At 69.2% G+C, this 55654-nt stretch carries 51 protein-coding genes (2 of these 51 only partly in view); 26 read left to right on the top strand and 25 right to left on the bottom strand.

Going from position 1 to position 55654, the window contains the following annotated elements:
* A protein-coding gene (locus FHY06_RS12955; RefSeq protein WP_184605390.1) for an alpha/beta fold hydrolase crosses the window boundary here: on the bottom strand, positions 1 to 134 show its start. 688 nt of this gene lie to the left of the window's left edge; 134 of the gene's 822 nt are visible here — the first part of the coding sequence; the start codon lies at positions 132 to 134; its stop codon lies off the left edge, out of view.
* Between the two features lie 379 nt (positions 135 to 513).
* On the opposite strand from FHY06_RS12955, the gene FHY06_RS12950 reads away from it, so the two are divergent.
* The 4 genes from FHY06_RS12950 (at position 514) to FHY06_RS12935 (ending at position 8145) form a co-directional block, all read left to right on the top strand.
* The gene (locus tag FHY06_RS12950) at positions 514 to 5697 is read left to right on the top strand and encodes a trifunctional serine/threonine-protein kinase/ATP-binding protein/sensor histidine kinase (RefSeq protein WP_409327451.1); all 5184 of its coding nucleotides are present in this window, start codon (positions 514 to 516) and stop codon (positions 5695 to 5697) included.
* 41 nt (positions 5698 to 5738) lie between these two features.
* Positions 5739 to 6386 carry a response regulator transcription factor gene (locus tag FHY06_RS12945; protein ID WP_184605389.1) on the top strand — a complete coding sequence of 216 codons (648 nt, stop codon included), beginning with the start codon at positions 5739 to 5741 and terminating at the stop codon, positions 6384 to 6386.
* 135 nt (positions 6387 to 6521) lie between these two features.
* The gene (locus tag FHY06_RS12940; protein WP_184605388.1) at positions 6522 to 6899 is read left to right on the top strand and encodes a response regulator transcription factor; all 378 of its coding nucleotides are present in this window, start codon (positions 6522 to 6524) and stop codon (positions 6897 to 6899) included.
* 157 nt (positions 6900 to 7056) lie between these two features.
* Positions 7057 to 8145, top strand: a complete 1089-nt coding sequence (locus tag FHY06_RS12935) for an ATP-binding protein (protein WP_184605387.1) — start codon at positions 7057 to 7059, stop codon at positions 8143 to 8145.
* A gap of 40 nt (positions 8146 to 8185) precedes the next feature.
* On the opposite strand, the gene FHY06_RS12930 is transcribed toward FHY06_RS12935, so the two are convergent.
* Entirely contained in the window at positions 8186 to 9478 is a 1293-nt protein-coding gene (locus tag FHY06_RS12930; protein WP_184605386.1) for an epoxide hydrolase family protein, read from the bottom strand.
* A gap of 274 nt (positions 9479 to 9752) precedes the next feature.
* Here FHY06_RS12930 and FHY06_RS12925 point away from each other — a divergent pair, with 274 nt between their 5' ends.
* Complete coding sequence (locus FHY06_RS12925; protein WP_184605385.1) at positions 9753 to 12614, top strand: ATP-binding protein; 2862 nt, start codon at positions 9753 to 9755, stop codon at positions 12612 to 12614.
* A 137-nt stretch (positions 12615 to 12751) separates the two neighbouring features.
* Here the strand turns inward: FHY06_RS12925 and FHY06_RS12920 are convergent, their stop codons facing one another.
* Positions 12752 to 13135, bottom strand: coding sequence for a helicase SNF2 (locus tag FHY06_RS12920; RefSeq protein WP_184605384.1), 384 nt, complete (start codon positions 13133 to 13135; stop codon positions 12752 to 12754).
* A gap of 198 nt (positions 13136 to 13333) precedes the next feature.
* Complete coding sequence (locus tag FHY06_RS12915; protein WP_184605383.1) at positions 13334 to 13933, bottom strand: cytochrome P460 family protein; 600 nt, start codon at positions 13931 to 13933, stop codon at positions 13334 to 13336.
* Positions 13934 to 14293: 360 nt separating this feature from the next.
* Here FHY06_RS12915 and FHY06_RS12910 point away from each other — a divergent pair, with 360 nt between their 5' ends.
* The 3 genes from FHY06_RS12910 (at position 14294) to FHY06_RS12900 (ending at position 18094) form a co-directional block, all read left to right on the top strand.
* Positions 14294 to 15610, top strand: a complete 1317-nt coding sequence (locus FHY06_RS12910) for an MFS transporter (RefSeq protein ID WP_126185511.1) — start codon at positions 14294 to 14296, stop codon at positions 15608 to 15610.
* 23 nt (positions 15611 to 15633) lie between these two features.
* The gene (locus tag FHY06_RS12905; RefSeq protein ID WP_184605382.1) at positions 15634 to 17061 is read left to right on the top strand and encodes an FAD-binding oxidoreductase; all 1428 of its coding nucleotides are present in this window, start codon (positions 15634 to 15636) and stop codon (positions 17059 to 17061) included.
* Between the two features lie 73 nt (positions 17062 to 17134).
* Complete coding sequence (locus FHY06_RS12900) at positions 17135 to 18094, top strand: LysR substrate-binding domain-containing protein (RefSeq protein WP_184605381.1); 960 nt, start codon at positions 17135 to 17137, stop codon at positions 18092 to 18094.
* Positions 18095 to 18107: 13 nt separating this feature from the next.
* Here FHY06_RS12900 and FHY06_RS12895 read toward each other — a convergent pair whose 3' ends face one another.
* Complete coding sequence (locus FHY06_RS12895) at positions 18108 to 18743, bottom strand: TetR/AcrR family transcriptional regulator (RefSeq protein WP_311733685.1); 636 nt, start codon at positions 18741 to 18743, stop codon at positions 18108 to 18110.
* Positions 18744 to 18983: 240 nt separating this feature from the next.
* Here FHY06_RS12895 and FHY06_RS12890 point away from each other — a divergent pair, with 240 nt between their 5' ends.
* From FHY06_RS12890 to FHY06_RS12880, 3 genes are read left to right on the top strand one after another with little or no spacing between them, the layout of a single operon-like run.
* Positions 18984 to 19787: an SDR family NAD(P)-dependent oxidoreductase gene (locus tag FHY06_RS12890; RefSeq protein ID WP_019654843.1), complete on the top strand. Its 804-nt coding sequence runs from the start codon at positions 18984 to 18986 to the stop codon at positions 19785 to 19787.
* 33 nt (positions 19788 to 19820) lie between these two features.
* Positions 19821 to 20957 carry a DUF5938 domain-containing protein gene (locus FHY06_RS12885; protein ID WP_184605379.1) on the top strand — a complete coding sequence of 379 codons (1137 nt, stop codon included), beginning with the start codon at positions 19821 to 19823 and terminating at the stop codon, positions 20955 to 20957.
* 4 nt (positions 20958 to 20961) lie between these two features.
* A complete protein-coding gene (locus tag FHY06_RS12880; protein WP_184605378.1) occupies positions 20962 to 22515 on the top strand; it encodes an acyl-CoA synthetase in 1554 nt (517 codons plus the stop codon).
* Here the strand turns inward: FHY06_RS12880 and FHY06_RS12875 are convergent.
* Positions 22497 to 24110 carry a class I adenylate-forming enzyme family protein gene (locus FHY06_RS12875; RefSeq protein ID WP_184605377.1) on the bottom strand — a complete coding sequence of 538 codons (1614 nt, stop codon included), beginning with the start codon at positions 24108 to 24110 and terminating at the stop codon, positions 22497 to 22499. The two genes, FHY06_RS12880 and FHY06_RS12875, sit on opposite strands and share 19 nt — an antisense overlap.
* Before the next feature lie 100 nt (positions 24111 to 24210).
* Positions 24211 to 25038 (bottom strand): hypothetical protein, encoded by an 828-nt coding sequence (locus FHY06_RS12870; protein WP_051127585.1) that lies wholly within the window; start codon positions 25036 to 25038, stop codon positions 24211 to 24213.
* A 251-nt stretch (positions 25039 to 25289) separates the two neighbouring features.
* Between FHY06_RS12870 and FHY06_RS12865 the strand changes: the two genes are divergently transcribed.
* Positions 25290 to 25952, top strand: coding sequence for a DUF1345 domain-containing protein (locus FHY06_RS12865; RefSeq protein WP_019654848.1), 663 nt, complete (start codon positions 25290 to 25292; stop codon positions 25950 to 25952).
* 18 nt (positions 25953 to 25970) lie between these two features.
* Here FHY06_RS12865 and FHY06_RS12860 read toward each other — a convergent pair whose 3' ends face one another.
* The 3 genes from FHY06_RS12860 to FHY06_RS12850 are packed head-to-tail and all read right to left on the bottom strand — an operon-like array spanning position 25971 to position 29100.
* Complete coding sequence (locus FHY06_RS12860; RefSeq protein ID WP_019654849.1) at positions 25971 to 26918, bottom strand: DMT family transporter; 948 nt, start codon at positions 26916 to 26918, stop codon at positions 25971 to 25973.
* A gap of 52 nt (positions 26919 to 26970) precedes the next feature.
* Positions 26971 to 27468 carry a methylated-DNA--[protein]-cysteine S-methyltransferase gene (locus tag FHY06_RS12855; protein ID WP_126185516.1) on the bottom strand — a complete coding sequence of 166 codons (498 nt, stop codon included), beginning with the start codon at positions 27466 to 27468 and terminating at the stop codon, positions 26971 to 26973.
* 6 nt (positions 27469 to 27474) lie between these two features.
* Entirely contained in the window at positions 27475 to 29100 is a 1626-nt protein-coding gene (locus FHY06_RS12850; protein WP_184605376.1) for a DNA-3-methyladenine glycosylase 2 family protein, read from the bottom strand.
* Between the two features lie 111 nt (positions 29101 to 29211).
* Between FHY06_RS12850 and FHY06_RS12845 the strand changes: the two genes are divergently transcribed.
* Both FHY06_RS12845 and FHY06_RS12840 read left to right on the top strand, forming a co-directional pair.
* Positions 29212 to 30594 (top strand): phosphomannomutase/phosphoglucomutase, encoded by a 1383-nt coding sequence (locus FHY06_RS12845; RefSeq protein WP_019654852.1) that lies wholly within the window; start codon positions 29212 to 29214, stop codon positions 30592 to 30594.
* 169 nt (positions 30595 to 30763) lie between these two features.
* On the top strand, positions 30764 to 32155 hold the full coding sequence (locus FHY06_RS12840) for a 3-deoxy-D-manno-octulosonic acid transferase (protein WP_184605375.1): 1392 nt from the start codon (positions 30764 to 30766) through the stop codon (positions 32153 to 32155).
* Between the two features lie 138 nt (positions 32156 to 32293).
* Here FHY06_RS12840 and FHY06_RS12835 read toward each other — a convergent pair whose 3' ends face one another.
* Genes FHY06_RS12835 through FHY06_RS12820 form a run of 4 tightly spaced genes read right to left on the bottom strand, consistent with a single transcriptional unit; the run spans position 32294 to position 35652 of the window.
* Complete coding sequence (locus FHY06_RS12835; RefSeq protein WP_184605374.1) at positions 32294 to 33853, bottom strand: TolC family outer membrane protein; 1560 nt, start codon at positions 33851 to 33853, stop codon at positions 32294 to 32296.
* A 22-nt stretch (positions 33854 to 33875) separates the two neighbouring features.
* Entirely contained in the window at positions 33876 to 34211 is a 336-nt protein-coding gene (locus tag FHY06_RS12830) for a rhodanese-like domain-containing protein (protein ID WP_019654855.1), read from the bottom strand.
* Positions 34212 to 34230: 19 nt separating this feature from the next.
* Positions 34231 to 34908 carry a protein-L-isoaspartate O-methyltransferase family protein gene (locus tag FHY06_RS12825; protein WP_184605373.1) on the bottom strand — a complete coding sequence of 226 codons (678 nt, stop codon included), beginning with the start codon at positions 34906 to 34908 and terminating at the stop codon, positions 34231 to 34233.
* 21 nt (positions 34909 to 34929) lie between these two features.
* Entirely contained in the window at positions 34930 to 35652 is a 723-nt protein-coding gene (locus tag FHY06_RS12820; protein WP_019654857.1) for a TetR/AcrR family transcriptional regulator, read from the bottom strand.
* 102 nt (positions 35653 to 35754) lie between these two features.
* Here FHY06_RS12820 and msrA point away from each other — a divergent pair, with 102 nt between their 5' ends.
* The 4 genes from msrA (at position 35755) to FHY06_RS12800 (ending at position 40034) form a co-directional block, all read left to right on the top strand.
* A complete protein-coding gene (gene msrA / locus FHY06_RS12815; protein WP_184605372.1) occupies positions 35755 to 36306 on the top strand; it encodes a peptide-methionine (S)-S-oxide reductase MsrA in 552 nt (183 codons plus the stop codon).
* A 39-nt stretch (positions 36307 to 36345) separates the two neighbouring features.
* Positions 36346 to 36726: a hypothetical protein gene (locus tag FHY06_RS12810; protein WP_184605371.1), complete on the top strand. Its 381-nt coding sequence runs from the start codon at positions 36346 to 36348 to the stop codon at positions 36724 to 36726.
* Positions 36727 to 36810: 84 nt separating this feature from the next.
* The gene (locus FHY06_RS12805; RefSeq protein WP_184605370.1) at positions 36811 to 38913 is read left to right on the top strand and encodes a TonB-dependent receptor; all 2103 of its coding nucleotides are present in this window, start codon (positions 36811 to 36813) and stop codon (positions 38911 to 38913) included.
* 158 nt (positions 38914 to 39071) lie between these two features.
* Positions 39072 to 40034, top strand: a complete 963-nt coding sequence (locus FHY06_RS12800; RefSeq protein WP_184605369.1) for an AEC family transporter — start codon at positions 39072 to 39074, stop codon at positions 40032 to 40034.
* 140 nt (positions 40035 to 40174) lie between these two features.
* Here the strand turns inward: FHY06_RS12800 and FHY06_RS12795 are convergent, their stop codons facing one another.
* Complete coding sequence (locus FHY06_RS12795) at positions 40175 to 40576, bottom strand: hypothetical protein (RefSeq protein ID WP_184605368.1); 402 nt, start codon at positions 40574 to 40576, stop codon at positions 40175 to 40177.
* An 18-nt stretch (positions 40577 to 40594) separates the two neighbouring features.
* On the opposite strand from FHY06_RS12795, the gene FHY06_RS12790 reads away from it, so the two are divergent.
* Positions 40595 to 41806 (top strand): OmpA family protein, encoded by a 1212-nt coding sequence (locus FHY06_RS12790; protein WP_132797545.1) that lies wholly within the window; start codon positions 40595 to 40597, stop codon positions 41804 to 41806.
* Positions 41807 to 41980: 174 nt separating this feature from the next.
* Here FHY06_RS12790 and pdxH read toward each other — a convergent pair whose 3' ends face one another.
* Positions 41981 to 42634: a pyridoxamine 5'-phosphate oxidase gene (pdxH, locus tag FHY06_RS12785; RefSeq protein ID WP_020723081.1), complete on the bottom strand. Its 654-nt coding sequence runs from the start codon at positions 42632 to 42634 to the stop codon at positions 41981 to 41983.
* A gap of 29 nt (positions 42635 to 42663) precedes the next feature.
* Between pdxH and FHY06_RS12780 the strand changes: the two genes are divergently transcribed.
* On the top strand, positions 42664 to 43233 hold the full coding sequence (locus FHY06_RS12780; RefSeq protein WP_184605367.1) for a nucleotidyltransferase family protein: 570 nt from the start codon (positions 42664 to 42666) through the stop codon (positions 43231 to 43233).
* Between the two features lie 27 nt (positions 43234 to 43260).
* Here the strand turns inward: FHY06_RS12780 and FHY06_RS12775 are convergent, their stop codons facing one another.
* Together FHY06_RS12775 and FHY06_RS12770 are read right to left on the bottom strand one after the other, a co-directional pair.
* Positions 43261 to 43800 (bottom strand): superoxide dismutase family protein, encoded by a 540-nt coding sequence (locus FHY06_RS12775; protein ID WP_019654866.1) that lies wholly within the window; start codon positions 43798 to 43800, stop codon positions 43261 to 43263.
* Positions 43797 to 44495 (bottom strand): gamma-glutamylcyclotransferase, encoded by a 699-nt coding sequence (locus FHY06_RS12770; RefSeq protein WP_126185527.1) that lies wholly within the window; start codon positions 44493 to 44495, stop codon positions 43797 to 43799. The genes FHY06_RS12775 and FHY06_RS12770 overlap by 4 nt, the downstream gene beginning before the upstream one ends.
* A 135-nt stretch (positions 44496 to 44630) precedes the next feature.
* Here FHY06_RS12770 and FHY06_RS12765 point away from each other — a divergent pair, with 135 nt between their 5' ends.
* From FHY06_RS12765 to FHY06_RS12750, 4 genes are all read left to right on the top strand, one after another.
* Positions 44631 to 45221: an OmpA family protein gene (locus FHY06_RS12765; protein ID WP_132797551.1), complete on the top strand. Its 591-nt coding sequence runs from the start codon at positions 44631 to 44633 to the stop codon at positions 45219 to 45221.
* 202 nt (positions 45222 to 45423) lie between these two features.
* The gene (gene edd / locus FHY06_RS12760; RefSeq protein ID WP_184605366.1) at positions 45424 to 47274 is read left to right on the top strand and encodes a phosphogluconate dehydratase; all 1851 of its coding nucleotides are present in this window, start codon (positions 45424 to 45426) and stop codon (positions 47272 to 47274) included.
* A 53-nt stretch (positions 47275 to 47327) separates the two neighbouring features.
* Entirely contained in the window at positions 47328 to 47963 is a 636-nt protein-coding gene (gene eda, locus FHY06_RS12755) for a bifunctional 4-hydroxy-2-oxoglutarate aldolase/2-dehydro-3-deoxy-phosphogluconate aldolase (RefSeq protein ID WP_019654870.1), read from the top strand.
* Between the two features lie 11 nt (positions 47964 to 47974).
* Entirely contained in the window at positions 47975 to 48706 is a 732-nt protein-coding gene (locus FHY06_RS12750) for a haloacid dehalogenase type II (protein WP_184605365.1), read from the top strand.
* Positions 48707 to 48732: 26 nt separating this feature from the next.
* On the opposite strand, the gene FHY06_RS12745 is transcribed toward FHY06_RS12750, so the two are convergent.
* The 7 genes from FHY06_RS12745 to FHY06_RS12715 form a co-directional block, all read right to left on the bottom strand.
* The gene (locus FHY06_RS12745; protein WP_184605364.1) at positions 48733 to 49287 is read right to left on the bottom strand and encodes a DUF1697 domain-containing protein; all 555 of its coding nucleotides are present in this window, start codon (positions 49285 to 49287) and stop codon (positions 48733 to 48735) included.
* A gap of 22 nt (positions 49288 to 49309) precedes the next feature.
* Positions 49310 to 49723, bottom strand: coding sequence for a lactoylglutathione lyase (gloA, locus tag FHY06_RS12740; protein WP_019654873.1), 414 nt, complete (start codon positions 49721 to 49723; stop codon positions 49310 to 49312).
* A 62-nt stretch (positions 49724 to 49785) separates the two neighbouring features.
* Positions 49786 to 50469 (bottom strand): glutathione S-transferase family protein, encoded by a 684-nt coding sequence (locus FHY06_RS12735; protein WP_184605363.1) that lies wholly within the window; start codon positions 50467 to 50469, stop codon positions 49786 to 49788.
* A 114-nt stretch (positions 50470 to 50583) separates the two neighbouring features.
* Positions 50584 to 51276 carry an ABC transporter ATP-binding protein gene (locus FHY06_RS12730; RefSeq protein WP_126185532.1) on the bottom strand — a complete coding sequence of 231 codons (693 nt, stop codon included), beginning with the start codon at positions 51274 to 51276 and terminating at the stop codon, positions 50584 to 50586.
* Positions 51273 to 52955 (bottom strand): ABC transporter permease, encoded by a 1683-nt coding sequence (locus FHY06_RS12725; RefSeq protein ID WP_184605362.1) that lies wholly within the window; start codon positions 52953 to 52955, stop codon positions 51273 to 51275. Before FHY06_RS12725 ends, FHY06_RS12730 begins: the two co-directional genes overlap by 4 nt.
* 145 nt (positions 52956 to 53100) lie before the next feature.
* Positions 53101 to 54162, bottom strand: coding sequence for a Fe(3+) ABC transporter substrate-binding protein (locus tag FHY06_RS12720; RefSeq protein WP_019654877.1), 1062 nt, complete (start codon positions 54160 to 54162; stop codon positions 53101 to 53103).
* 203 nt (positions 54163 to 54365) lie between these two features.
* Positions 54366 to 54914 (bottom strand): PaaI family thioesterase, encoded by a 549-nt coding sequence (locus FHY06_RS12715; protein ID WP_184605361.1) that lies wholly within the window; start codon positions 54912 to 54914, stop codon positions 54366 to 54368.
* Between the two features lie 75 nt (positions 54915 to 54989).
* On the opposite strand from FHY06_RS12715, the gene FHY06_RS12710 reads away from it, so the two are divergent.
* Together FHY06_RS12710 and FHY06_RS12705 are read left to right on the top strand one after the other, a co-directional pair.
* Complete coding sequence (locus tag FHY06_RS12710) at positions 54990 to 55445, top strand: MarR family winged helix-turn-helix transcriptional regulator (RefSeq protein ID WP_019654879.1); 456 nt, start codon at positions 54990 to 54992, stop codon at positions 55443 to 55445.
* A gap of 124 nt (positions 55446 to 55569) precedes the next feature.
* A protein-coding gene (locus FHY06_RS12705) for an MFS transporter (protein ID WP_126185535.1) crosses the window boundary here: on the top strand, positions 55570 to 55654 show its start. Its footprint extends 1229 nt past the window's final position; 85 of the gene's 1314 nt are visible here — the first part of the coding sequence; it begins with the start codon at positions 55570 to 55572; the stop codon falls past the right edge of the window.

Below are 55654 nucleotides of genomic sequence, written 5' to 3'. Positions count from 1 at the left end.
ATCGTGGGCTTGGTGGACTGTGCGGACGGGGCCCGGTCCGCCGGCTGCGCGAACGAATGCAGGGGCGCGAGCGCCGCCACGCCGAGCGCGTGGGCCATCAGGGTCGCGGCGAGGCGGCGAGAGAAGTTCTTCATGACGATTCTTCCTTGGTTGATTTGGGTGGAACGGGATCGACCCTGGGCCGACGGCACTGAATCTAGGGGCGATGCGAAGGAAGCCGGGGCCGCTCTGTATGCCTGTGTGTCCGAAGGGCGTGACGTGACATTACTTTTCAAGCGGCCCGGCCGGAACCGCCGCGGCGCGCCCGGTTTGCGGTGGCGCATACCCGCGCCTAACAACACCTAACACCAGCCAACGGCCGCAGCGTCCATCTCGCGATCGGCGGAGTTCCAATGGCATCCGCGCCCAGCGCGCCCAGCGCGCCCGGAGACGGGAAGACACAAGAACAACGGCGGACTCGACTCGGTGCCCACGCATTTCGCGGCCCCGGCCGGCCGCAAGAGGCCCACATCCATGCCCATGCAACACCAGGAACTCGCCGGACAAGAAGAGCCAGAGGCGGTCTTGCCAGATGCTCCCGTCGTCGCGCAGCACGGGGCATCGTCGGTGCGATACCGCGACTTTCGCGAACTGGGCGCGGGCACGCCGCGCCTGGAACGCGCACGCGCGCATGGCACAGCCTCTTCGCTCGTGGCCGGGCGCGGCCAGAGCACGCCGGCCATTGCCGCGCTGCTTCAGCGGGAGTACTCGTTGCGCCACGTGCTTCGCGACGAGTGGGCCGCGGTGCCGATCGCGCTGGTGCCTCATGGAGAGAGCTTCCTGCTGATCCTGAAGGACTCCGGCGGCGAGCCGCTTCTGCGCGGTGCGGCGCCGTGTACCGACGCACACACCTTCGTTGCGATCGCGCTGCGCCTCACCGCCGCCGTGGGCGCGATGCATGCGGCCGGCGTGCAGCATCGCGCGCTCACGCCCGGTCGCATGCTGCTCGGCGAAGACGGCCGGGTTTGCCTCACCGGATTCGGCCAGGCCGTCACGGTCGAGGACGAGGACAAGTCCGCGGGCGACGACCAGCTCTCCTGGGACGAGGACAGCTTCAACTACATGGCGCCGGAACTCGGCGCGCGCATGAACCTGCGCGTGGATGCACGGGCCGACCTTTACGCGCTCGGCTGCATCTTCTACGAGCTGATGACCGGCAGACTTCCCTTCGAGGGCGCCGATGCCGCCGCGCGCGTGCACGCGCATGCGACCCGGCTCGCGCGCGCACCCGTGGAATTGGTGCCGGGGCTTCCGGAGCAACTCTCGCTGCTGGTCATGAAGCTGCTCGAGAAGGCACCGGAGCACCGGTATGCGGACGCTGCCGGAGTGCTGGCCGACCTGCGGCGCTGCGAGACCCTGCTGTGCCAGCACGGGCGCATTCCCCGGTTTTCGCTCGATGCCCATTCGGCCCTGCGCAAGCCCGGCGGCACCGGCCTCGTGCTGGGGCGCGACGCCGAACTGCAGGCGCTGCTGGCGCTCTACCGCAAGGTTGCGGACAGCGCCGGTTCGGCGGCGGCCTGGATCTCGGGCCCGTCGGGCATCGGCAAATCGACGCTCCTGCGCGAGGTGGTGGCGCGCATGCAGCGCTCTGGCGCGCCGCTGCTGGCTGCGGCCAAGAGCGAGCAAGGGCGCCGCGGCAAGCCGTATGCGCTGCTGGTGGAGGTGCTCGATCCGCTGCTGCAGAACGTGATCGGCTGTGCGAACGAGGAGTTCGCGGCCTGGCGCAATCGCATCGCCGCCGCCGCGAGGCCGGTGGAGCGGACCCTGGCGGGCTTGATGCCGGCGCTCGGCGTCATCCTCGGCGCGCCATCGGGGCAGCCAGTTCCCGCCTCCCCGGATGCGGCCCCCGCGCTCGAACGCGAGCGCGTGCTGCAGGGCATGGCGCGGCTGATCGCCTGTTTCGCCGCGCCCACGCGTCCGCTCGTGATGCTGCTCGACGACCTGCAATGGGCCGACGTCGAGACCCTGCAGGTGCTTGAGCGCCTGCTGCATCAGCATGACGATGCAGCGCTGCTGCTCGTCGGAACCTTTCGCGACAACGAGGTGGACGTGACCCATCCGCTGCGCGCGGGCCGGCTCGCGGAAGTGCCTCGGGCCGTGCGCATCGAGCTCGGTCCGCTGGACGAGGGCGCCCTGCGCGAGATGATCGCGCTCACGCTGCAGCAGGATGCGAGCGGCGTTGGCGAACTGGCCGAGCTCATCGGCCGGAAGACCGAGCGGAATCCGCTCTTCGCCCGGCACCTGCTCCATCTGCTGGCCGACGACGGCCTGCTTGCCTACGACGCGGAGACCGCCTCGTGGCGCTGGAGCCTGGAACAGCTCGCGTCCCACCCCGGCGCCGACACCGTCGGCGACCTGATGGCGCACCGCTTCGAGCAACTGCCCTCGGCGACGCAGGCGGTACTGCGCCTGATGGCATGCCTAGGCCACCGCACCCCGCACGAGGAGCTTGCGCTCGCGATGGACGTGCAGCCCGGCACCGATGCAGCCTCCCGCCTGCACGCCGCGCTCGACAATGCGCGCGAAGCAGGCAGCATCCAGCGCGAGGGCGATGACTGGGTCTTCTGGCATGACCGCATCCGCGAGGCTGCCTACGCATCGATCCCGCACGGGGAGCGGCCGCGCATGCATCTGCAGATCGTGCGCCGCCAACTCCGGCTTGCGTCCGATCCCGCGCGGATTTTCTCGCTCGCCGCGCAGGCCGGCCTCGCACACCCGGCCGTTGAGGTACCACGGGAGCGACGCGACTTCGCGCGGCTGAATCTGCAGGCCGGCCGGCAGGCAAAGGCCGCGGCCGCACACCATTCGGCGCTCGGCTTCTTCCGCGTCGCGCTCGCCTTCCTGGGCGAAGCCGACACCAGCGAAGACGGCCTGCACGCGCGCGCTCTCTGCGGTGAGGCCGAGTTCATGACCGGGGCGCTGGAGGCCGCGGAGAGCCGCCTGTCGGCACTGGAGGAGGTCGCGGGGGACGGCATCTTCGGGGCCGATCTCGCGCGCCTGCGTGCGGCGCTGTACACCACGCTCGGCAACTTCGACCGGGCACTCGACGTGGGGCTGGCCTTCCTGCGCAAGTCCGGCATCGTCATGCCGAGGCGGCCCGATGCCGCGGCGGTCGATCGGGAGCATGCGGCGCTGCAGGAATGGATCGACCGGCACGGCATCGGGGCGCTGCGCCAGCTGCCCATCGTGGCAGACCCGCTGCGCCGGGCGATCACCGACATCTTCGCGGACCTCATTCCGCCAGCGCTGTACACCGACCAGAACCTGGTCGACCTGATCCTGCTGCGCATGGTCGGCCTCAACATTGCGCAGGGCCATTCCGACGCGTCGGCGGACGGCTATGCCTGCATGACGCAGGTCTTCGGCGTGCGCTACGGCAACTACGCCGCCGCGCGGGAGTTTGGCGCGCTCGCGCTGCACCTGGTCGACGAGCGCGGCCTCGCGCTGTACCGTGGCCGGGTCTACATGACCTTCGGCACCATGGTGGTCCCGTGGACGCAGCCGGCACGCGCCGCGCGCGACTACATCCGGCGCGCCTACGACGTGGCTGTGGCGAGCGGCGACCACACCTTCGCGATCTACTGTGGACGAAACCAGGCGACAGGAATGCTCTTCGCCGGGGAGTACCTTGGCGACGTCCGGGACACGGTCGAGCGCGGGCTGGCCGTTGCGCGTGACGCGAATTTCCAGCTAGTGATCGAGGCTCTGCTGGCCCAGAAGCTGCTGCTGGCGCAACTGCAGGACGGCACCGTCAGCGACTGCGATGCACAGCCGAGCCCGCCGAGGGAAGGGCGGCCCGCCACGCTCGTGGATTTCGCCTACTGGGTGTACAGGCTGCAGGCGGCACTGTTCGGCGGCAGGCTGGCCGAGGCGATAGAGGCCCGCCATCGGGCCGAGGCATGCGCTGCCTCGGGACGTACCTTCGCCGAGAGCGGTGACCTGCCGTTCTACGGCGCGCTGGCCTTGCTGGCGCTTCCCGCGCGCGATGCCTCGCAGCGGGCGGCGCTGCAGCGCGACATGGAGCAACTGCAGGCCTGGAGCCAGGCCTGCCCAACGAACTTCCTGGCGCGCTTCCAGCTGGTGCGCGCGGAGATGTACCGCATCGACGGCGATCCGCTCGCGGCGGTGGAGGCCTATGCGCGGGCGGTGTCGCATGCACGGCGCCACGGCTTCACGCAGGTCGAGGCCCTGGCGGCAGAGCTTGCCGCGGCCTTCCATGCCGGACGTGGCGACGACCTGTCAGCGCACGGCAACCTGCGCCACGCACGCGGCGCGTGGCAGCGCTGGGGTGCCACTGCCAAGGTGCGCCGGCTGCAGGCCTCGCACCCGGGACTCTTCGAAATCGAGGACACGGTGCCGAATACGCGCCGGATGCAGGGGCTCGACGCACAGGCCGTCCTGCGCATCTCGACAGCGCTCGCCGGCGAGATCGTGCCGGTCCGCCTGGTCGAGACGCTGCTTCGCACCGCCCTTGAGAATGCCGGCGCCGAGTCTGGCACGCTGGCGCTGTTCCGACTGGAGGCGTGGCAGGTGCGCGCCCAGGCGCGAGTGCTCGACGGTGCCGTCGTGATCACGCAGGAGGGCATGGCCTTCGATGCCGGGACGTTGCCGGTTTCCGTCGTCCAGGCGGTCGCGCGCAGCCAGCAGCACGTCGTGGTGGACGATGCGCGCGAGAGCGCGTCGCTCGCGCAGGACGATTACATCCGCCGCCGGCGGCCGCGATCGATCCTGTGCGTGCCGCTGATGCGCCAGGCAATGCTCGTCGGCGTGCTCTACCTGGAGAACAACCTGGCCTCTCATGTGTTCACGCCCGCCAAGGCCGAAGTACTGGAGGTGATCGCCTCGCAGGCCGCCTTCGCGCTGGAGAACGCGCGGTTGTACGAGGAACTGGTCGACCAGAACCGACAGCGCGCCCAGGCGGAGGAGCAATTGCGCAGCACGCTCGCCGAACTGGAGCGCGCGACTCGCCTGAAGGCGATGGGCGAACTGGTGGCTTCCATCGTGCACGAGGTCGGCCAGCCGATCGCCGCGGTCGATACCTCGGCCAGCGCGGCGCTGCGCTGGCTCGACCGCAGCCCGCCCGACATCGGCGAGGCGCGCGAGATGCTCACGCATATCAGCAGGAGTGCGCTGCGTGCTCGCACCATCATCCAAGGCCTTCGCGCCAAGGCACGCAACGCGGAACCGCAGTTCGCCGCATTCGACCTGGGCGAGGCGCTGCGCGAGGCGGCGACGCTGGTCGTGGGGGCGCTCGACACCATGGGTGTCACTCTGGAGACGAAGGGCCTGGAAACACCCCTGGCCGTGCACGGCGACCGCGTGCAGCTGCAGCAGGTGGCGGTCAACCTGTTGATGAACGGCGCCGAGTCGATGACTTCCCTCCCGCCTGGCCCGCGCCCGCTGTCGATGGCCTGCGTGCACGACGACGACCATGTGCGCATCGTGGTGGAAGACGCGGGCCCCGGCATAGGCCCCGATGCGGCGCAGCACCTGCTCAAGCCTCTTTTCACCACCAAGCCCAACGGCATGGGCATGGGACTGGCGATCTGCAAGTCGATCCTCGATGCTCACGGCGGAACGCTCGAACTGCTGCCGTGCGAGCTTTCGGGAATGCGCGCCGTCTTCAGTCTGCCGCGGCCGGCCTCTGGCCATCGATGAAAGTGCAGGCGACTCCGATGCCCTCACCAACCCTTCGTTTCATGCGTCCTTCCGATTCGCCTCCGGCACCTCTTCGCTGCGTGTTCATCGTCGACGACGACGAGCTCGTGCGAGATGCGCTGTGCAGCCTGCTACGCTCCATCGACCTGGCGGTGCACGCCTTCGCCACGACGGAGGAGTTCCTTGCCGCCCCGCGCTCCGGCGTGCCCTCCTGCCTGGTGCTCGACGTACGCCTGCGCGGCCAGAGCGGCCTTGCCTTCCAGCAGGCCCTGCTGGAGCGCGGCGAGGCTCACCTGCCGATCGTGTTCATGACCGGCCACGGCGACATCGCCATGACCGTCAAGGCGATGAAGGCCGGGGCCGTAGACTTCCTGGCGAAGCCATTCCGCGACCAGGACATGATCGATGCAGTCATTGCCGCGTTGGAGCGCGATGCGCGACGCCTCGAGAGCGGGCGGTTGCTCGAGGCTGCGCGTGCCTGCTGGGAATCGCTCACGCCGCGAGAGTGCGAGGTGGTGCAGCACGTGGCCGGCGGCCTGATGAACAAGCAGATCGCTGATCGCATGGGCATTGCCGAGATCACGGCCAAGATCCACCGCGGCCAGGCGATGCGCAAGATGAACGCGCGCTCGGTCGCCGAGCTGGTGCGCAAGATGGAGGCGCTGGGTGTGGTGGAGGGCGCTAGCTGAGGGGGCCATACCTATGGATGATGGCGCCGCGCGCAGACGCCGGTATCCTGCAACTTTGGGCAGGGGCGGGAATGTTCCTGTGCCTTCACCGGAAAACCCCGGGGTAGAGAGCGGGCTTTCCCCTTGTCCTCGTCCTTGTCCTTTTCAGCCATCGAACTCGTTTCCATCGTCGACGACGATCCCTTCGTGCGCGCCGCGACCAGCAGTCTGGTGCGCTCGTTCGGATGGGAGGCCCGCGCGTTCGAGTCGGCCATCGACTTCCTTGCCTCCGACGTTCCGGCGCGTACGCGCTGCCTCGTCTGCGACATTCACATGCCGGCCATGGACGGCATCGCACTGGTCGAGTGCCTCGAGCGCGAAGGACTGCGCCTGCCCGTCATCTTCATCAGCGCCTTGGCCACCGCCCGCACGCGGGAGCGCGTGCAGGCCAGCCCGGCACTCTGCCTGATCGAGAAACCCATCGATGCCGCCGAACTTGAGACCTGGATCGGCCGCGCGCTGGGTCGGGCCTGAGACCCGGGAAGGAGCGCCGGCCGCGCGCCACCCTCGTGCATGAAGAGGGCAAACCTTCGTAGGGGTGCGGCAAACGCTGATGCAATGGTCAGTGCTCCCCCTCGCGTGATGTCATCCCTCCCACGCCGGCCCGTGCGCCGGCAGCAGGAGAAAACCAATGACGAAGAAGTCCCGCGCATCCATCAGTTCCTTCATCTGTTCCTACTTCGGCTCCTTCCACCGGGCGCGCGCATCCGTGGCGTTCGCCGGCGCCCCTTCCAAATCCACCCAGCCTGACCGCCGTTCGCACGGCCTGGCCTTGACCGCGGCGCGCGCTCTCGCGGTGGCTACGCTCGGGCAGAACGTCCATGCCGCGACGCTGTCGCCGCTGGCGTGTCCGCTCGACGACAGCCTGCGGTGGGTGCTGTGCGTGTCGGTGCTCGTCGGCCTCATGCTGCTCGCCGTCGTCCTCTGGCTGGAGGCGATGGACCACCGCGCGGGCGCGGCGCGCCTGGCTCGCACACTGGAGCAGCACGGTGCCGGCATGCCCGAACTCGCCGAAAGCGGCCCGCGCGCCATCGTACGGCTGGCCCGCGCGATCAACAACGTTCGCCGCCGCCAGGCCGAGCGCGACGTAGCGCACCTGGATGTGCAGGCCGCCTATGCGCACGACCTGCGCACGCCGCTGACCCGCATGGGGCTGCGCTGCGAGATGCTGGAAGACGCCTCGCTGCGCGAAGCCATGGAGCGTGATCTCGCCCAGATGCGCGAACTGGTCGAGGCCAGTGTGGCCAGCGCGCGGCTGCAGCGCAGCGTGGCCGAGCCGCTGCAGCGCGTCGATGCCGACGGCCTGCTCGGCAGCCTGATGCGCGACTATCGCGAGGCAGGCAGGGCGATCGCCGTCGACGGCCGCATCGGGCAGCCGGTGATGGCCTGTCCCCTCGCGCTGCGCCGCGTGCTCGCCAACCTGATCGACAACGCGCTGCGCTACGGCAGCGACGTGAGGGTCAGCGCCCGCGTCGATGCGACGAGTCTGGTGCTGGCCGTGGTGGACTCGGGGCCGGGCATCCGGCCGGCGCAGATGGAGGCGGTCTTCGCGCCATGGGTGAGGGCGCAGCAGGGCGATGCCGAAGGCAAGGTTGGCTCGGGCCTTGGCCTAGCGATCGCCAGGCGCCTGGCCCGCTCGATGCAGGGCGAGCTGCAACTGCAGAACCGTCGCAGCGGGGGGCTCGAGGCACGACTCACGCTGCCGCTCGTGGTCGCATGACGCAACCCCGGACGGGCCGCCGGGGTTGCTGCTTCCCTGGTCAGCGCAGCGACCTGAACGCCGCGCGCACTTCCTGGCTGAACAGCGCAGGCTGTTCCCATGCGGCGAAATGACCGCCGGTGCCGACCTCGTTCCAGTAGACCAGGTCGTGGTAGGCACGGTCGGCCCAGGTGCGCGGCGCCTGGTAGATCTCGCCGGGAAACACCGTCACGGCGGCCGGCAGCGAAATGTCGACGGCGTTGAAGTTGTTCGAATGGTCTTCCCAGTAGATCTGCGCGGCAGAGGTCGCACTGTTGGTCAGCCAGTACAGCGAGATGTCGTCGAGCATCTCGTCGCGCGGCAGCACCCGCTCGGGTACGCCGCCCGAATAGGTCCAGGTGGCGAACTTGTCGTAGATCCAGGCGGCCTGGCCCACGGGCGAGTCAGCCAGCGCGTAGCCCAGCGTCTGCGGACGCGTGACCATCATCGCGGAATAGCCCGAGCTGTTCCTGTAGAAGGCGTCCAGCTTGTCGAAGGCCGCGCGCTCCTTGGGAGACAGTCCGGCGGGCGCGGGGCCGCCCGCGGCGAGGATCGATGCGATCTCGGCGGGCACGGTGCCCGGCATGTTGACGTGGATCGCCATCAGGCCTGGCACTTTCTGCATCGCCATGCGGTGCGAGATGACCGAGCCGCAGTCGCCGCCCTGCGAGACGAACTGCTTGTAGCCCAGGCGCGCCATCAGCACGCCCCAGGCGCGCGCGATGTGGTTGGAGTCCCAGCCGGTGGCCTGGGGCTGGCCTGAGAAGCCGAAGCCGGGCAGCGAGGGCAGCACGAGGTGGAACGCATCCTGCGCATGGCCGCCGTGGGCAGTGGGGTCGGTCAGCGGGCCCACGACCTTGAGCAGTTCGAAGATCGAGCCGGGCCAGCCGTGGGTCATGATCAGCGGCATCGCATCGGCGTGGCGCGAGCGGATGTGCGCGAACTGGATGTCGAGGCCGTCGATGGTGGTCACGAACTGCGGAACGGCGTTGAGCCGGGCCTCGCCCTTGCGCCAGTCGTAGTCGGTGGACCAGTGGCGCACGAGCGAGCGCAGCGTGGCGAGCCGCACGCCCTGCGAGTCGTCGGCGACGGTCTCGACGCTCGGCCATCGGGTGGCGCTGAGCCGCCGGCGCAGGTCCGCGAGAGCTTCGCGGTCGACGTTGATGCGGAACGGACGCACCGAGGTGTCGTCGGGACCGGAGGGCCCGGACGGCCGCAGCATGCCGAAGGCGCCGGAAGCCGCCGACGTCGCGCCGAGGGCGATAGACGTGGCCAGGAGGTGGCGGCGCGAAAGGGATGGATGGAGGGTGCTCATGCAGGCATCTCTGTGAAGTTGGAACGTCTCCATTGAAGTGGGCGCGTGTATCCCGCGTGTGTGAGGAAACGGTCGAATCGCATGCGCAGGTACCTCGGGTGCGAGTCGACACACAGCCATACAAATCGACCGGTGCGGTGCGTGCCTCTGCCCTCGGTTATGCTCCGTCCGCCCGCGCTGCCGAGGCGGACGGCGGGTTCGCTGGGCCGATAGGATCGACTGCGTTTGGCCCGGCATCGCGCCACCCGCGCGGCACCCCGCAGTTCCCATCTCCATGAGCGACGACACCTCCTTCAAGACCGCTGGCTCCATCTCCTTCGGGCCGTTCACCCTGCGCGTTGCGCAGCGGCTCCTCGAGCGCGAGGGGGCGCCGGTGGATCTCGGCGGGCGTGCGATGGATGTTCTGATCGCCCTTGTCGCGAGGGCCAACACGATCGTTAGCAAGCGGGAACTCATGGCGCTGGCCTGGCCCGGAATGGTCGTCTCCGACGGAAGCCTGCGCTACCAGATCGCGATGCTGCGGCAGGCACTGGGCGACGGGCAGGACGGCGCACGCTACCTGTCGAACGTTGTCGGCCGCGGCTATTGCTTCGTCGCTCGCATCGTTCCGGCGGCCGCCACCCCCTACGCCCAGCCTGAGCCCGAGGCAGGCCCTGTCGAGCCAGGTCTTCCCGCGCAGCCGGTGGAACTGCTCGGCCGCGCGAAGGACCTGGCCGCGATCCCTGCCCAGCTGGCCAGGACGAGGTTCGTCACCATCGTGGGTTCGGGCGGCGTAGGCAAGACGAGCCTCGCGGTGCGCACCGGGCAGGACATGCTCGTCGAGTTCAACGGGGCCGTGGTGTTCGTGGATCTTTCCATGCTGCTGGACCCCGGCCTGGTACCGAGCGCCATCGCATCGATGCTGGGGCTGTCGGTGCGCTCCGCCGATCCTGTGCCCAGCCTGATCGCCTACCTGCGGGAGAGGCGGATGCTGCTGATACTGGACAACTGCGAGCACGTGATCGCGGCAGCCGCCGCGCTGGCGGAGCGCATCTTCCAGGCGGCGCCGCGCATCCACATCCTCGCCACGAGCCGGGAGGCGCTGCGCGTGCAGGGCGAGCACATCCATTTGCTCGATCCGCTGGACAACCCACCCGACCAGCCCGGCCTGATCGCGCGCGACATCCTGATGTATCCCGCCACGCGCCTGTTCGTCGACCGGGCCGGCGCCAGCGGCGCGATGCCCGAGCTGAACGACGACGATGCGCCCGTCATCGCGAGCATCTGCCGGAAGCTCGATGGCGTGGCGCTTGCCATCGAACTCGCGGCCCGCCGCGTCGCCGCCTACGGACTCCATCAGACCGCCACCTTGCTCGACGAGCGTCTGGCGCTCTCGTGGCTGGGACAGCGCACCGCGCAGCCTAGGCACCAGACCCTGCAGGCCACGCTGGACTGGAGCTACGAACTGCTCGACATGCCGGAGCGCCTGGTGCTCTGCCGGCTGTCGGTCTTCGTGGGCCATTTCTCGCTGGAAGCTGCGCGCGAAGTGGCCACGGACGGGGGGCTGAAACAGGCCCAGGTGGTCGATGCCGTCGCAAGCCTGGCGGAGAAGTCGCTGCTTTCCATCCGGCGCTCCGGTGCCTCGACGCAGTACAGGCTGCTGGAGAGCACCCGCGCGTACGCGCATTCAAAGGCTGGCGCGGACCTGGCCGATTCGGCGGCGCGGCGCCATGCGATCTACTTCCTCAAGCGGCTGGAGCAGATGGCCGAGCAGGACGACGCCTTCTCGCGCGACACGGCGCGCGCGTCGGATCTCGCGGACCTTGGCAACGTGAGGGCCGCACTCGCCTGGTGCTTCGATCGCGCCGATTCCCGCGAGCTCGGTGTTTCCCTCGTGCTGGCGGCGTTGCCGGCGTTCATGGCGATGTCCCTGCTTGCCGAGTGCCACGACTGGTCGAAGCGCGCGCTTGCCGAACTGGGCACGGCCTCGCTCGGCAGCGCCGCCGAGATGCACCTGCAGGCGGCCGTCGGCCTCTCCCAGATGTTCACCCGCGGTCACAGCGACGAGGTCCGGTACGCGCTCGAACGCAGCCTCCAGGTGGCGCAGGCGCTCGGCGACTCGCACAGCCAGGTCGAGCTGCTGGGTCGGCTGCAGATCTTCCACGAGCGCATCGGCGACTTCGTCGAGTCGCTCAGCCATGCCCGGCGCTGCGCCGCCGTGGCTGCCTCCATCGACGATGCGACGGCGCAGGCGACCGCCAATTCGCTGGTGGGCCTTTGCCATCACTTGGTGGGAGACCAGTCCCGCGCGCGGCACTTCCTGGAGGCGGCGATCGCTGGCGCTTCCGTGTCGCGGCAACGCAGCAGCATCCACGCCGGCTTCGATTTCCACAACCGCGCATGCATCGCGCTGGCCAGGACCCTGTGGCTGCAGGGGCAGCCTTCGCAGGCCGTGGTCGTCGCCCAGCGCGCGGTCGAGGAGGCCCGGCACCTGAACCACCCTGTGACGCTGTGCATCGCTCTGATATGGGCCGTGTCGGTCTACATGTGGGTGGGCGACCTCGCGCGCGCCGAGCAGGACATCGACCGTTTCATCGCCTACGCGGAGTCGCACTCGCTGACGCCGTACCTCGCGGTGGGTCGCGGTGTGAAGGGTGAGCTCGCCATCAAGCGCGGCGACGCCGCACGCGGCGTGCGGGCCATCCAGGATTCGCTGGTCGAGCTGCGTGCGTCACGCTACGAGCTGCTGACCACGTCGTTCAACATCACGCTCGCCGAAGGCCTGAACGCCATCGGCAGAAACGCTGAAGCGCTGGAGCTGATGAACGACACGCTCGCGCTGGTGCACGCCAAGGGTGACCTCTACAACCTGCCGGAGCTCCTTCGCGTGAAGGCGCGAGCCCTCTCGGGTGCGGTGCCGCCGAACGCCGCGGGCGCGGAGGAGTCGTTGCTCGAAGCGCTCACTGTCAGCAGGCAGCAGGGCGCCCGCTCATGGGAGTTGCGCGTGGCGACAGACCTGGCGCGCCTGTGGGAAGAAGCCGGGCGCGGGCAGGAGGGCAAGGACCTGCTGGCCGGCGTGCTCGTCCGCTACACCGAGGGCTTCGAGACTTCGGACCTGCAGGAAGCCGAACGGTTGCTCGGCGCGTCGATGGATTAGGGCAGGGCGCGGGCCGCTGCCTGCGGCCACGCCGCCCTCTTCCTCGACGAGGTGGGAGCGGCAGGCTGCCGCCGGAAAACGATCATGGGATTTCCTGGCGTCGGAAGCGATGGAAGCGGATGCGCATCGGTGGCTGCTTACAGCGTTCCCTCGGTCACGCCGCGGGCCGCCGTCGCGCGTGCCTGCGCACGCACCGTCGCGCGATCGAGCGTACTGGTGAATGGCTGGGGCAAGTCGGCGTTGGCGCCATCGGCATAGATGTTGCCGGCGCGGGCCGCCGCGACGGCTTCGGCGCGCGTGTCGGAGCGTTTGGCCAACGTCGGCAGCGCCGGAGCGACGTCTGCCGAAGCGCCCTCGCGATACGGATCGGTGCTGTGGGAGGCAACGACGGCCTGTGCCCTGACGCCGGCTCGGCTCGCGCTGGAATGGAATTGCAGCACGCCCTGGTATTCCTCGGCGCTCGCGCTCAAGGCGAACAACGAAGAGACGACAGCGGCGGCGAGGAGGACGGAAGCTTTCATGATGAATCCTTTCGGGTAGGTGATGACGATTCGGAAGACCAGTTGTCAGTCGGAGCGCATGTGCTTTTCCGAACTGATGGAGAGATTGTTCGGCCGCCGAGACGCTGCGTGATCGGATTGCGTATGCCTCTGTATCCGGGCGGTGTTCGTCAACACTAAATTTCAAAATCGCAGCTGCGAACCATCGGCTGCGACCTGTCAGGGTGCCAGCCGCGTGAACACGTAGTCGTGGTTCTTCACCAGCGACTGATGGCAGGCGAAGCAGGTCTGGTGCTGTGCCAGGTCCGCGGGCTTGCCGTCGATGAAGCGGCCGAAGCCCCAGCCGCCGGTGGCGGCGTATTTCTTTGAGTCCTTCACCATTACCTGCACGGTGGTGGCCGCGCCCGGAACGGACGCCGGCGCGAACTCCGGCGACTGCACGTGCTTCCACGCGAGTTTGACGAGCACGGTCCCGTCGGGAAAGGGCAGCGTGCCCTGGTCGTAGGCCTTGATCGCCTTGATGTTGCCGAGCACGGCGCGCAATTCGTTCAGCGGCTCCGCCTCGATGGCGGGCGCGATCAGATGCCACTGTCGGTAGCCCTTGGGAATGGTGACACCGTAGATCGGCGATGCGTCAGGGCCTGCGGCGGCGCTGCGGCTCTCTTTGGCCGCGATGGGCGCGACCGCGAAGGCGGCCAGGGCGCCAGCGAGCGCGAGGAGGCCGAAGCTGGCGAGCTTGGCCGGCGCACCTTCGAGCGAACGGGACGATGCCTTCGTCGCGCCAGTGCCGGGAGGCTGATGCGTGTGGGGTTTGTTCATGGGTGGATGGGCGGGTTGGTTGGACAAGGGGATGCCGACGGGGCGCGGGCCCGCGCCCCCGGGCGCACCGATGGTCTGCCGCCTTTACCTCGCCGCCGCACTTTGCGTATGCGCATGTATCGTGCTCTGCCGGGCCACGCACTACGTTACGGTGACCCCCTGGGCGTGCACGCATCGGTCCGGTGCATCTCCCGCGCGGCACGCACCTTCTTCGCCATGCGCACCTGCCTCGCGCATCTCGTTGCGAGATACGCCGATCTTCAATCCATATGAATATTGAGTGGAAACCCGCAGCCGCGCAGCGGGTGTGCGCACGACCATCGCCTGCAGTCGAACCAGACGAAGGAAAGCGACGCACCCATGAGCACCGGCACCATCGCGCAGCCCTACGAGGGCCGTTTCGACAGCACTTCCGACGCCGTCTACCGCAAGGTGGGATGGCGGCTGATCCCGCTGCTTTTCCTCTGCTACATCGTGGCCTACCTCGACCGCGTGAACGTGGGCTTCGCCAAGCTGCAGATGCAGGGCGATCTGCAGTTCAGCGACGCGGTCTACGGGCTGGGGGCGGGCATCTTCTTCATCGGCTACTTCCTCTTCGAGGTGCCGAGCAACGTGGTGCTGCACCGCGTGGGCGCGCGCCGCTGGATCGCGCGGATCATGATCACCTGGGGCGTGCTGTCGGCGGGCACGATGTTCGTGAGCTCGCCCACGTCGTTCTACGTGATCCGCTTCCTGCTGGGCGCGGCCGAGGCGGGCTTCTTCCCCGGCATCATCCTGTACCTCACCTACTGGTACCCGGCCGCGCGGCGCGGCAAGGCCACGTCGCTGTTCCTCGCGGCGATCCCGTTCGCGGGCATCCTGGGCGGCCCGTTCTCGGGCTGGATCCTGCAGGGCATGGGCGGCGTCAACGGCTGGGCCGGCTGGCAGTGGCTGTTCCTGCTGCAGGGCCTGCCGACGGTCGCGCTGGGCCTGATCGTTTGGCGCTACCTCGACGACCGCGTGAAGGACGTGCGCTGGCTCACGCTCGCCGAGCGCGAACTCATCGCCCGCGAGATCGCCGCCGAGGACGCGGGCAAGGCCGAACCGCGCATCCTGAGCGTGCTGGGCAACGGCCGCGTATGGCTGCTGGCGCTGGTGTACTTCGCCTACACCTCGGGGCTCTACGGCATCTCGTTCTGGCTGCCCAGCATCATCAAGGCGGCGGGCGTGAAGGGCGCGCTCGACATCGGCCTGCTCAGCGCCATCCCGTGGACCTTCGGCGTGGTCGCGATGTACTTCATGGCCCGCAGCGCCGACCGCCGGCTCGAGTACCGCTGGCACAGCGCGACCGGCGCCGTCGTGGGCGCGGCGGGGCTCGTGCTCAGCGTGGCCTCCCATGGCAACGTGACGCTCGCGATGGCGGGGCTCACGCTGGCCACCATGGGGATCATGTCGACCTTTCCGGTCTTCTGGGGCCTGCCCACGGCCTTTCTCGGCGGTGCGGCGGCGGCCGCCGGCATCGCGCTCATCAATTCGTTCGGCAATCTCTCGGGCTTCAGCGCGCCGTACCTGATCGGGCTCATCAAGGAGGCGACGCAGAGCACCGACGCGGGCCTGCACATGCTGGCAGCGCTGCTGGTGATCGGCGCGGTGCTGGTGCTGTTCGTCAGGCCGGCTCGCGCGCCATCGCAGCGCTGAGCTGCATTCAGGAGGAGGCTTCCATGGACTCGGTCGTGACCATTCCCGTGCGTTCGAACACTCGGCGCTCCCCGTCGCCGGAACTGCTCGCCCTGCTGCAGGGCAGGTTCGCCGAACGCTTTTCGACCAGCAAGGTGGTGCTGCTGCAGCACGGCACCGACGAATCGACCTATCCGCCGCAGCCGCCCGACGCGGTGGTGTTCGTGCGCAGCACCGAGGAAGCGGCCTTCGTGGTGCGTGCCTGTGCGCGCGAGCGAGTACCCGTCATCGGCTTCGGCGTGGGCTCGTCGGTGGAAGGGCATCTGCTGGCCGTCGAGGGCGGCGTGTGCGTCGATTTCTCGCAGATGAACAAGGTGCTGGCGATCCGGCCCGGCGATCTCACGGCCACGGTGGAGGCGGGCGTCACGCGCGGGCAGCTGAACGCGGCGCTGCAGGGCTGCGGCTTCTTCTTCTCCGTCGATCCGGGCGCGGATGCATCCATCGGCGGCATGGTCGCGACGGCCGCCTCCGGCACCAACACCGTCCGCTACGGCACCATGCGCGACAACCTCGTGAGCCTGACGGTGATCACGGCCGACGGCGAGATCGTGCGCACCGCTTCGCGCGCGCGAAAGAGCTCGGCGGGCTACAACCTCACGCAGCTCTACTGCGGCTCCGAGGGCACGCTGGGGCTGATCACCGAAGCGACGGTGCGGCTGCATCCGCATCCGGAGACATACGCCGCGGCGGTGGTGCACTTTCCATCGGTGCGCGCGGCGGTCGGCTGCGTGATCGAGTCGATCCAGATGGGTGTGCCGCTGGCGCGCGCCGAACTGCTGGATGCGCTGACCATCCGCGCGGTGAATGCGCACAGCCGCACCGCGCTGGGCGAGCATCCGACGCTGTTCCTGGAGTTCGGCGGCAGCCAGGGGCAGGTCGACGAGCAGGCGGCGGTGGTGCGAGAGATCGCAGGCGGCCACGGCGGCGGCGACCTCCAATGGGCAAGGCTGCCGGAGGAGCGCTCGCGCCTGTGGACCCCGCGCCATCACGCCTACTTCGCCTGCCTGCAGCTGAAGGCGGGCTGCCGCAGCCTGAGCACCGACGCCTGCGTGCCGCTGTCCGCGCTCGCGCAGTGCATCGAGGAGACGCAGGCCGACATCGCCGAACACGGCCTGCTCGCGCCGGTGCTGGGCCACGTCGGCGACGGCAATTTCCATTGCCTCGTGCTGGTAGACCCCGGCAGCGCGCAGGAGAACGATGCGGCCGAGGCCTTCAGCCACCGGCTGGTGCAGCGCGCGCTGCGTCACGGGGGCACGTCGACCGGCGAACATGGCGTGGGGCTGCACAAGATGAAGTACCTGGTCGAGGAGCATGGCGCGCACGGCGTGGCGCTGATGCGCGCTGTGAAGAAGGCGCTGGACCCGCACGACATCTTCAACCCCGGAAAGGTCGTTGCCTCGGCCGAGGGCTGAAGAGCGGGCTGGTGTGCGCTCTAGAATTTCCGGCCTCGCCCGCGCCTCGCGGCGAACGGCCGGAGGTCCCTCGATGGAGTTGCGCCAGTTCAAGTACTTCGTTGCCATCGTGGATTGCGGCAGCCTGTCGCGCGCCGCGCAGCAGCTCTTCATCGCGCAGTCGGCCCTGAGCAAGCAGATGGCCGAACTGGAAGGCGAGCTCGGCACCCAACTGCTGCTGCGAAGCCGCAACGGCGTTGCGATGACGGAAGCCGGCAAGGTCTTCTACGAATACGCGCAGGGCATCACCAAGCAGGTGCGCGACGCCAGGGCCGCGGTGCATGTGGCGGCCGAGTCGGTGGCGGGGTCGGTGGTCGCGGCGCTGCCGCAGAGCGTGTCGCCGATGGTCGCGCTGCCGCTCATGCGTGCGGCGGCACGCCGCTATCCCGACGTGGTGCTGCACCTGAACGAGGAGCTCACCGGCAACATGGCCGACCAGCTGCTGCGCGGGCGCGTCGACGTGGCGATGTTCTCGCCCGCGATGGCGGCGGAGGACATCCAGTTCACCCCGCTGGTGGAGGAGGACTTCGTGTTCCTCGATGCCCCGCAGAGCCCGCACGCGCTGCCGACCGGCGACGTGAGCATCGAGCAGGCCATCGCGCGCCCGCTGGTGTGGCCTGCCCATGCGCACGGCCACTGCACGCGCTGGCTGGTCGATGCGGTGCTGGAGCAGGCGGGACACTCCGCGGCACGGGTGGCGGCGGAGATCAATTCGGTCTACACGCTGAAGGCGGCGGTGGAGGCGGGGCTGGGGCCGACCATCATGCCGTTCGGCCTTGCACAGCGCGAAGTGCAGGAGGGGCGGCTCGTCGCGCACCGCATCGACTGGCCGTCGATGCACCGCACGCTGGGGCTGTGCGTTTCCGTGCACCTGCCCGTCACCAATGCCAAGCGCGCGGTGTGCACGCTGATCGCGGACGTGGTGCGCGTCCTGTGCGAGAGCGGCCAGTGGGCCGGCGCGCGTGCGCTCGCGCCGGCGAGGAAGGCGAGCTGAGCCGCTTCGCGCTTCAGGCGCCGCGCTTGCGGGGCGCCGCGGCCTTCGCTGGGGGCGTGAAGAGGCGGCCGATGGCTTCGCGCACGTCGGCCTTCATGTTCTCAACGGCCTTCGCATCTCCCGACATGTGCTTGAGCAGCGACTGCTGGAAGAGCCCGTCGAACAGCGCATAGGTGGCCGAGGGCGACATGCCGGGCTGCTCGCCCGAGAGCTCGGCGAAGCGGCTCATGATGCGCCAGATCATTTCTTCCAGGCTCCTGTCGATCTGCACGACGTCGTTGCGGAAGGCCTCCTCGAACAGCGCCTGCGAGCGCAGGTCATACCAGAGGCGGTGCACGTGGCCTTCGTCGCACAGCGTGTCGCCCAGGCTCTTGAGGAAGCCTTCCATCAGCTCGTCGTAGGTGGTGGCGCTTTCCACCGCGTGGTCGTAGCGCGTGACGCAGCGTGCCTTGTACTGCTTCACGCTGCAGATGATCAGGTCGACCTTGTCGCTGAAGTAGTAGTGCAGCACGCCATGCGAGAACTCGGAGTTCTGCGCGATCTCGCGCAGGCTGGTGCGCGCATAACCCAGTGCCGCGAGCGTGGTCAGTGCGGCTTCGCCCAGTTCGGCGCGGCGCTCGGAGAACTTGTCGACCCGCGCCTTGGGCACCCGTTCAGCGTGTTTCTTTACCCGTTGATGTGTCGTCATTGAAAGCCGGGCCGCATGAATGCCAGCCCCGTGTTCCTCGTGATTGCAAACCATAGCACGCAAGCGGGAGAACCCGCATCCGGCACGCCACGGATGCCATTCTAGAAAAACTTGACGGTTGCCAAGAAAAATCTTGACAGTCGTAAAGTCGATTTCTAGCATGGCCGCTCCATCTCACAACATATCCACAGGAGACAAGTGATGGCCAAGTACGACTTGAAGGGGCGCCGTGCGCTCGTGACGGGCGGTGCGCGCGGCATTGGCGCGAGCATTGCCGAGGCGCTGGCCGCGGCCGGCGCTTCCGTGATGATCGGCGACGTGCTCGCCGACCTGGGGCGCGAAACCGCCGCCAGGCTGTCCGCATCGGGGGCGAAGGTGGGCTTCGTCCCGCTCGACGTCACCAGGGACGGCGACTGGGCCTCGGCCACCGAGACCACGGTGAAGGAGCTCGGCGGCTTCGACATCCTCGTCAACAACGCCGGCATCGAGATCACCTCGCTGGTGGTGGACGTCGACGGCGACGACCTGCGCCGCATGCTCGACGTGAACGTGGCCGGCACGCTGCTCGGCATGAAGCACGCCTTCCGCGCGATGCGTCCCGGCGGCAGCGCGGGCAAGGGCGGGGCGGTGGTCAACATCGCCTCGGTCGCGGCGACCATCGCGTTCCCCGCCATTGCCGGCTACTCCGCGACCAAGTCAGCCGTCGACCGCGCCACGCGCGTCGCGGCGATGGAGTCCGGCAAGCTGGGCTACGGCGTCCGGGTCAACTGCATCTACCCGGGCCTCGTGCCCACCGACATGGGCATGAAGCTCGCGCACGACATCGTCGCCGCAGGCCTCGCACCGAGCGTGGAGGCCGCCGTTGGCGACGTGGTCGGCCAGACGCCGCTGGGGCGTCTGGGCGAAGTCGGCGACATGGCCGACGTGGTGGTCTTCCTCTGCTGCGACGCGGCCCGGTTCATCACCGGCGCCGGCATCGCGGTGGACGGCGGCATGGGCATGTAGTCGCACAGGCGAACAACAGCAAGGAGACACAGCATGAGCAGCAGCAAGAAGAAACCCGTCGTCGTCTACGGCGCCTCCGGCTACACCGGCCGGCTGGTGTGCGAATACCTGCGCGAGTACAACATCCCCTTCGTCGCCGCGGGCCGCAGCGCGCAGAAGGTGGAAGCGGCGATGAAGTCCAACGTGCCCGGCATCGAGACCGCGAACTACGAGGTGGTGGAAGTGGCGCATTCGGTGGGTGCGCTCACCGAGCTCTTCACCGGCGCCTCGGTTGTGCTGAATACGGTGGGGCCCTTCGCCCGCTTCGGCCATGAGGTGGTCGATGCCTGCCTGGCCGCGGGCTGCCACTACACCGACACCACCGGCGAGCAGGACTGGCTCATCACGCTCGACCAGAAGTACGGCGCCAGGTTCGCCGCCGCAGGCCTGCTGCTGTCGCCGGGCCTCGCGCACATGTACACCACCGGCGAGATCGCCGCGCAGCTGTGCCTGGAGACGCCCGGCCTCGACACGCTCGACATCGCCGTGTTCTGGGGCGGCAGCCCGACCATCGCGTCCACCCAGACCATCCTGGTGAATGCGGCCACTTCGAAGGCCTACTACCTGGAGCAGAACGAATACGTCGAGTGGCAACCGGACGCGGGGCTGTACCACCTCTCGATTCCCGGCCAGCACGAGGCCGCGCTGGCGCTGCCCTGGGGCGGTACCTCGCACCCGGTGTGGTTCAAGCGCGATCCGCGCGTGGCCAACGTGAAGGTGCTGGGCGGCGTCTTCAACAAGGCGCTGATGCAGGGCGTGCCGCAGATCGTGGCCGCCGCGCTCAAGGCCACAGAGGGCATGAACGACGAGGACCGCTATGCCGCGCTGGCCCAGACCGCGTCGGGCGTGATGAACACCATGCCGCCGCGCGAGAACCCGCGCATCAACAAGTCGGTCGACTCGGTGCACGCCTCCGGTCCGCTGGGCCGCGTGCACTGCGTGATCTTCGGCAACTGCAACTACAAGCAGACCGGCCTGCTGCAGGCCTATGCGGCCGCCTCGCTGCTGCAGCAGCCGCCGCGGCGCTCCGGCTTCGCATCGGGCTGCCAGGCCTTCGGGCACCGAGAGCTGCTGGGTGCGCTGCGCGGTTTCGGGCTGGTGCAGGAGCCCGTGATCACCCGGATGGGTTGATCTCATGCGCCTGGTCGACTACCTCGACAAGGGCGCCCAGCTCGGCGCCCATTCGCCGTGCCTCACCATGGGCGGCAGCAGCCTGAGCTATGCCCAGGTGCAGCGCATCAGCTGGCGCGTGGCGAGGGGCCTGCAACGCGCCGGCATCCGCCCCGGCGACAAGGTGGCCGTGCTTTCGAGCAACGACGCGACGGCCTTCGCCACCGTGTTCGGCATCTCGCGCGCGGGCTGCGTGTGGTGCCCGATCAATCCGCGCAACGAAGCGGGCGAGAACGCCTACGTGCTCGATGCCTTCGACTGTGCCTGCCTGATCTTCCACGGCAACTATGCGGCCATGGTCGAGCAGATGCGCCCGCAACTGCCCGGGCTGCGGGCGCTGGTGTGCCTCGATCAGCGCCAGGCCTTCGCGCCCTCGCTGGAAGACTGGCTCGAGGGCCTGGACGACTCGCCCTTCGACATCGCGCCGCCCGACGACCTGGCGATGATCGCCGGCACCGGCGGCACCACAGGCCAGCCCAAGGGCGTGATGCTGTCGGGGCGCAATCTCGAGGCGATGTCGGCGCTGACGCTGATGGGCTATCCCTTCGAGGGGCGACCCGTCTACCTCGCGCTGGCGCCGCTCACGCATGCCGCCGGCGTGCTGTGCCTGCCGGTGATGGCGCTGGGCGGGCAGGTCGTGATCATGCCCAGGCCCGACCTGGGCGAGTTCCTTGGGCTCATCGAGGCGCATGGGGTCACCCACACATTCCTGCCGCCCACGCTGATCTACATGCTGCTGCAGCATCCGCAGCTCGCGCACACGAAGCTCGATTCGCTGCAGTGCTTCTGGTACGGCGCCGCACCCATGTCGGCCGCGCGGCTCGAAGAGGCACTGCAGAAGATCGGCCCCGTCATGGCGCAGCTCTTCGGCCAGACGGAGGCGCCGATGATGATCTCGATGATGTCGCCGCGCGAGCACTTCAACGCCGACGGCACCATCGCTCGCCACCGCCTGTCTTCGGCTGGCAGGCCGGGGCCGCTCGTGCAGGTGGGCGTGATGAACGCCGACGGCGTGCTGCTGCCCACGGGCGAGAGCGGCGAGATCGTGGTGCGCGGCTCGCTGGTGATGCTCGGCTATTACAAGAACCCGGACGCCACCGAAGAGGCTTCTCGCCATGGCTGGCACCACACGGGCGACATCGGCTACCTCGATGCCGATGGCTTTCTCTACATCGTCGACCGTGCCAAGGACATGATCATCTCGGGCGGCTTCAACGTCTATTCGGCCGAGGTCGAGCAGGCGCTGCTGCAGCACCCCGACGTGCAGGACAGCGCCGTAGTCGGACTGCCCGACGAGAAGTGGGGCGAGCGCGTGGTGGCGGTGCTGCAGCTGCACGAAGGCCGGCAGGTGGACGTGGAGGACGTCAAGGCCTTCGTCAAGGCGCGCATCGGCAGCGTGAAGGCGCCCAAGCAGATCGAGGTGTGGCTCGACCTGCCGCGATCCAGGGTGGGCAAGGTGCTGAAGAAGGAAGTGCGCGCGACGCTGCTGCAGGGCGCGGATCAACCCTCGCGCTCGTAGTGGTCGTGGTGCGCCCGGCGCAGCTCGAACTTCTGGATCTTGCCGGTCGAGGTCATCGGCAGCGCCGGCAGGAAGATGATCTTCTTCGGCACCTCGAAGCCGCCCAGGTGCTCCTTGCAGTGGGCGGAGAGGGCGGCCTCGTCGAAGTCCGCCGGTGCGTCGGGCCTGCGCGTGACGAAGGCGGTGATGGCCTCGCCCCAGCGCTCGTGCGGCAGGCCCACCACCGCGGCGTTGAGCACGGCGGGGTGCCGCAGCAGCACCTCCTCGACCTTGATCGAGGGCACGTTCTCGCCGCCAGACTTGACCATGTCCTTGAGCCGGTCGAGAAAGATCAGCTGGCCGTCGGCGTCGAGCTTGCCCAGGTCGCCGGAGTGGTGCCAGCCGAAGCGCTGCGCGTTCGCGGTGGCCTCCGGGTCGTTGTAGTAGCCGAGCATCACGTTGGGGCCGCGGAAGACGATCTCGCCGACCTGCTCGGGGCCGAGCAACTCGCCGTCGTCGCCCATCACCGCGACCTCGTTCACCAGCGTGCCCACGCCCCAGTAGGAGCCGAAGCGCCTGCGCTGCTCGTGCGCCTCGAAGATGGTGGCGCCGGGGTACATCTCGGTCTGGCCCGAGACGAGCGCGAAGTTCGGGCAGAACTCGTCGAGCAGGCGCAGCAGCAGCGTGCGCGACATCGGCGCCATCGCATACACGCAAAGCCGCAGGCTCGAGATGTCGCGCGCGGCGCGCTGCGGATGCGCGAGCAGTGCGCCGTACATCATCGGCAGGCCGACCATCACCGTGATGCGGTGCCGCTCGATGGCCGAGAGCACCGCGCCGGGGTCGAATCCGCGCAGCACCACGAGCGAGCCGCCCACCGCCAGCGCCGACATCAGCACCGTGTGCTGGCCGCAGTGGAAGAGCGGCAGCACGCTGCTCCACACGTCGGCGCGCTCGGGGCTGCTGCCCCATTCGACCATGTTGCTCAACAGCACCGAATGCACCGAGGCGTGCGAGTGCATCACGCCCTTCTGGCGGCCGGTGGTGCCGCTGGTGTACATGATGAGCGCGAGCTGCGTGCTGTCGATGGGCACGTCGGGCAGGGTCGCCGGGCCCTGCGCGATGGCCTGCAGCACGGTGGGCGAGCCTTTCGGCGGCGTGTCGCCGTCGAGCACGCAGAGGATGGGCGCCACGCCTTTCGTGCTCAGCAGTTCACGCAGCTCGGGCCGGGCGTGCAGCGCGGTGTCGATCACGACATGGCGCACCTCGGCATGGCCGAGGATGTAGCCGATGGCATCCACCGCCAGCGCGGTGTTGATAGGCACCCACACGAGGCCGGCCTTCTGGATGCCCAGCATGGCGACCACCATCTGGATCGAGTTGTTGCACAGCATCCCCACGCGGTCGCCGCCCGACAGGCCCAGGCCCAGCAGATGGTGCGCGAAGCGGTTGGAGGCGGCGTCGAGTTCGCCGTAGGTGACGCGGTGCTCGCCTTCGACGAGCGCCGTGCGTGCGCCGAAGCGGCGTGCGCTGCGGTGGATCACGTCGCCCAGCGCGATGCGCGAGATGCGCGAATGGAACTGCGGCGGCACAGGGCCGTTGGCGGCTGCGGGCATGCTCTTCGTCTCCGTTCTTCGATGGTGGGCGCAGCCTAAGGCCGTGCGCCGCACCGCGTCTTGCGAAGACTGGCTGCCACCCCGCAGCCGGATCGGGCGCCTAGAAGCGCGCCTTGAGGAAGGCCGAGGGACCCTGCAGCTTGACCTTCAGGCGCGTATCGGCGAAGTCGTTGTTGCGTGTCAGGTCGATGTTCGTCACGCCATAGGCCAGCACCACGCCCACGTTCTTCACCGGGAACCACTCCACGCCCGCGGAAGCGTTGTAGATGTTGCCGTGGAAGCGGCCGCCGTTCTTCCATACGCCCGAGGCGTCGGCGAAGAGGCGCAGGTCGGGCGTGATGGCGTGGCGCACGCCGATCTCCAGCAGCGGCGCCACGGCGTTGTCGCTCGAACTCTGGCTCAGGGTGCCGATCTGGCCGTTCACGGAGGCCAGGGCGCTGGCGCCGAGCGTCGCGCGGTAGTAGGCGGCGCCGGCGCCGAGGCCGAGCACGGTGTTGCCCGAGCCGATCCACCATTTGTACGAGAGCTTCGCGAAGTCGAGCTTGGTGCTCAGGTCCGCATTGCCGAAGGTGTTGAGCGTGCCGAAGGGCCCGAGCGACGTGGTGTTGGCGACGCCGCCGGAGTAGTCGCGCTTGTAGCGGTAGTAGTCGAAGGAGATGCCCTGGCTGTCGCCCAGCAGCACGTCGGCCGAGATGCGCGGCATGGTGACGCGGCCGGGCTTGATGTCGCCCGTCTGCAATGCGCCGTACGCCGTGCCGAAGGATGCGCTGATCTTCGGGTCGGCGTTGAAGCCGCCCACCGAGAAGCTGAAGCGATCGAGCGCAGGGGAGGGGTCGGCGAAGGCAGGCGCGGCGGCAATGAGCAGCCCTGCGCCGAGCAGCACGGGGTGCCGGACGGACGGGAGAAGACGGGGACGAGGCAGCGGCATTGAAGAATCCTTGAAGAAACGGATGGGCGAAACTGGAACTGGATGGACCCCTCGGGCACGTCGTCGTGGCGGAACCGGAGCCGGGTGGCTGCGTCCTGTTGTGCGGTGCTTGAGGGCGAGGCTCCCTGAACAGGTGATACGTTAGAGGGCGACAAGGACTTCGCGGATGCGCGGAATGCCGCAGTGGTTGTAGGAATAGCTCTACGCCGCGACGGCGCGTTGCGCCCCTTGGCGGGCGCTAAAGTGCCGTCATGCGCCGACACCTCTCCACCACCACCGGTCCCCAACGTCTTTTCTATGGCGCCGCCGCGGGCGCGGCCGTCGCCGTTGCGCTCCTGCCGGTGCCCATGAGCGGCATGGCGCGGGGCCTGGCCGCCTGGTGCGCGGGCGTGGTGGTGCACCAGCTGCTCGCATGGTGGCTGGCCTGCACCTTCGACGCCAGGCGCACGCGCGAGCGCGCGCAGTCGCTGGACCAGCCGAACGTGTTGATCCTGGTGTCGATGCTGCTGGTCGTGGCGATGAGCGTGGTGGCCATCGCCATGCTGCTGCAGCAGGTGAAGGACCTCAGCGGCTGGGTGCGCGCGGCGCACATCGCGCTCGGGCTGGTGGCGCTCGTGGGCTCGTGGCTGACGATGCACACGATCTACGCCTTCCACTACGCGCACCGCTACTACATCGACCAGCGCGACGGCACGCCCGACGGCGGCCTCGACTTTCCGGGCAAGGACGACGCGCCCGACTACTTCGACTTTCTCTACTACTCCTACGTGATCGGCATGACCTCGCAGGTCTCCGACGTGCAGGCGACCTCTAAGGAGATGCGGCGCATCACGCTGCTGCACAGCATGCTGGCATTCGCCTTCAACATGCTGGTGCTGGCGCTTTCGGTGAACGTGGTCGCGGGCGCCGTGTAGGCGCCACGCGACGCGCCTTCAGGCTGGCGCCTTGCGCGGCCAGCCCGGCTTGACGATGCCGGTCGACAGCGCCACCCCGCAGACGATCACCACCGCGCACACCAGCATCCACTGTGTGATGCTCTCGCCCAGGAACACCGCGCCGTAGAACAGCGCGAACACCGGCACCAGGAAGGTCACCGTCAACGCGCGTGCCGGGCCGGCGCGCTCGATCAGGCGGAAGAACAGGATGTAGGCCACCCCGGTGCAGGCGATGCCCAGCGCCAGCAGCGCGAGCCATGCGCGCAGGCTGGGCATCTGCGTGGGCCAGAGCCAGAAGGCGGGCAGGGCCAGGAAGGCGGTGGCGCCGATCTGGCTGCCCGTGGCCGTAGTGAGCGCGGGCACGCCGCCCAGCCAGGCCCGCGTGGCGCTGGCGGAGATGCCGTAGCACAGGCAGGCGGCGAGGCAGGCGAGCACTGCGAAGAGCGCCGCATTGCCGCTGGCACCGGAATGCAGGCCGGCGTTGCGGCTCGCCAGCATCGCCACGCCCGCGAAACCGATCACCAGCCCCACCAGCCGCCAGTTCGCCGGCCGCTCGCGGAACCAGGCCCAGGCCACCAGCGCGCCGAACATCGGCGTGGTGGCGTTGAGCACTGCCGCGAGGCCGGTGTTGATGGTCAGCAGCGCGAAGCAGAAGAGCGCGAAGGGCATGCCCGAGTTGAAGACGCCGACCAGCATGCTGGCCTTCCAGTGCTTCGCAAGCGACGGCCCCTGCCCGCGCAGCAGTGCGATCGGCAGCAGGAACAGCGCGGCGATCGCCACCCGCACCGCGGCCGTCGGCAACGCGCCGAACTCGGCGGCGCCGATGCGCATGAAGAGAAAGGAGGCGCCCCACAGCGCCCCCAGCAGCACCAGGTCGATGAGCCAGGCGGTGGGCGGGAGGGCCTTGGCGGCGGGGGCGACGTTGTCGTTCTTCGTTGTGGTCATGCGTCCTCGGTCGTTCTTTCTTCTGTGCGCTCGCGCGTTCGCTCGTTCGGGCTCAGATCGCCTTTTCGAGCTGCAGCAACGCGGTCTTGCGTTCGAGCCCGCCAGCGTAACCGGTCAGCGAGCCGTCGGAGCCCAGCACGCGGTGGCAGGGCACGATCACGCTGATCGGATTGCGTCCCACGGCAGCACCCACCGCGCGCACCGCGGCCGGGTTGCCCACGTTGATGCTGAGCGCGCCGTAGCTCGTGGTGGCTCCGGCCGGAATGGCCAGCAGCTGCTGCCACACGCTCTGCTGGAACGCGGTGCCGTGCGAGAGGTCGAGCTTCATGTCGAAGCTGTCGCGCTTGCCGTCGAAGTAGTCGCGCAGCTGCGTGGCCGCCTCGACCAGCGCGGGATGGTCGTCCCTGGTGATCCAGCCGCTGGTGTCGGGCCAGTGGCGCTGCTGGTCGAACCAGACGCCGGCCAGGCCGTTGTCGGTGGCCGCCATCGTGACGCCGCCCAGCGGCGTGTCGATGTGCGAGGTGTAGATGACTTTGCTCTTGAACTTCATGACGCTTCAGGCTGCGACGCCTGCCGTTGTGATGAGGGGAGATCCGGACTCGGTGGCCGCAGGTGGCGAGGGCGAGCCCGCCAACGCCGGGGCCGGGGCGTGCCAGGCCCGCAGCACCGCGTAGCTGCGCCACGGCCGCCACGCCTGCGAGGCTTCGCTGGCAGCGCGGGCGGTGGTCACGCCCAGGGCCTTCTGCAGCGCGACGTCGCCGGCCGGAAAGGCGTCGGGCCAGCGCAGCGCGCGCATCGCGATGTACTGTGCAGTCCAGGCGCCGATGCCGGGCAGCTCCTGCAGCGCGGCGATGGTGGAGGGCACGTCGGCGCCGGCGTGCAGCGCCAGCCTGCCGGAGGCCACTTCGCGCGCGACGGCCTGCAGCGCCGTCTGCCGCTGCCGCACGATGCCGAGCCGGCCCAGCTCGTCGCCGCTCGCGGCCGCGATGGCCGCCGGCGTGGGAAAGAGCCGGTCCAGCCCCTCGACCGGCGTGGCCAGCGTTTCGCCGAAGGCCTGGACCAGCCGCGAGCCCAGTGTGCGCGCCGCGGCGACCGTGATCTGCTGGCCCAGCACCGCGCGCACCGCGAGCTCGAAGCCGTCGACCGCGCCGGGCACTCGAAGCCCGTCGCCGTGCGGAAAGGCCGCGTGCAGCGCCGCATTGATGGCCATCGGCTCCGCATCGAGGTCGAACAGGGCGCGGGCACGGCTGATGACGATGGGCAGCACGGCGGCCAGCGAATCGCTGACCGACAGCAGCATCTGCTCGCGTTGCAGGTCGAAGCGCAGCTGCAGCCACCCCGCGTGGGCCTGCGCGCCCTGCTGGATGCGCAGCGTGCGGGTCAGCTTCACGTAGTCGGGCATGCTGCCCTTGGCGGGTTCCTTGCCGTCGGCGGTGGAGACCATCTCCACGCCGCGCAGCGCGCGCCGTGCGAAGAAGCCCAGCATGGCGTTGGCGTCGTAGGGCGGTCGGAAGCCCAGGCGCACCTCGATCGCCTTGCCATGGCCGCCTGCGCTGCCGTTGTCCGCGCCGCCGCCGGCGCGCCGCAGCGCGCTCGGATTCAGGCCGTAGTGCTCCAGGAAGGCCGCGTTGAAGCGGCGCACGCTGGCGAAGCCGCTGGCCAGCGCGACCTGCGTCATCGGCAGGCGCGTGTCGGCGATGAGCTGCTTGGCGGCCAGCAGGCGGCGCGTCTGCAAGTACTGGAGGGGCGAGACGCCGAACTGCGATTCGAAGATGCGCCGCAGGTGGCGGTCGCTCACCCCCAGGCGCGCCGCGATCTGGGCCGCGCCGGGGCCGTCTTCGGACCAGGCGTCGGGCTCGTCGATCAGCCGCGCGGCCTGCTGCGCAAGGATGCGCGAGGCATCTTCGGTCGACCAGCTCGCCGCGCCCGAAGCGCGAGGGGCCAGCTCGGGGCGGCAGCGCAGGCAGGGGCGGAAGCCCGCGGCCTCGGCCTGTGCCGCATGGCGGAAGAACCGGCAGTTCTCGCGCCGCGGCAGCTTCACCCGGCAGACCGGGCGGCAGTAGATGCCGGTGGAGGTCACCGCGGTGAAGAAGGAGCCGTCGAAGCGCGCGTCGTGCGTCTTCATCGCCAGGTAGCAGGCGTCGCTCTCGAGCGCTTCGGTGGAGTGGTGGTCGGCAGGCATGGGGAAATGATACGGTTTCGACTCGTTTCAACTGGCCGTTTCCGGACATGTGGCCACCCGGGGCCTTGCCTACAATGCCCGGTTTACAAATCCGACAGGGAACGCCTCTCCATGCAGCTCAGCGCGTCGATCTTCAAGGCCTATGACATCCGCGGCATCGTGCCGGTCACACTCGATGCCGAGGTGGCGGAAGCGCTGGGCAGGGCCTTCGGCAGCGCGGCCCGCGCGGCGGGCGAGAAGTCGGTGGCGGTGGGGCGCGACGGCCGCCTGTCGGGCCCCGCGCTGGCCGAGGCGCTGATCAAGGGCCTGGTGGCCACGGGCATCGAGGTCATCGACGTGGGCGCCGTCACCACGCCCATGCTGTACTTCGCGGCCCACACGCTGTGCACGAGCGGCATCCAGGTCACCGGCAGCCACAACCCCAAGGACTACAACGGCTTCAAGATGGTGCTGGCCGGCCGTGCGATCTACGGCGACGAGATCCAGGCCCTGCGCAGGACCATGGAAGCCGGCACCGCGCAGCTCGCCCCGGGCGGCAGCGTGCGCAAGGTCGACGTGGCCCCGGCCTACATCGAGCGCATCGCTGGCGACATCAAGCTGGCGCGCCCGATGAAGATCGTGGTCGATTCGGGCAACGGCATCGCCGGCGCCTCGGCCCCGGCCATCTTCCGCGCCCTGGGCTGCGAGGTGACCGAGCTCTTCAGCGAGGTCGACGGCAACTTCCCCAACCACCACCCCGACCCGAGCAAGCCCGAGAACCTGAAGGACCTGATCGCCGCGCTGGCCGCGGGTGACGCCGAGCTGGGCCTGGCCTTCGACGGCGACGGCGACCGCCTGGGCATCGTCACTAAGGACGGCCAGAACATCTTCCCCGACCGCCAGATGCAGCTCTTTGCGCAGGACGTGCTCTCGCGCGTGCCCGGCGGCACCATCGTCTACGACGTGAAGTGCTCGCAGCGCCTGGGCCCGGCCATCGAGGCCGCGGGCGGCAAGCCGATGATCTTCAAGACCGGCCACTCGCTCATCAAGGCGAAGATGAAGGAAATCGACTCGCCCCTGGGCGGTGAGATGAGCGGCCACATCTTCTTCAAGGAGCGCTGGTTCGGCTTCGACGACGGCACCTACGCGGGCTGCCGCCTGCTCGAGATCCTGAGCAAGAGCCCCGACGCGAACGCCGTGCTCAACGCGCTGCCCACGAGCTTCTCGACGCCCGAGCTGAACGTGGCCTGCGCCGAGGGCGAGCCGCACGCGGTGGTCGACAAGCTGGTGAAGGGCGCGAACTTCGCCGCGCCCGCCAAGGTATCGACCATCGACGGGCTGCGCGTCGACTGGCCCGATGGCTTCGGGCTGATCCGCGCGTCGAACACCACGCCCGTGCTGGTGCTGCGCTTCGAAGGGCAGACCGATGCGGCGCTCAAGCGCATCGAGGCCGAGATGCTGGCCCTTCTGAGAACCGCCAAGCCCGACGCCAAGGTAGGCGAAGCGGCGCATTAGGATGACCCCCCGTCTTCGCGCACTCCGTGTCGCTGCGCCAACCCCCTTCCAGGGGGCGATACCACTGGCCCGGCAAAGCCGGCTCCAAGGTAGCGCTGGCGTGAAAGGCCGCGCGGGTCTCACGCGCTGTGGGTTCCGCAACGGTGTGGTCTTGGTGGGGAACTGAATCGTGCGTTCCCTGCTGCTGCGCCTCTACGGCGCCTTCACCACTGTCGTGCAACCGCTCGTGCGCCGCAAGCTGCGGCGCCGCGCGCAGGCCGAGCCGGGCTATGGCGTGGCGGTGGAGGAGCGCTTCGGCTACTACGACGAAGCCATCACCGGGCTTGCCCAGTGCTGGGTGCATGCGGTCTCGCTCGGCGAGACGCGCGCGGCCGCGATCCTGATCGCCGAGCTGCGCCGGCAGTACCCCGGCGTGCCGATCCTGCTCACGCACGGTACCGCCACCGGTCGCGAGGAAGGTGCCAAGCTGCTGGAGCCGGGCGACACGCAGGTCTGGCAGCCGTGGGACACGCCTGGCGCCGTGCGCCGCTTCCTCGACCGCTTCCAGCCGCGCATCGGCGTGCTGATGGAAACCGAGGTCTGGCCCGAGCTGACTGCCGCCTGCGCCGAACGCCGCATTCCGCTCGTGCTGGCCAATGCGCGCCTCAACGAGAAGTCGCTGGCAGCGGCGGAGCGCCTTGCATGGCTGGCGCGGCCCGCGTATTCGTCTCTCACGGCCGTGTGGGCGCAGACCGAGGCCGATGCACACCGGCTGGTGTCGCTCGGCGCCAAGGTGGCCGGCATCTACGGCAACCTGAAGTTCGACGCCACGCCCGATGCGCGCCAGCTCACCGCCGCTGCCTCGCTGCGCGAGCGCCTGCCCAAGCCGATGGTGGTGCTCGCAAGCTCGCGCGACGGCGAGGAGCGCATGCTGCTCGAAGTGCTCAAGCGTTTCGGCGCGACGTCACCGGTGCCGCCGGAGCAGGGCGCGATCCGCTCGATCGCCAAGCGCGTGCATGACGTGCAATGGATGATCGTGCCGCGCCATCCGCAGCGTTTCGACGAGGTCGCGGCGCTGATCGAGGCCGAGGGCTTCACGGTGGCGCGCCGCAGTGCGGCGGGCCAGCCGTCCGATGCCGAGATCTGGCTTGGCGATTCGCTGGGCGAGATGGCGCTCTATTACGGCCTGGCCGACGTGGCGTTGCTCGGCGGCAGCTTCGAGCCGCTGGGCGGGCAGAACCTGATCGAGCCGGCGGCCTGCGGCTGCCCGGTGGTCATGGGCCCGTCCACGTTCAACTTCGCCGAGGCAGCGCAGCTCTCGCTGGCCGCGGGCGCATCCCTGCGCGTCGAAGGCATGGAGCAGGCCGTCACTGCGGCGCTGAAGCTGGTCGAGAACCCCGAGCGCCGCGCCGCGATGGCGCAGGCCGCGCTGGCGTTCTCCTCGTCGAACCGCGGCGCGGCCGAGCGCACGGCGGCGGCAGTGCTGGCGATTGCGCAGGCGGCCGAGCCGGTGGACACGGTGAATGCGCCGCTGGACGGCGATCCGCAACAACCGCCGCGCGCGGAACCCACGCTGGATTGAATTGCCTCTGGCTCCTTCCCCCTCTGGGGGAAGGTTGGGATGGGGGCCAGTGCCCAACGAGCGCTGCGAATGGGTTAAAGCCACGGTGCCCCCACCCCGACCCTCCCCCGGGAGGGGAGGGAGAAAAATCCAACTGGCTCAGCGCACTGGCGGATTCACGATCACCGGCGGCACGGGCGCCGTCGGCATCGTCGGTGCGGGCGGATTGAACTGCGGCGTCTGCACCGGCGGGATCGCGGGGATGCTCGGCGGCGTCGCGGGCACAACGGGTGTCGTGGTCGTCGTGGTGCCGCGGTCGGGGCCGATGGCCGGCGGCACGGCCGGCACGCTGCCGCTGCTGGCCAGCGTCGCGTTGATCGCGTTCATGTCGTCCACGGTCAGCGTACCGTTGGCCTGGCGCAGCTTCAGGTTGCCCAGCAGCACGTTGTAGCGCGCCTGCGCGAGGTCGCGCTTGGTCTGGTAGAGCTGGCTCTGCGAGTTCAGCACGTCGATGTTGATGCGCACGCCCACCTGGTAGCCGAGCCGGTTGGCGTCGAGCGCGCTCTGGCTCGAGGCCTCGGCGGCTTCCAGCGCCTTCACCTGCCCCGCCCCCGAAACGAGCCCGAGGTAGGCCGCGCGCGTGGCCTGCGCCACGCTGCGGCGCGTGCCTTCGAGCACGCTGCGCGACTGGTCTTCGAGCGCCAGCGTTTCCTTGATGCGGTTCTCGGTGGCGAAGCCGGCGAACAGCGGCAGGTTGAAGGTGACGCCCACCGTGGCCGCGTTGACGCGCGTGCCCACGGTACTCGTGCTGGTTCCGGTCGGATTGCGCGTGACGTTGTAGCCCAGGTTGGCGTCCAGCGTGGGCTTGTGGCCGGCCTTGGCCTTCTCCACTTCGAGCCCGGCCACGTCCAGGCCCAGGCGGGCCTGCCGGATGGAGGGATGCGCCTCGTCGGCCTGCGAGACCCATGCGTTGATGTCTGCGGGCGTCGCCGTCGGCAGCACCACGGGCACGGCGAGCGGCACCGGCACGCTGCCGGGACGGCCGACCAGCTGGTCGAGCACCACCTTCTTCACCTGCAGGTCGTTCTCCGCGGCGATCTCCTGGGCGATCACCAGGTCGTAGCGGGCCTGGGCCTCGCGCGAATCGGTGATGGTGGAGGTGCCTACCTCGAAGTTGCGCTTGGCCGATGCAAGCTGCTCGGCCACGGCCACCTTCTGCGCGCGCACGAGCGCCAGGCTGTCCTGGCTCGCGAGCACGTCGAAGTAGGCCTGGCTCACGCGCACGATCAGGTCCTGCTCGGCGATGGTGAGCACCGCCTGGGCGATGTCGGCCTGGCGCTTGCCCTGCTCGTAGGTGGCCCAGTTCGCGGGCCGGTACAGCGGCTGGGTGGCGTTGATGCCGATGTTCTGCGTGTTGAAGTCGCGCGAGGCGGAGCTGCCCCGGCCGGTGCCGGTGAGGGTGTCGATGTCCAGGTCGCTGCGCGTGACGCCTGCGGTGAGGCCCACGGCGGGCAGGATGCCGGCCTTGGCCTGCGCGGCGCGCGCGATGCTGGCGTCGTACTGGGCCCGTGCGCCCTGGTACGTGGCGTCGAAGCCGCGGGCGGATTCGTAGAGTTCGTTCAGTGTCTGGGCCTGGGTCAGGGCCGGCGATGCGAGCAGGACTGCGAAGGTGGTTGCGAGTGCTGCGGAAAGAGGCGAAAGCCGGGGCCTGGAAGGCATTGAACGTCCTTGGGGGAAAGAATCAGTAGCGCGGGACCGTAGGGTCGTGCGACGACCAGGCGTCGATGCCGCCTGCCACGTTGGCGAGCTGGTCAAAGCCGTTCTGGTTCAGGAAGGCGGCCACGCGCTGGCTGCGCGCGCCGTGATGGCACAGGCATGCGATGCGTTGGCCGTCATTCAGCTCGGCCAGCCGCCCGGGGATCTCGTTCATCGGAATCGCCACCAGGGTGAAGCCCTGGGGCGTGACGCTAGCCGTCTGCAGCTCCCAGGGCTCGCGCACGTCGAGCAGCACGGGGGCTGCGTCGGCGTTCTGTGCGAACCAGGCGGCGAGGTCGGCGGGGCGGACTTGGTCGATCATGCTCGTGTCAACCGTCGGCTCAGAACGCGAAGCGCGAGGGCTCGGGGAAGTTCAGCAGGCGCGGGGCCATCGTGTCCCAGGGCTGGATGATGTCCCACTTGCTCTCGCTGGTGCGTGTGACGAAGTGGGCACGCATCATCGGCTCTTCGCCCACGATGGCCGAGAGGCGGCCGCCGACCTTCAGCGATCCGAGCAGGTTCTGCGGAATGCGCGCGACGGAGCCGCTGAGCACGATCACGTCGAAGCTGGGGCCGCTGGGCAGCGGCACGGAGCCGTCGGCATGGCGTACCTCGACGTTGGTCACGCCGTTGCGGCGCAGCGTCTCGGCGGCGCGGGCGGCCAGCACGGGGTTGATCTCCAGCGACAGCACCTGGGCGGCGCGGGCGCCCAGCAGGGCGGCCATGAAGCCGGAGCCGGTGCCGATCTCGAGCACGGTCTCGTGCTTCTTGATGTGCAGGTCCTGCAGCGTGCGGGCCTCGACCTTGGGCGACAGCATGATCTCGCCGGGCACGGAGCCGTCGAGCAGCGGCAGTTCCATGTCGAAGAACGAGAGGGTGCGGTGCGCTTCCGGCACGTAGTCCTCGCGGTGGATCTGGGCCAGCAGCTCGAGGATGTCGTTGTCGAGCACGTCCCAGGGGCGGATCTGCTGCTCGATCATGTTGAAGCGCAAGCGCTCGAGGGTGGGGGTGGGGTTCATGGCGTGGCTTTCCTTGTGGGCTCAGGACAAACCTTCAATTTTAGGTGCCGCCGGTGACACCACCGGTTCGGTCGGCCTTCCGGGGCGCACGCTGAGCCCGTTGATCACCACTTCGGCCTGGGTCGCCAGGTATTTTTCGGGGTCGAGCGCCGCGGCACCGTCGACGCAGACCATGGCCGAATGCTTCCAGAGCATGAGAAAGACCATGGGCGCGACCACCGAGTAGATGGCGTGGTCGATGTCCATGGGCGCGAACTCGCCGCTGTCGATGCCGCGCTGGAAGATGCGCCGCAGCAGCTCGTGGCCGGGCCGGACCACCTGCTCGCGATAGAACTCCGCGAGCCCGGGGAAATTGGCGCCTTCGCTCATCATGAGCTTGGTCAGCCCCGAGGCCTGGGTCTTGCCCACGCGCTCCCACCACACGTTCATGCAGTAGCGCAGCATGTCGGCGGTGGTGCCCTCGAAGGCCTCGAACTCTGCATTCCACTCGGTGAAACGGCCGCCGAGGTTCTCCATGACCACGGCCTTGAAGAGCTCTTCCTTGCTCGGGAAGTACAGGAAGAGGGTGCCCTTGGAAACCCCGGCGCGCGCCGCCACTTCCTCTGAGCGTGTCGCCGCAAAGCCTTTTTCCACGAAAAGATCGAGCGCGGCCGCCAGCAGTTCGCCGGGGCGCGCCTCCTTCCGGCGCTCGCGCTTGGCGCGCACCGGACAGATCTTGTCGACGAGGGAACGGGAGGGGGACATGTTATTAATGACTCGCGGGTTAGTAATGTAGTGACCGACATCCGTCACGTCAAGCCGCGACAATATCGGGTTCGTCTTTTCAACCTCCTCCGGAGCCGCACCATGTCCTCTTCATCGCCGACCACCGAAACCATCGTGCTGGGCGGGGGCTGCTTCTGGTGCACCGAAGCGGTCTTCGACCGGGTGCAGGGCGTGCTCGACGTCGAATCGGGCTATAGCAACGGCCAGGCCGTCAACCCGACCTACGAGCAGGTCTGCACCGGCCGCACCGGGCACGCCGAGGTGGTCAAGCTCGAATTCGACCCGGCGCAGATCAGCCTGCGAGACATCCTCGAGATCTTCTTCGTCGTGCACGACCCGACCACGCTCAACCGCCAGGGCAACGACGTCGGCACCCAGTACCGCAGCGGCATCTACTACATCGACGACGCCCAGAAGCAGGTGGCCCAGGACGTGATCCGCGAGATCGAGGCCAGCAAGACCTACTCCTCGCCCGTGGTCACCGAGGTGGCGCCGCTGGCCAACTACTCGACGGCCGAGGCCTATCACCAGGACTACTTCCTGAACCATCCGAACCAGGGCTACTGCGCCTTCGTCGTGGGCCCGAAGGTCGAGAAGTTCCAGAAGACCTTCGCATCGCGCGTCAAGGGCTGAAGGCCTGACGCGCCGAACGGCCCGAACCCGACCCCTTCCGTGCACCTCGCCATCCGACAGTCCAGACCCCGCTTGACCCGCGTGCTCGTGGTCGTGCTTGCGGTCGCGTTGTGGTTCGCGGGCACGCTGGGTCTGATGCACCGATCGCTGCACGTGCCGGGCCTGCCGGCCGCCGCGGCGCAGGCCGCGCAGATCGTCCACAAGCACACGGCTCATCACCTGGCCAGCCTGTTCGGCGATCACACCGATGCCGAGTGCCGGCTGTACGACCAGCTCTCCCACGGCTCGGCCATGCCCGGCGTGCCGCTGCTGGTGCTGCCGATGCTGCTGCCGTCGGCCACCTTCGCTTTCCTGCAGGGCGAGGCGCTCGCCCGCTGGGTCGCGCTCTTCGACGCGCGCGGCCCGCCTTCCACTCGCTGAATCCCCTTGTGTTCCGGCTGCTGCTGCACCCGCCTTGCGCGCGGTGGCGGCTGGTCGTTCCTTGATTCACCGAGTGTCCTTTTCATGACCCCCAATTTCCGTCGCAACGCCATCGGCGTTGCCGTTCTTTCGCTCGCCTCCTTCGCAAGCATGGCCCAGGCACAGGATCCCGCGCAGGTCCAGCAGGCCCAACCCGCCGATGCCGCGAGCCTGCGCGAGATCACCGTCACCGGCAATCCGCTGGGCGCCACCGACCTGATCGCGCCCACCACGGCGCTGTCGGGCGACAAGCTGCTGCTGCGTTCCCAATCGACCCTCGGCGAGACGCTGGACAACGTGCCGGGCGTGAGCAGCAGCTACTTCGGCCCCAACGCCAGCCGGCCGATCATCCGCGGCCAGGACGGCGACCGCATCCGTATCCTGCAGAACGGCGGCGCCGCGCCCGACGCCTCCGCGCTCAGCTACGACCATGCCGTGCCCGTCGATGCGCTGGTCACCGAGCGCATCGAGGTGCTGCGCGGCCCCTCGGCGCTGCAGTACGGCGGCAGCGCCGTGGGCGGCGTGGTCAACGTGATCGACAACCGCATTCCCTCCGAGCCCATCAACGGTTTCGGCGGCCGCGCCGACCTGGGCTATTCCACCGGCAACAAGGAGAAGAACGGCGGCGTGGTGCTCGAAGGCGGCAACGACCGCTTCGCGGTGCATGTCGATGCCTTCAACCGCGACTCCAAGGACGTCTCGGTGCCGATCACGCTCGAATGCAGCAAGCCCGGCTCGCCGTGGACGGCGCGCAAGATCTGCAACTCGGCCAACGAGGCCAGCGGCGGCGCGCTCGGCGGCACGCTGTTCTTCGACCAGGGCTACATCGGCGCCTCGGTCAGCAGCTACCGCAGCAAGTACGGCACGGTGGCCGAGGACGACGTGACCATCAACATGAAGTCCGACCGCTACGCGCTGGAAGGCGAGTGGCGGCCGGGCGGCTTCATCAGCAGCATCCACGCCAAGCTCAGCCACACCGACTACCGCCACACCGAGTTCGAGGGCGGCACGCCCGGCACCACCTTCTCGAACATGAGCAACGACCTGCGCATCGAGGCGCGCCACCAGAAGATCGGCAACTTCGAGGGCCTGGTCGGCTTCAGCAGCGAGACCAACCGCTTCGCCGCCGACGGCGAGGAGGCCTTCGCGCCGCACAGCCGCACGCGCTCGAACGCGTTCTTCCTGCACGAGGAATACGGCACTTCGTGGGGCCGCCTGAGCTTCGGCGCGCGCACCGAGCAGGTCCGTATCCGCTCGCTGGGCTATCCGGACGATCCGACGGTCACGCGCTTTGCCATCGGCGAGCGCACCTTCAACCCGCACAGCGCTGCATTCGGTGCGCTGGTCAACCTCGCGCCGCAGTGGCAGCTGACCTCGAACCTCGCCTATACCGAGCGCGCGCCCAAGGACTACGAGCTGCTGGCCAACGGCCCGCACGTGGCGACGGGTGCGTGGGAAGTGGGCGATCCGAACCTGAAGAAGGAGAAGTCCACCGGCTTCGACCTGGGCGCGCAATGGAAGTCGGGCCCCAACACCGCCCGCGTCAATGCCTACGTCACGCGCTTTCGCAACTACATCGGCCTGACCGCGACGGGGCGCAGCCTCGACGAGGAGGGCAACGTGGCCGAACCCGGCGCCGCCGACACGCTGGCCGAGTACGTCTACGGCGGCGTGCGCGCGCGCTTCACCGGCATCGAGGCCAACGGCAACCTGCGCCTGCTGGGCTCGGACGGCTTCGCACGCATGGACGATGCGGGCACGCTCGACCTGGAATGGCGCGGCGACATCGTGCGCGCCAAGAACCTCGACACCGGCGAGCCGCTGCCGCGCATCGCGCCGCTGCGCCTTGGGGCCACGCTGGCCTACAACAACGGCCCTTGGGGCGCGCGCTTCGGCTTCGACTACAACGCGGCGCAGCACCGCGTGCCCTCCGTGGGCGCGCGCGAGACGGATGCCTACACGCTGTGGAACGCCGCCATCACCTACCGCATGAAGGTGCAGCGCGCCAACCTCACCTGGTATGCGCGCATGGACAACATCACGAACAAGCTGGCCTACAGCCCGACTTCGATCCTGACGACGACCGTGTATCCGAACGCGCCGCTGCCGGGGCGCACGCTGAAGGTCGGTCTGCGCGTGACGTTCTGACCGGTGTTGTTTCTCCATCCCCCGCTGGGGGAGGGCAGGGGTGGGGGCAAGCGGCCCTTGATGGGAGCCTGGCTTCTGCAAGCGCGCCTGCCCCATCCCAACCTTCGCCCAGAGGGGGAAGGAGCAAGACAGCCGCACCCCTCGGCTATCCTCGCCGGGTGAATTCCTTCGTCATCTCCTCGCTCGTGCCCGTGGTCGTGCTGATCGCAGTGGGCTACCTGGCCGGCAAGCGGCGCTGGATCGGTGGCGGCGCGGTGAAGGACCTGTCTCACCTCATCTTCCTGCTGCTCGCGCCGGCGCTGCTGTTCCGCGCGATGAGCACGGTGCACGTGGAGCAACTGAGCCTCAAGCCGGTGGCGGCGTATTTCATCGCCTCCGGCCTGCTGTTCGCGGGCACGCTGGCGCTGCGCGGATTCAACCGCACGGCCGCGGTGATCGCGCTGGCCAACACCTACAGCAACACCGTGATGATCGGCATCGCGCTGATCGGCCTGGCCTACGGCGAGCCGGGCATGGTGGTGCTGCTCACGCTCATATCGCTGCATTCGCTGGTGCTGCTGACCAGCGCCACGGTGGTGCTGGAGCTGGCCGTGGCGCGCGAGCAAGCCAACACGCTCGGGGCGGCGGGCGCGGAGAAGCGCCCCTCCATGGCCCGCACAGTGATGCGCGCGCTGCGCAACGCCATCATCCACCCGGTGCCGCTGCCGATCATCGCGGGCCTGCTGTTCGCGCAGACCGGGCTGGTCATGCCCGAGGCCATCGACAAGCCGATCCAGCTGCTGGGCCAGGCATTCGGGCCGATCGCGCTGGTGATGGTGGGCATCACGCTCGCGCTCACGCCCATCGGGCGGCACTGGCGCGGCGCGCTGATGCAGGCGCTGGTGAAGAACCTGCTGCATCCGCTGCTGGTGGCCCTCATCGGCTGGCTGCTGGGCGTGCGCGGCATTCCGCTCACGGTGATGGTGGTGGCCGCGGCGCTGCCGATCGGCGCCAACGTGTTCCTGTTCTCGCAGCGCTACCGCACGGCGGAAGACCTGGTGACGGCCAGTGTCGCCGTCTCGACGGTGCTGGCGCTGGCCACGCTCACGCTCGTGATGATGTGCGTGCAGTGGCTGCCCTGAGTCCTACGGTCTCCTCCCCGTAGCTACCCGCGCACTTTCGCCTTAGCGCCTCCACGCGGCGCGCCTATGCCGTTCGGCAGGGTGGCCGTTTGGCGAGATGCTGCGCGGCCTTTGGCCCCCTACATTTGCCGGCTGATGATTCACCCGGTGCGCTCTTCGCCCCTTCTTGCTATGGCGGTGGTCGCGACGGTGATCGCGCTGCAAGGCCGACCCGCGCAGGCAGCGGAGACTGCCGCCGAGGCGCCCAAGCCTTGCCGCACGCCCTGCCTTTCGGCGAGCGTGCCGCGCGAGCCGAGCGAGCCCGCGGCCGCGGCGAAGGCGGACAGGGCGCCGAAGGCCGAGGAGGGGCCGTCGAAGCCGAAGCCGGTGGCGAAGGCACGACCGCAGCCCGCCGTGCCCGTGCCCGTGCCAGTGCCATCGCCGCCGCCGCCGGTGCAGCGCGAGGCCTCGGCGGCCGCAGCGCCGCGGCCCGCGCCTTCGAAGCGCTGCACCGAGATCAACATGCGCGCCGCCGTCGGCGAGCCGCTGTCGGACCAGGACATGAAGACATTGAGGAGCCAATGCTGATGACGACCACCATCCAACGAGCCCGCCTGGCGCTGCGCATGCTCGCGCTGTGCGCCGCCGCCGTGCTCGCCGCGGCCTGCGCGCACCGTCCCGCGACCGGCAACGCCATGCCCTTCGACCAGGCGGTGAACCAGGCGGTGGACGACCTGATGGTGCAGACCCAGAAGCTGCCGGCCTTCCTGGCCAAGGTGGAGTCGACGCTCACGCAGCGCCGCATCGTGATCGACCCGCTGCTCGAGGGCGCGAGCGGCCAGCAGACGGAGGTGACGCGCGTGGCCGAGCAGCGCATCGTCCAGCGCATGCAGGCGCAGTTCAAGCAGTTCACCGTCTCGCCATTCAACGCGACCGAGATCGGCAACGCGCAGTACGTGCTCAACGGCACGCTGGTGCGCGACAAGGACGCCTCTGGTGCACCCTACCGGCTGAACCTCGCGCTCACCGAGATCAAGAGCGGCGTGGTGATCGCGCAGTCGGTGACGCGCATCAGCGACGCCTCGCTCGACACACGCCCCACGCCCTTCTTCCGCGACAGCCCGGTGAACGGCAAGGACCGCGGCGTCGAGGGCTACATCCGCACCGCCGAGACCCAGCCCGGGCAGGCCGCAGACGCGCTCTACCTGGAGCGCCTGCCCACCGCCACCGTGCTGCAGGAAGCCACCGCCGCCTACGAGGCCGGCCGCATGAGCGAGGCGCTGAGCCGATACGAGGCCGCGTCGAAGCGGCCCGATGGCCAGCAACTGCGCATCTACAGCGGGCTGTACCTCACGCAATCGCAGCTCGGCCGCACGGCCGACGCCGAGAAGACCTTCGGCACCATCGCCCGGCTGGGGCTCGAAACCAACAACCTGAGCGTGAAGTTCCTGTTCAAGCCGGGCTCGACCGACTTCCTCGCCGATCCGAAGATCAGCGCCGCCTATCCGATGTGGCTGCGCCAGATCGCGCGGCAGGCGGCGCAGATCGATTCATGCGTGGTGGTCACGGGCCACACCAGCCGCACCGGCTCGGAAGCGGTGAACGAGCGGCTGTCGCTGCAGCGCGCGGCGAGCGTCAAGTCGAAGCTGGTGGGCGAGGCGCCGCCGCTGTCAAAGAAGCTGCGCGAATCGGGCATGGGCTTTCGCGAGAACATTGTCGGCACGGGCGCCGACGATGCGAGCGACGCGCTGGACCGGCGCGTCGAGTTCAAGGTCGTCGCTTGCGAGGCTTGATTCGGTCTCGGCTTGCGGGCAACACCTGCGGCCCGGCGAAGCCGGTTCCGCGGTAGTACTGGGCTCGCCCCCAGGCTTCGCGCACTTCGTGTCGCTTCGCCAACCCCCTTCCGGGGGCAACACCTGCGGCCCGGCGAAGCCGGTTCCGCAGTGTTCCTTGAATGATTGGTGGGATCAGGGAGCGAGGCGTTCGCGTACCCAGTTCGCGCCTTCGAGCCTGTAGCGCAGCCGGTCGTGCAGCCGGCTCTTGCGGCCCTGCCAGAACTCCCAGCGGTCGGGCACCAGCCGGTAGCCGCCCCAGTGCGGCGGGCGCGGCGGAGAGAGCAGGTGCTTGGCGGCGTAGAGGGCCGCGTTCTTCACCAGGACGTCGCGGCCGCTGATCACTTCGCTCTGCGGGCTGGCCCAGGCGCCGATGCGCGAGTCGAGCGGGCGGCTCGCGTAGTAGGCGTCGCTTTCCTCGGCGCCGGCCTTCTCGACGCGGCCCTCGATGCGCACCACGCGCTCCAGCTCGACCCAGTGGAACTGCAGCGACGCATACGGATTGCCCGCCAGCTCGCGGCCCTTGCGGCTCTCGTAGTTGGTGTACCAGACGATGCCGCGCGCGTCGTAGCCCTTGATGAGCACGATGCGGCTCGAAGGCCGCAGGTCGCTGCCGACGGTGCACAGCGTCATCGCGTTGGGTTCGGGCACCTGGCCCTCGACGGCCTCCGTGAGCCAGCGTTCGAACTGTTTCAGCGGATCGTCGGCGCTGCGGGTCTCGTCGAGCTCGGCGCGCTCGTAGCTCTTGCGCAGCGCGGCCAGCTCGTCTTTGGAAAGAGGAGAAGTCATGCCGGGATTGTTGCGCACATACTCGGACCATGACGACGCAGAAGGCGAATTCCCCGGCGGTGATCGTGCTGGCTTCCGGCCGCGGCGAGCGCTTCATCGCGGCCGGCGGCACCGGCTCCAAGCTCAGGGCGCTGCTGGCCGGAAGGCCGGTGCTGGAACGCACGCTCGACGCGGTGCGCGCCAGCGGACTGCCCTGGCACGTCGAAGACGCGGGGCATCCCGGCATGGGCGATTCGATCGCGGCCGCCGTTCGCGCCACAGCGCAAGCGCAGGGGTGGCTGATCCTGCCGGGCGACCTGCCGCTGGTTCGGCCGGGCACGCTTCAGGCCGTGGCAGCCGCGCTCGGCGGTGCGGTGAATGCCGTCCAGCCGCAATACCAGGGTGAGCGCGGCCATCCGGTGGGTTTCGCCGCGGTATGCGGCGCCCAGCTGGCGGCTCTGGAGGGACCCGCCGGCGCGGCCTCCGTGCTGCGGGCGATGCGCGCCGCCGGCTCGGTCGCCGATCTGACGGTGGACGACATGGGCGTGGTCACCGACATCGACACGCCCGAGGCCCTGGCGCGGGCCGAGGCGCTGTGGCTGGCGCGCGGAGGCGCCTAGCCTTTCTTCGTCTTTCCTGTCGCCCGATCAGGGCTTGCCGATCACCGCGCAGGCGATGCGCGGGCCGGAGTTGCCCGAGGGCTGGGTCGTGAAGTCGTCGGGATCGCGGTGCACCACCAGCGCACGGCCGATCACGCTGTTGGCGGCGCCGGGGGTGAGCGAGATCGAATGGTCTTCGAGGCTGAAGCGCGCCACGCCGCTGGAATCGGCCCGCAGGCTGGGCAGTTCGCCGGCATGGCTGCCCGGCGCGCCGAACTTGCCGTGCGTGCCGCCGGTCGGGTTGAAATGGCCGCCCGAGGCATTGCCGTTGTCGCCGCAGTCGCCCTTCTCGTGGATGTGGAAGCCGTGCTCGCTGCCCGGCACCAGGCCGCGCACCTCGCCGGCCACGCGCACGCCGTGGTCGAGGGCGGTGAAGGTCACCGTGCCGCGCGTCGGGTTGGGCGTGATCGCGGCGGTCGGCACCAGCTCGACCGCGGTGCTGGGCTTGCCACCCATGCTGCCGCAGGCGGCCAGGATGGCCGAGGCGAGGAGGGCGGAGCCGGTGGCGATGAGACGGCGTTGGTTCATGTGTTTTCCTTGTCGGGTCTGGAAGGTTGGGAGGAAGTCTTGTCCGCTGACCCCGGAACATATACCGGAGCCTGCGGCGTATCGCAATCAGCGGCGTTCTCCGGGGGAGGCTGCTCTTTCAGCTCCGCCAGCGCCACCAGGCGGGCCAGTGCGGCGTCGTGGATCGAGTGGCGCCGCAGTTCCATCAGGGTCTGCTGGGCATAGTCGAGCGAGCTGCCGTAGCGGCCGACCGCGTGGGCGAAGATGTGGCGGTAGCGCTCGTCGCTGAGCTCGCCGGTGAAGTTGGGGCTGCGCCGCGAAAGCGTGAACGCCAGCGCGCGCACGTCGCCTTCGGCGGTGCCGCAGCGCAGCCACCTGGGGTCGTACACGCCGGTGGGCATCTCGCGCAGCCAGAGCCGGCGCAGGGTTTCGAGGCCGTCCGCCCTGGGCACGCGGAACACCATGCCGCGGCAGCTGCCCCCGGAGAGCAGCCCGAAGACCAGCCCGGGCGTCTGCACGCTGCCCCGGTTCACGCGGCTCCACATCTTCAGCGCGCGGTGCCAGCCGTGCACCCAGGCCGGACGGCGTTCGGTGAAGCCGAATTCGGGCCGCCAGATGAGCGAGCCGTAGCCGAAGAGCCAGAGGTCGTCGCGTCCGCCCCAGTCGGCGATGGCGCGCTCCAGCATCGGCTGCGGGTCGCGCAGGGGCGCGGGCATGGGATCGAGCCCCGGCGGACCGGGGTTCGGCGCCGGCTCTGACACGGAAGTGCCGGAGCCGCCACCTACAATTTCCTGATCATGGTTCACCGCACCATTATTTACCGGCCCCTTTCCTATGGAGCAAGACCCCCGATGAGCGACGACGACAGCCAGCAGAACTTCATCCTCGGATTCGTCATGGCGTTGATCGCTTTGGTGATCCTGTTCGTGGTGGGCATCGTGATCTGGCACAAGGGGCACAACCCCGCGGCGGCGGCAGCGGCTGCAGCGGCCGCCGCGCAGGCTTCGGCGGCACCGCCGGTCGCGGTGATCGTGCCGGCCCAGCAGGGCAATGGCACCGCGGCGCCCAAGGTGGCCGAGGTCACCGAGACCGTCACCGTGGTCATCCCCGACGGTGCGAGCATCCGAGTGACCGACGGCGTGGTGAACTTCTATTTCGCCACCGGCAGCGCCGACCTCGCACCGGGCGCCGCCGAGGCCCTGGCTACCGTCATCAAGGGCGTGGAGAGCGGCCGCAAGGCGGTGATCTCGGGCTTCCACGACACCACCGGCGATGCCGCCATCAACGAGCAGCTCGCGAAGAAGCGTGCCGAGATGGTGCGCGACGTGCTCGTGGGCCTGGGCGTCCCGGCCGCCAAGGTCGACCTGCAGAAGCCCGCCGTCACGGCCGGCACGGGCAACAACGCCGAGGCGCGCCGCGTCGAGGTCAAGCTGGTCGACTGAGCGGGCGATCGAGCCTCTGCGCCCAGAAGAGGAAGCCCGGCCATGCCGGGCTTTTTCATGCGCGCTGGCCGGTGGAGGGCAAATAGGTAAATTCGTATTGCCATGCGCCCGGATTTCATCGGGCATTGGGGCCTGACTTGTTACCATGAGCCTCCAGGCCCGAAGTCGCCCGGGCGACAGCGGCCAGAGCCATCGACTCCCCATGAGCAGCAGCACCCACCCCACCGTACGCGACGTCACCGACCGCATCCGCGAGCGCAGCCAGGGGCTGCGCGGCGCCTACCTCGACCGCCTGGCCGAGATCCGCGGGCGCGACCGCGGCTCCGACCGCATGGGCTGCGCCAACGTGGCGCACGCCGTGGCCGGCATTCCGGCCAACGACAAGTTCCGCGTGGTCGCCGAGCGCGCGCCCAATATCGGCATCGTCACCGCCTACAACGACATGCTCTCGGCCCATGCGCCGTACCAGGGCTACCCCGACATCATCAAGAACGAGGCCCGCGGCCTCGGCGCCACCGCCCAGGTGGCCGGCGGCGTGCCGGCCATGTGCGACGGCGTGACCCAGGGCACGCCCGGCATGGAGCTGAGCCTCTTCAGCCGCGACGTCATCGCGATGAGCACCGCCGTCGCGCTCACGCACGACATGTTCGACGCGGCGCTCATGCTCGGCGTGTGCGACAAGATCGTGCCCGGGCTGCTGATCGGCGCGCTGCACTTCGGCCACCTGCCCACGGTGTTCGTGCCGGCCGGGCCGATGCCCTCGGGGCTTTCGAACGGCGCCAAGTCGAAGGTGCGCGAGCAGGCGGCGCAGGGCCTCGTGGGCCGCCAGGGCCTGCTCGAGGCCGAGATGGCCGCCTACCACACGCTCGGCACCTGCACCTTCTACGGCACCGCCAACAGCAACCAGATGCTGCTGGAAGCCATGGGCCTGCACGTGCCCGGCACGGCCTTCATCCAGCCCGGCGACGCGATGCGCGAGACGCTCACGCGGGAAGCCGTGCGCACGGTGCTGGGCAAGGCGGGCAATGCTCCCTTCGACTGCCCGCCGATCGGCGTGATAGTCGACGAGCGCTGCATCGTCAACGCCATGGTCGCGCTGCTCGCCACGGGCGGTTCCACCAACCACCTGATCCACTGGGTGGCCGTGGCGCGCGCCGCCGGCATCCTGATCGACTGGGACGACTTCTCGAAACTCTCCGACGTGGTGCCGCTGCTGACCCGCGTCTACCCCAACGGCAGCGCCGACGTCAACGAGTTCCAGGCCTCGGGTGGCCCCGGCTTCGTGATCGGGGAGCTGGTCGAGGCCGGTCTGATGCACGCCGACGTGCTGACGGTGCGTTCGGGCGGCATCCGCGAATTCGCGAACATTCCGTCGCTGGCGCAGCAGGCCGGCGAGCAAGGCAGCCAGCGCCTGCAATGGACTCCCGCCGCGCCGCTGAAGAACGAGGCCGTCACCCGGTCGGTCGACAACCCTTTCAGCGCCACAGGCGGTCTCAAGCTGCTGAGTGGCAACCTTGGCCGCAGCGTGATCAAGGTGTCGTCGGTGCCCGACGACCGCCACGTCATCGAGGCGCCTGCGCGCGTGTTCGACTCGCAGGCCGCGCTGCAGAAGGCCTTCACCGCCGGCGAGCTTGAGCGCGACGTGGTCTGCGTGGTGCGCTGGCAGGGTCCGCAGGCCAACGGCATGCCCGAGCTGCACAAGCTCACGCCGCCGCTGTCGGTGCTGCAGGGCAAGGGATTCCGCGTGGCGCTGGTCACCGACGGCCGCATGAGCGGCGCGTCGGGCAAGATCCCGGCCGCGATCCACGTTTCGCCGGAGGCCGCCGCCGGCGGGCCGCTGGCCAAGGTGCGCGACGGCGACCTGATCCGCCTCGACGCCGTCGCGGGTACGCTCGCCGTGTTGCTGCCCGAGGACGAATGGGCCGCCCGCGAGGTCGCCACCATGTCCGAGGCGCAGCGCATCGCCGACGGGCACGGCCTGGGCCGCGAGCTGTTCGCAGGCATGCGCCGCAATGCACTGGCCGCCGAGGAGGGCGCGTGCACCTGGCTGTGACCAGGGCTGTCCTCACAGAGCGCGATGCATACGTAACCGATTGGAGCCAGGAAATGACTGAAAGACTCACCCCCCTCGACGTGATGCGCGACGCACCGGTCATCCCGGTCATCGTGCTCAACGATGTGAAAGACGCCATCCCGCTCGCGCGCGCCCTGGTGGCCGGCGGCATCCGCATGCTCGAGGTCACGCTGCGCACGCCGCAGGCGCTGCAGTGCATCGAGGCCATCGCCAAGGACGTGCCCGAGGCCGTGGCCGGCGCCGGCACCATCCGCAGCGCGGCCGATGCACAGGCCGCGGCGCTGGCCGGCGCGAAGTTCGGCGTGAGCCCGGGCTACACGCGCTCCGTCGGCAAGGCCTGCCACGACATCGGCCTGCCGCTGCTGCCCGGCGTCGCCACCGGCAGCGAGATCATGACGGCGCAGGAAGACGGCTACACGCAGCTGAAGTTCTTCCCCGCGCTGCAGGCAGGCGGCCTGCCGATGCTCAAGGCATGGCAGGGCCCGTTCGGCGACGTCACCTTCTGCCCGACCGGCGGCATCCATGCCGGCAACGCGGCAGAGTTCCTCGCGCTGTCGAACGTGGCCTGCGTGGGCGGCTCGTGGATCGTGCCGACCGACGCGATCCGCGACGGCGACTGGGCCCGCATCGAGCAGCTGGCACGCGCCGCGAGCCAGCTGCCGCGCTGAGCGTCGTCGCCATGAGCAGCGCGGATTTCGACGCGAGCGATCTCAAGGTCATCGCATTCGACGTCTTCGGCACGGTGGTCGACTGGCACAGCGGCATCGCCGCCGAGGTCGAGCGCGTGTTCCCGGGTGTCGACGGCGCGGCGTTCGCGCTCGCGTGGCGCGCCGGCTACCAGCCGGCCATGAAAGCGGTGATGGAACGCATCGCCGCGGGCGAGGGCGGCTTCACGCTGCTCGACGAGCTGCACCTGAGCATGCTCGACCAGGTGCTGCACGACTTCAGCCTGGCCGATCGCATCGAGGCTGGCGCCAGGCGCGACCTGAGCCGTGCCTGGCACCGCCTGCCGGCCTGGCCCGATTCGGTCGAGGGACTCTCGCGGCTGAAGAAGAAGTTCACCATCTGCACGCTGTCGAACGGCAACATCGGCCTGCTCACCGAGATGGCCAAGCGTGCGGGCCTGCCCTGGGACTGCATCCTGTCGGCCGAAGTGTTCAAGGCCTACAAGCCCGACCCGCGCACCTACCTTGGCGTGGCGGGCGTGTTCGACGCGACGCCCGGCCAGGTGATGCTGGCCGCCGCACACCACGACGACCTCGCGGCCGCGCGCGCCTGCGGCCTGAAGACGGCCTACATCGAGCGCCCGCACGAATTCGGCCAGGCCCGGCCGAAGGACGTCTCGCCGCAGCCGGACAACAACCTGCACGTGTGCGGCATCAACCAGCTGGCCGACCTGCTGGGCTGCTGAGCTGCCGAGGGCCCTGCAGCGGCTGCTCAGTCGCCCAGCAGCTTCTCCACCGTGCGCAGGTTGCGCGTCGTGGTGCTCGACTTGTAGCGGGTCTTGGCGAGCAGCCTGGCCACGGGCGTGTCCAGGCTCTCGCCGCGCGGGCATTGCCAGTACAGCACGCCCTTGCCGCGTTCTAGCCGCTCGGTATCGGCATCGACCGTGCCGGCCTTTTCCATGATCTCGTCGAGCATCGCCTTGTCGGATCCGAACACGATGTACGGATGGCGCTCATCGTCGATGCGTTCGAAGGGGTAGGCCGCGGCGATCTCGGCCACGGTCTTCTGTGTAAGCAGCACGATCCATGCGTCGTAGCCGAAGCGCTTGCGCAGCGCCTGCTCGATGCGGCTGCGCAGCGCGGCGCCGCTCTCATCCGTGTCGAACAGCACGTTGCCGCTGGCGAGCACCGTGCGCACCGCAGCGAAACCCAGTTCGACGAAGAGCGCCTTCAGCTCGGCGCTCTTGATGGTGATGCCGTTGACGTTCACGCCGCGCAGCAGCGCGACGTGGCGCGTTGTCGCGGGCTGCTTCTTCGCGGTTGCCATGGCGGCGTCGGCCCCGGGGCCTTCAGCGCAGGCCGCCGCCTGCGGCGTTCTCGTCGCGCTGGATGAGTTCGATCTTGTAGCCGTCAGGGTCGGTGACGAAGGCGATCACGGTAGTGCCGCCCTTGACCGGGCCGGCCTCGCGCGTCACGTTGCCGCCGGCGGCCTTGATCTTCTCGCAGGCCGCGTAGGCGTCGGGCACGCCGAGCGCGATGTGGCCGTAGGCGGTGCCGAGTTCGTAGCTCTCGGTGCCCCAGTTGTAGGTGAGCTCGATCTCGGCCTGGTCGGGGTTGCCGTTGCCGTAGCCGATGAAGGCGAGGCTGTACTTGTACTCGGGGTTTTCGGAAGTGCGCAGCAGGTTCATGCCGAGCACCTTCGTGTAGAAGTCGATGGAGCGCTGCAGGTTGCCGACGCGCAGCATGGTGTGGAGGAGTCGCATCTCGTGGTGCCTTGTAGTCGTGGAGAGGTAAGCCCGCTATTGTGGGCCTGCGGGCGCCGCGATCAAGCGGCCAGGGTCAACAGGTGGGCCTGGTGGCGTTTCAGGAACTCCATCAGGTGCTGCGGGTACTCGGGCACCACCGCCTCGCGCACGCTGGGGCGCACGGCCAGCGCCTTGCGCCATGCATCCACCTTGGGCAGGGCATCGAAGATGTGCGAGTCGCTGATCGCATCGAACACCTCGAAGTAGCGGAACACCGGCGCGAAGACCGCGTCGACGAGGCTGAAGCTGCCGCCGGCGAAGTAGGGGCCTTCGCCCAGGGCCGCTTCCACGCGCTGGAACTTGGCGAATAGCGCCTGCCGCTTCTGCTCGAAGACGGCTGCGTCCTGCGTGGTCTCGTAGCCCCACAGGTCGCCGAGGATGGCCGACCCGAACTCCATCCATGCGCGGTGCTGGGCGCGGGTGAGCGCGTCTTCGGGATGCAGGCGAGCGCCGGGCTGCGTTTCCTCGAGGTATTCGCAGATCACGTTGCTCTCGAAGAGCACGGCCTCGCCGCCCTCGGGTCGGCGCACCTTCAGCAGCGGCACCTTGCCGAGCGGCGAGATGTCGAGAAACCATCCCGGCTTGTTCGCAAGGTCGATCACGACGCGCTCGAAGGGCACGTTCTTTTCGCGCAGCGCGATCGCGGCGCGCTGCACGTAGGGGCACAGCAGGTGGCTGACGAGGGTGAGGGATGGCTGGCTCATGGGGCTCTCCGTTTGCTGGATCGGTTGTGTCTGGATCGCGGCGATTCTTGCGATCCCGAACAACCTTTTCCCGGAAAGCCCATTCGAAAAACGGGCGGCTGTGCTAGGGGTGTGTCAGGGGGGCGCGGTTGCCGTGTCGATCCAGTGCGTGATGCGACCGCCGTGCATCACGCCGATGCGGTCCGCCATCGCGTGGGCCTCGGCCTCGTTGTGCGTCACCAGGATGGCCGTCTGCCCCGCCCGCTTCAGGATGCCGCGCACTTCCACGGTCAGCCGCTCGCGCGTGCCGCCGTCGAGGTTGGAGAAGGGCTCGTCGAGCAGCAGCAGGGCGGGCGATGGCGCGAGCGCACGGGCCAGTGCGATGCGCTGCTGCTGGCCGCCGGAGAGCTCGTGCGGATAGCGCTCGCCGGCATCCGCAAGGCCGACCAGCGCGAGCATCTCGGCCACGCGCGACTGCTGCTGCGCGCGACCCAGCCGGCGCAGCCCGAAGGCCACGTTCCGCGCGGCCGAGAGGTGAGGGAACAGCGCGTATTCCTGGAACATCATGCCCACGCGCCGCTGCTCGGGCGGCAGGTGCGTTTGCACGGACGACAGCAGCACGTCACCGAGGCGGATCGTGCCCGCGCGCAGCGGCTCGAAGCCCGCGATGGCGCGCAGCACCGTCGTCTTGCCGCATCCGGAAGGGCCGAAGAGGCAGGCGATGTCGCCCGCGTCCAGCGCCAGCGAGAAGCCGTCGACGACCGTGTGCGGGCCGCGCGGCGTGTCGTAGGCCAGCCTGATCGCGTCGAGGTGGAGTGGGGAGCTCATTTCAGTGTCTTCTCTGCAGCCATGGTCGCCGAAGGCGTGCCCAGCTGGTTGCGCGCGAGCAGCACCACGGGCAGCAGGCCTGCGAGCACGATGGCGAGCGCAGCGACCGCGCCTTCCTCGTAGGTGCCGCGCGCGGCCTCGGCATAGAGCCAGGTGGCCAGGGTGTCGAAGTTGGCGGGCCGCAGCAGCAGCGTGGCCGGCAGCTCCTTCATCGCATCGACGAAGACCAGCAGCGCCGCGGAGGCCAGGGCGGGGCGAAGCAGCGGCAGGTGCACGCGGCGCAGCGTGCCGGCGGTGGTCTCGCCGAGCAGGCGCGAGGCCTGTTCGATGGCGGGCGGAATGCGAGAGAGGCCGGCCTCGATGCCGCCGACCGGCATGGCGAGAAAGCGGATCGCGCAGGCCACGACCAGCACCACGCCGCAGCTCATGAGCGGCAGGCCCTGCCAGCCGAAGGCCGTGGCCAGCGCCGAATCGAAGGCCAGCGCCGGCGTGAGCAGGCCGATGGCCATCACCGTGCCCGGCACCGCGTAGCCCAGCGTTGCCGCGCGCGCCTGCCAGCGGCCGCGCGCGGGCCCCGAGCCCTGGCTGCGCGCTGCCCAGGCGACGACCAGGCCGGCCGCCACCGCGACCGCCGTGACTCCCGCGGCCAGCGCCAGCGTGTTGCCCAGGCTCGCGACCAGCCCCTGCGAGATGCCGCCGCCCTGGCGCAGACGCTTGGCGCTTTCCCAGACGAGGTACGCAGCGGGTGCCACGAAGCCGATCAGCACCGGCAGCGATGCGGCGGCCGTTGCGGCCCATGCAGCCGCGCCATGCAGCCGCCGCGCCTGCACCGCGCGCATGCGTTGCGACGAGCCGAAGCGCTGGTGCCGCCGGCCGTTGCGCTCCAGCCAGACGAGCGCGATCACCACGAACAGCATCGCGCAGGCGATCTGCGCGGCGCCCGCGAGGTCGGAGCGCGTGATCCATGTCGTGTAGACCGCGACCGTCAGCGTGTTCACGCCGAGGAATTCGGAAGCGCCGATGTCGTTGAGCGTCTCCAGCAGCGCAAGGCTCAGGCCTACGGCCAGCGCAGGCCGCGCCAGCGGCAGCGCCACGCGGAAGAAGGCGCCGCGCCGGCTTTCGCCAAGCATGCGCGCGGCCTCCATGAGGTGCGCGGGCTGCGTCATGAACATCGCGCGCGCCGTCATGTAGACGTACGGATAGAGCACGAAGCCGAGCACGAAGATCGCGCCGGGCATCGAGCGCAGGTCCGGCAGGCGGAACTGCCGCGGGCTGTCGAAGCCCAGCATCCAGCGGATCGCACCCTGCACCGGGCCGATAGGATGAAGCAGGTCGAGGTACGCGAAGGCGACGATGTAGGTCGGCATCGCCAGCGGAAGCAGCAGGGCCCAGTTCAGCATGCCGCGCCCGGGGAAGTCGTGCGCCGTCACCAGCCATGCGCAGCCTGTGCCGATCACCAGCACCAGCGTGCCGACGCCCGCGAGCAGCACGGCGGTATTGAGCGTGGCCTGCGGCAGCACGTTGGCGAACAGCGGCCCCCAGTGGCCCAGGCCCGAGCCGAAGGCCAGCCACGCCAGCGTGAGCACCGGCGCGAGCACGCCGATGGCGATCAGGAAAGACGCGCAGCGCCAGGCCGGGCCTGCGGCTTGCAGGCCCGCGTACCGACCGCCTATGTTCATGCGAAGCAAAAGATGCCTGTGCGCGCGCTCTGGTTCTTGCGAGGAACACCGTGGAACCGGCTTTGCCGGCCCACCGGTGCTGCCCCCGGACGGGGGATGGCGCAGGCGACGCTCAGTGCGCTGCAGCCATGGGGGCGAACCACGCCTACTGGTCGAAGCCGACCTTGTCGACCAGGGCGCTGGCCTGCTTGCGGTACTTGGCGATCTCGGTCAGCGGCAGCGGGTCGACCTTCAGCTCGCCGATGGTCTGGCCGATGATCGGGTCGAGAGCCACGCCCTTGCGCACCGGGTACTCGTAGTTGGCCTGCGCGTACAGGGCCTGGGCCGGCTCCGACACCAGGAACTCGAGCAGCTTGACCGCGTTGGCGCGCTGCGGCGCGTTCTTCGCCACGGCCGCGCCGCTGATGTTGACGTGCGTGCCGCCGCTCTTGGCATTGGCGAAGGTCGGGCGCACCACCTTGATGGCGTCGCCCCACTTGCGCGCGTCGGTGCCTTCCTTGGCGCTCTTCATCTGGCCGACGTAGTACGAGTTGGCCAGGCCCACGTCGCAGATGCCGCCCAGGATGTCGCGCGCCACGTCGCGGTCGCCGCCGGTGGCCTTGCGCGCGAGGTTGGCCTTCACGCCGCGCAGCCACTGCTCGGCCTTGGCTTCGCCGTCGTGCGCGATCAGCGCGGCCACCAGCGCGGTGTTGTAGGGATGCTGGCCTGCGCGGATGCAGACCTTGCCCTTGTATTTGGGGTTGGCCAGGTCTTCGTAGCGGAAGCTGGTGAGCGGCAGGCTCTTGTCGGCGTAGAGCACGCGCGCGCGCATCGAGAGCGAGAACCACTGGCCGTCGGCACCACGCAGGTTGGCCGGAATGGCCGACTCGAGCGCTGCCGACTTCACGGGCTGCGTCACGCCGCCGTCGACCAGGTCCATCAGGTTGCCGATGTCCACCGTCATCAGCACGTCGGCGGGCGAGCGAGCGCCTTCGGCCTTGACGCGCTCGAGCAGGCCGTCCTTCACGAAGACGGTATTGACCTTGATGTTGCTCTGCGCGCTGAATGCGGCGATGAGCGGCTGGATCAGCGCCGGCTCGCGCGTCGTGTAGAGCGTGAGTTCTTCGGCGGCCTGGGCGGGCAGGGCGGTTGCGGCCAGCCAGGCTGCGCCTGCGCCAAGCAGTGCGCGCGCGGCGCGGCCTCGGACGCGCGGGCGTTGTTCGGTCATGAGGATCCTCCAGGAGCGGGTGTTCTAGAAAGCTCCGGCGCCGGCGGCGGATGGTGGGCCGCCGGCATCGCGTGTTGCGAGGGCCGGATGAGAATAATTATCACTGGCCGCCTGGATCGCGACGCCTTTGGACTTACAGGTTGAAGGCCTACTGTGGATCGACGAGCCCGAAGCGGCCCTCCTCAGCCCGCTTGAATCCTGGTTCAACGCGCCGGCGGCACCTCGAAGACCAAGCAGGTGGTCGTCGCGTGCGCGTACAACGTGCCGTCGGGGCCGTAGAGGCGGGCCTCGGCGGTGGCCAGCTGCTTGCCGCAGTGGATCACCTTGCCTTCGGCGCGCACCCGCTGCACCTTGGGCGTGAGGCCCTTCACGTAGTTCACGCCCAGTTCTGCGGTGGTGTAGGCGCGCCCGGGCGGCATCATCGTGTGCACCGAGCAGCCCAGGGCGGAGTCGAGCAGCGTGGCGACCCAGCCGCCGTGGATGGTGCCCAGCGGGTTCAGGTGCTGCGGCAGCGGCGTGCCCTGGAAGATGGCAACGCCCGCGCGCACTTCGAGGATCGTGAAGTCCAGCGTCTTGGCGATGGCGGCGTAGGGAGTTTCTCCGTCGAGCATCGCCTGCATGATCTCCAGGCCGGTCTTGCCGGCGATCTGGTCGGGGCGGGCGAGGCCCGGGCCCGGACCCCCTTCCAGGCGGCTGATGATCTTCTGTTCCTCGGCGATCCATGCGTCGAGCTGGCTGGTGGCTTGTGTCATGCCTGTGTTCCTTCTGGGGGCATTGTTCCGGGATGGTGATTGCATATGCAATAGTTGCACATACAATAATAGCCCATGGACACTCCCGCCAAGCCACGCGGCTGCACCAGCTTCAAGGTGCGACAGCTTTCGCGACGCCTCTCGCAGCACTATGACGCCGAGGTATCGCAAAGCGGCCTCAAGACCACGCAGTACTCGCTGCTGTCGCATCTTGCGCGGCTCGGTCCCTCCCGTCCGGTAGACCTGGCGGCCGAACTCAAGATGACCGCCTCCACCCTGAGCCGCAACCTGCAGCCGCTGATCGCCGCAGGCTGGATCGCGCAGAGCGCCGGCGCCGACGCGCGCAGCCGCCTGGTGCAGCTCACCGAGGAAGGCGAGGCCAAGCGGCGCGAGGCCCTGGCGCACTGGAAGACCGCGCAACAGAAACTGAACGCGCTGCTGGGCGTCGAGCGTGTGCTCGCGCTGCACCTGCTGATCGACGAGGCCATGGAACTGCTGGGCGGCGATGAAGAGCCCGCCAGCGACGACTGACCCCTCAACTTCTTCTTCACCCACGACCAACCCGCTGATCGTGCGCCCGGGCGCGCGAGGGACCCCTTTCGCCTTTTTTCCCGGCTTTTCCTTCCTCCCAATCAATTCCAACAGCAGAGGCCCCATGTTCGCCACACCCGTTTCCGCATGGCTGCAGCGCCGCGGCATCCACTACGGCTGGATCGTCGCCGCCATCACCTTCCTCACCA

It is taken from the genome of Variovorax atrisoli, from assembly GCF_014195185.1.
GTDB lineage: Bacteria > Pseudomonadota > Gammaproteobacteria > Burkholderiales > Burkholderiaceae_C > Variovorax > Variovorax atrisoli.
The sequence above is the reverse complement of the archived record's forward strand: the minus strand, read 5'-3'. Positions and strand labels throughout refer to the sequence as shown.

What these genes read in the sequence shown, in the direction of transcription:
- FHY06_RS12950 (WP_409327451.1), top strand. Translation starts at nt 514, where the DNA reads ATGCCCATGCAACACCAGGAACTCGCCGGACAAGAAGAGCCAGAGGCG.
- FHY06_RS12945 (WP_184605389.1), top strand. Translation starts at nt 5,739, where the DNA reads ATGCGTCCTTCCGATTCGCCTCCGGCACCTCTTCGCTGCGTGTTCATC.
- FHY06_RS12935 (WP_184605387.1), top strand. Translation starts at nt 7,057, where the DNA reads ATGACGAAGAAGTCCCGCGCATCCATCAGTTCCTTCATCTGTTCCTAC.
- FHY06_RS12930 (WP_184605386.1), bottom strand. Translation starts at nt 9,478, where the DNA reads ATGAGCACCCTCCATCCATCCCTTTCGCGCCGCCACCTCCTGGCCACG.
- FHY06_RS12925 (WP_184605385.1), top strand. Translation starts at nt 9,753, where the DNA reads ATGAGCGACGACACCTCCTTCAAGACCGCTGGCTCCATCTCCTTCGGG.
- FHY06_RS12920 (WP_184605384.1), bottom strand. Translation starts at nt 13,135, where the DNA reads ATGAAAGCTTCCGTCCTCCTCGCCGCCGCTGTCGTCTCTTCGTTGTTC.
- FHY06_RS12915 (WP_184605383.1), bottom strand. Translation starts at nt 13,933, where the DNA reads ATGAACAAACCCCACACGCATCAGCCTCCCGGCACTGGCGCGACGAAG.
- FHY06_RS12910 (WP_126185511.1), top strand. Translation starts at nt 14,294, where the DNA reads ATGAGCACCGGCACCATCGCGCAGCCCTACGAGGGCCGTTTCGACAGC.
- FHY06_RS12905 (WP_184605382.1), top strand. Translation starts at nt 15,634, where the DNA reads ATGGACTCGGTCGTGACCATTCCCGTGCGTTCGAACACTCGGCGCTCC.
- FHY06_RS12900 (WP_184605381.1), top strand. Translation starts at nt 17,135, where the DNA reads ATGGAGTTGCGCCAGTTCAAGTACTTCGTTGCCATCGTGGATTGCGGC.
- FHY06_RS12890 (WP_019654843.1), top strand. Translation starts at nt 18,984, where the DNA reads ATGGCCAAGTACGACTTGAAGGGGCGCCGTGCGCTCGTGACGGGCGGT.
- FHY06_RS12885 (WP_184605379.1), top strand. Translation starts at nt 19,821, where the DNA reads ATGAGCAGCAGCAAGAAGAAACCCGTCGTCGTCTACGGCGCCTCCGGC.
- FHY06_RS12880 (WP_184605378.1), top strand. Translation starts at nt 20,962, where the DNA reads ATGCGCCTGGTCGACTACCTCGACAAGGGCGCCCAGCTCGGCGCCCAT.
- FHY06_RS12875 (WP_184605377.1), bottom strand. Translation starts at nt 24,110, where the DNA reads ATGCCCGCAGCCGCCAACGGCCCTGTGCCGCCGCAGTTCCATTCGCGC.
- FHY06_RS12870 (WP_051127585.1), bottom strand. Translation starts at nt 25,038, where the DNA reads ATGCCGCTGCCTCGTCCCCGTCTTCTCCCGTCCGTCCGGCACCCCGTG.
- FHY06_RS12865 (WP_019654848.1), top strand. Translation starts at nt 25,290, where the DNA reads ATGCGCCGACACCTCTCCACCACCACCGGTCCCCAACGTCTTTTCTAT.
- FHY06_RS12860 (WP_019654849.1), bottom strand. Translation starts at nt 26,918, where the DNA reads ATGACCACAACGAAGAACGACAACGTCGCCCCCGCCGCCAAGGCCCTC.
- FHY06_RS12855 (WP_126185516.1), bottom strand. Translation starts at nt 27,468, where the DNA reads ATGAAGTTCAAGAGCAAAGTCATCTACACCTCGCACATCGACACGCCG.
- FHY06_RS12850 (WP_184605376.1), bottom strand. Translation starts at nt 29,100, where the DNA reads ATGCCTGCCGACCACCACTCCACCGAAGCGCTCGAGAGCGACGCCTGC.
- FHY06_RS12845 (WP_019654852.1), top strand. Translation starts at nt 29,212, where the DNA reads ATGCAGCTCAGCGCGTCGATCTTCAAGGCCTATGACATCCGCGGCATC.
- FHY06_RS12835 (WP_184605374.1), bottom strand. Translation starts at nt 33,853, where the DNA reads ATGCCTTCCAGGCCCCGGCTTTCGCCTCTTTCCGCAGCACTCGCAACC.
- FHY06_RS12830 (WP_019654855.1), bottom strand. Translation starts at nt 34,211, where the DNA reads ATGATCGACCAAGTCCGCCCCGCCGACCTCGCCGCCTGGTTCGCACAG.
- FHY06_RS12825 (WP_184605373.1), bottom strand. Translation starts at nt 34,908, where the DNA reads ATGAACCCCACCCCCACCCTCGAGCGCTTGCGCTTCAACATGATCGAG.
- FHY06_RS12820 (WP_019654857.1), bottom strand. Translation starts at nt 35,652, where the DNA reads ATGTCCCCCTCCCGTTCCCTCGTCGACAAGATCTGTCCGGTGCGCGCC.
- msrA (WP_184605372.1), top strand. Translation starts at nt 35,755, where the DNA reads ATGTCCTCTTCATCGCCGACCACCGAAACCATCGTGCTGGGCGGGGGC.
- FHY06_RS12805 (WP_184605370.1), top strand. Translation starts at nt 36,811, where the DNA reads ATGACCCCCAATTTCCGTCGCAACGCCATCGGCGTTGCCGTTCTTTCG.
- FHY06_RS12795 (WP_184605368.1), bottom strand. Translation starts at nt 40,576, where the DNA reads ATGTCCTGGTCCGACAGCGGCTCGCCGACGGCGGCGCGCATGTTGATC.
- FHY06_RS12790 (WP_132797545.1), top strand. Translation starts at nt 40,595, where the DNA reads ATGCTGATGACGACCACCATCCAACGAGCCCGCCTGGCGCTGCGCATG.
- pdxH (WP_020723081.1), bottom strand. Translation starts at nt 42,634, where the DNA reads ATGACTTCTCCTCTTTCCAAAGACGAGCTGGCCGCGCTGCGCAAGAGC.
- FHY06_RS12780 (WP_184605367.1), top strand. Translation starts at nt 42,664, where the DNA reads ATGACGACGCAGAAGGCGAATTCCCCGGCGGTGATCGTGCTGGCTTCC.
- FHY06_RS12775 (WP_019654866.1), bottom strand. Translation starts at nt 43,800, where the DNA reads ATGAACCAACGCCGTCTCATCGCCACCGGCTCCGCCCTCCTCGCCTCG.
- FHY06_RS12770 (WP_126185527.1), bottom strand. Translation starts at nt 44,495, where the DNA reads ATGCCCGCGCCCCTGCGCGACCCGCAGCCGATGCTGGAGCGCGCCATC.
- FHY06_RS12765 (WP_132797551.1), top strand. Translation starts at nt 44,631, where the DNA reads ATGAGCGACGACGACAGCCAGCAGAACTTCATCCTCGGATTCGTCATG.
- edd (WP_184605366.1), top strand. Translation starts at nt 45,424, where the DNA reads ATGAGCAGCAGCACCCACCCCACCGTACGCGACGTCACCGACCGCATC.
- eda (WP_019654870.1), top strand. Translation starts at nt 47,328, where the DNA reads ATGACTGAAAGACTCACCCCCCTCGACGTGATGCGCGACGCACCGGTC.
- FHY06_RS12750 (WP_184605365.1), top strand. Translation starts at nt 47,975, where the DNA reads ATGAGCAGCGCGGATTTCGACGCGAGCGATCTCAAGGTCATCGCATTC.
- FHY06_RS12745 (WP_184605364.1), bottom strand. Translation starts at nt 49,287, where the DNA reads ATGGCAACCGCGAAGAAGCAGCCCGCGACAACGCGCCACGTCGCGCTG.
- gloA (WP_019654873.1), bottom strand. Translation starts at nt 49,723, where the DNA reads ATGCGACTCCTCCACACCATGCTGCGCGTCGGCAACCTGCAGCGCTCC.
- FHY06_RS12735 (WP_184605363.1), bottom strand. Translation starts at nt 50,469, where the DNA reads ATGAGCCAGCCATCCCTCACCCTCGTCAGCCACCTGCTGTGCCCCTAC.
- FHY06_RS12730 (WP_126185532.1), bottom strand. Translation starts at nt 51,276, where the DNA reads ATGAGCTCCCCACTCCACCTCGACGCGATCAGGCTGGCCTACGACACG.
- FHY06_RS12725 (WP_184605362.1), bottom strand. Translation starts at nt 52,955, where the DNA reads ATGAACATAGGCGGTCGGTACGCGGGCCTGCAAGCCGCAGGCCCGGCC.
- FHY06_RS12720 (WP_019654877.1), bottom strand. Translation starts at nt 54,162, where the DNA reads ATGACCGAACAACGCCCGCGCGTCCGAGGCCGCGCCGCGCGCGCACTG.
- FHY06_RS12715 (WP_184605361.1), bottom strand. Translation starts at nt 54,914, where the DNA reads ATGACACAAGCCACCAGCCAGCTCGACGCATGGATCGCCGAGGAACAG.
- FHY06_RS12710 (WP_019654879.1), top strand. Translation starts at nt 54,990, where the DNA reads ATGGACACTCCCGCCAAGCCACGCGGCTGCACCAGCTTCAAGGTGCGA.